The 57671-nt window shown below is 44.8% G+C and carries 51 protein-coding genes and 1 riboswitch (1 of these 52 running past the window's edge); of the genes, 24 read left to right on the top strand and 27 right to left on the bottom strand.

Translation table 11 applies throughout. The annotated features are described in order from the left end of the window. The 4 genes from AB4484_RS07115 to AB4484_RS07100 form a co-directional block, all read right to left on the bottom strand. Nucleotides 1-77, bottom strand: partial view of a GGGtGRT protein gene (locus tag AB4484_RS07115; RefSeq protein ID WP_122081914.1) — the beginning only. 913 nt of this gene lie to the left of the window's left edge; only the first 77 of its 990 coding nucleotides appear in the window; the start codon lies at nt 75-77; its stop codon lies off the left edge, out of view. Nucleotides 78-100: 23 nt separating this feature from the next. Continuing rightward, complete coding sequence (locus AB4484_RS07110) at nt 101-793, bottom strand: iron-sulfur cluster assembly scaffold protein (protein ID WP_048608014.1); 693 nt, start codon at nt 791-793, stop codon at nt 101-103. Between the two features lie 194 nt (nt 794-987). Beyond that, a riboswitch (Fluoride riboswitch) is annotated at nt 988-1072 on the bottom strand. A gap of 155 nt (nt 1073-1227) precedes the next feature. Beyond that, on the bottom strand, nt 1228-1521 hold the full coding sequence (locus AB4484_RS07105; protein WP_008223840.1) for a YebG family protein: 294 nt from the start codon (nt 1519-1521) through the stop codon (nt 1228-1230). 88 nt (nt 1522-1609) lie between these two features. Then, complete coding sequence (locus tag AB4484_RS07100; protein ID WP_048608012.1) at nt 1610-2506, bottom strand: LysR family transcriptional regulator; 897 nt, start codon at nt 2504-2506, stop codon at nt 1610-1612. A 208-nt stretch (nt 2507-2714) separates the two neighbouring features. Here AB4484_RS07100 and AB4484_RS07095 point away from each other — a divergent pair, with 208 nt between their 5' ends. The 5 genes from AB4484_RS07095 to recD all read left to right on the top strand — a co-directional run bounded on the left by AB4484_RS07095 (nt 2715) and on the right by recD (nt 13582). Continuing rightward, a complete protein-coding gene (locus tag AB4484_RS07095) occupies nt 2715-3665 on the top strand; it encodes a TDT family transporter (protein WP_372077249.1) in 951 nt (316 codons plus the stop codon). Between the two features lie 127 nt (nt 3666-3792). Next, a complete protein-coding gene (gene recC / locus AB4484_RS07090; protein WP_372077247.1) occupies nt 3793-7269 on the top strand; it encodes an exodeoxyribonuclease V subunit gamma in 3477 nt (1158 codons plus the stop codon). 6 nt (nt 7270-7275) lie between these two features. Continuing rightward, the gene (locus AB4484_RS07085; protein ID WP_248369424.1) at nt 7276-7437 is read left to right on the top strand and encodes a hypothetical protein; all 162 of its coding nucleotides are present in this window, start codon (nt 7276-7278) and stop codon (nt 7435-7437) included. A gap of 260 nt (nt 7438-7697) precedes the next feature. Beyond that, nucleotides 7698-11372 carry an exodeoxyribonuclease V subunit beta gene (gene recB / locus AB4484_RS07080; protein WP_372077245.1) on the top strand — a complete coding sequence of 1225 codons (3675 nt, stop codon included), beginning with the start codon at nt 7698-7700 and terminating at the stop codon, nt 11370-11372. Continuing rightward, nucleotides 11372-13582 carry an exodeoxyribonuclease V subunit alpha gene (gene recD, locus AB4484_RS07075; RefSeq protein ID WP_372077244.1) on the top strand — a complete coding sequence of 737 codons (2211 nt, stop codon included), beginning with the start codon at nt 11372-11374 and terminating at the stop codon, nt 13580-13582. Before recB ends, recD begins: the two co-directional genes overlap by 1 nt. Before the next feature lie 81 nt (nt 13583-13663). Here recD and AB4484_RS07070 read toward each other — a convergent pair whose 3' ends face one another. Both AB4484_RS07070 and argA read right to left on the bottom strand, forming a co-directional pair. Then, entirely contained in the window at nt 13664-13855 is a 192-nt protein-coding gene (locus tag AB4484_RS07070) for a hypothetical protein (protein ID WP_050649790.1), read from the bottom strand. Between the two features lie 283 nt (nt 13856-14138). Next, nucleotides 14139-15476: an amino-acid N-acetyltransferase gene (gene argA / locus AB4484_RS07065; RefSeq protein ID WP_017065782.1), complete on the bottom strand. Its 1338-nt coding sequence runs from the start codon at nt 15474-15476 to the stop codon at nt 14139-14141. A gap of 161 nt (nt 15477-15637) precedes the next feature. On the opposite strand from argA, the gene AB4484_RS07060 reads away from it, so the two are divergent. The 4 genes from AB4484_RS07060 to csdE all read left to right on the top strand — a co-directional run bounded on the left by AB4484_RS07060 (nt 15638) and on the right by csdE (nt 18697). After that, nucleotides 15638-16111, top strand: a complete 474-nt coding sequence (locus tag AB4484_RS07060) for a DUF2850 domain-containing protein (protein WP_050653300.1) — start codon at nt 15638-15640, stop codon at nt 16109-16111. 81 nt (nt 16112-16192) lie between these two features. Then, nucleotides 16193-17305 (top strand): murein transglycosylase A, encoded by a 1113-nt coding sequence (gene mltA, locus AB4484_RS07055; RefSeq protein WP_372077241.1) that lies wholly within the window; start codon nt 16193-16195, stop codon nt 17303-17305. A 113-nt stretch (nt 17306-17418) separates the two neighbouring features. After that, nucleotides 17419-18228 carry a tRNA cyclic N6-threonylcarbamoyladenosine(37) synthase TcdA gene (gene tcdA, locus AB4484_RS07050; protein WP_065676375.1) on the top strand — a complete coding sequence of 270 codons (810 nt, stop codon included), beginning with the start codon at nt 17419-17421 and terminating at the stop codon, nt 18226-18228. A 37-nt stretch (nt 18229-18265) separates the two neighbouring features. Next, nucleotides 18266-18697 carry a cysteine desulfurase sulfur acceptor subunit CsdE gene (gene csdE / locus AB4484_RS07045; RefSeq protein ID WP_372077239.1) on the top strand — a complete coding sequence of 144 codons (432 nt, stop codon included), beginning with the start codon at nt 18266-18268 and terminating at the stop codon, nt 18695-18697. 214 nt (nt 18698-18911) lie between these two features. Here csdE and csdA read toward each other — a convergent pair whose 3' ends face one another. The 3 genes from csdA to AB4484_RS07030 all read right to left on the bottom strand — a co-directional run bounded on the left by csdA (nt 18912) and on the right by AB4484_RS07030 (nt 22072). Further along, on the bottom strand, nt 18912-20123 hold the full coding sequence (gene csdA / locus AB4484_RS07040) for a cysteine desulfurase CsdA (protein ID WP_017068522.1): 1212 nt from the start codon (nt 20121-20123) through the stop codon (nt 18912-18914). An 87-nt stretch (nt 20124-20210) separates the two neighbouring features. Then, nucleotides 20211-21104 (bottom strand): 2-dehydropantoate 2-reductase, encoded by an 894-nt coding sequence (panE, locus tag AB4484_RS07035; protein WP_372077237.1) that lies wholly within the window; start codon nt 21102-21104, stop codon nt 20211-20213. A 110-nt stretch (nt 21105-21214) separates the two neighbouring features. Continuing rightward, the gene (locus tag AB4484_RS07030) at nt 21215-22072 is read right to left on the bottom strand and encodes an outer membrane protein OmpK (protein WP_065584404.1); all 858 of its coding nucleotides are present in this window, start codon (nt 22070-22072) and stop codon (nt 21215-21217) included. Between the two features lie 586 nt (nt 22073-22658). On the opposite strand from AB4484_RS07030, the gene AB4484_RS07025 reads away from it, so the two are divergent. Next, nucleotides 22659-24005 (top strand): DUF4397 domain-containing protein, encoded by a 1347-nt coding sequence (locus AB4484_RS07025; RefSeq protein ID WP_372077235.1) that lies wholly within the window; start codon nt 22659-22661, stop codon nt 24003-24005. A gap of 64 nt (nt 24006-24069) precedes the next feature. Here the strand turns inward: AB4484_RS07025 and AB4484_RS07020 are convergent, their stop codons facing one another. The 4 genes from AB4484_RS07020 to AB4484_RS07005 all read right to left on the bottom strand — a co-directional run bounded on the left by AB4484_RS07020 (nt 24070) and on the right by AB4484_RS07005 (nt 27817). Then, complete coding sequence (locus tag AB4484_RS07020; RefSeq protein WP_372077233.1) at nt 24070-25428, bottom strand: AmpG family muropeptide MFS transporter; 1359 nt, start codon at nt 25426-25428, stop codon at nt 24070-24072. 53 nt (nt 25429-25481) lie between these two features. Then, on the bottom strand, nt 25482-26030 hold the full coding sequence (locus tag AB4484_RS07015) for a peptidylprolyl isomerase (RefSeq protein WP_372077232.1): 549 nt from the start codon (nt 26028-26030) through the stop codon (nt 25482-25484). Beyond that, nucleotides 26030-26599, bottom strand: coding sequence for a YajG family lipoprotein (locus AB4484_RS07010; protein WP_017059907.1), 570 nt, complete (start codon nt 26597-26599; stop codon nt 26030-26032). Before AB4484_RS07010 ends, AB4484_RS07015 begins: the two co-directional genes overlap by 1 nt. Nucleotides 26600-26665: 66 nt before the next feature. Next, nucleotides 26666-27817, bottom strand: coding sequence for a methyltransferase (locus AB4484_RS07005; protein ID WP_372077230.1), 1152 nt, complete (start codon nt 27815-27817; stop codon nt 26666-26668). Nucleotides 27818-27991: 174 nt separating this feature from the next. On the opposite strand from AB4484_RS07005, the gene bolA reads away from it, so the two are divergent. The 9 genes from bolA (at nt 27992) to nqrM (ending at nt 36110) form a co-directional block, all read left to right on the top strand. Then, entirely contained in the window at nt 27992-28300 is a 309-nt protein-coding gene (gene bolA / locus AB4484_RS07000) for a transcriptional regulator BolA (protein ID WP_372077228.1), read from the top strand. 520 nt (nt 28301-28820) lie between these two features. After that, nucleotides 28821-30161: a Na(+)-translocating NADH-quinone reductase subunit A gene (locus AB4484_RS06995; protein WP_032549021.1), complete on the top strand. Its 1341-nt coding sequence runs from the start codon at nt 28821-28823 to the stop codon at nt 30159-30161. A gap of 5 nt (nt 30162-30166) precedes the next feature. After that, nucleotides 30167-31411, top strand: coding sequence for an NADH:ubiquinone reductase (Na(+)-transporting) subunit B (locus tag AB4484_RS06990; RefSeq protein WP_017067139.1), 1245 nt, complete (start codon nt 30167-30169; stop codon nt 31409-31411). After that, nucleotides 31401-32168 carry a Na(+)-translocating NADH-quinone reductase subunit C gene (locus AB4484_RS06985; protein ID WP_019823841.1) on the top strand — a complete coding sequence of 256 codons (768 nt, stop codon included), beginning with the start codon at nt 31401-31403 and terminating at the stop codon, nt 32166-32168. The genes AB4484_RS06990 and AB4484_RS06985 overlap by 11 nt, the downstream gene beginning before the upstream one ends. Next, complete coding sequence (locus tag AB4484_RS06980; RefSeq protein WP_008223083.1) at nt 32168-32800, top strand: NADH:ubiquinone reductase (Na(+)-transporting) subunit D; 633 nt, start codon at nt 32168-32170, stop codon at nt 32798-32800. The genes AB4484_RS06985 and AB4484_RS06980 overlap by 1 nt, the downstream gene beginning before the upstream one ends. Nucleotides 32801-32807: 7 nt before the next feature. Continuing rightward, nucleotides 32808-33404 (top strand): NADH:ubiquinone reductase (Na(+)-transporting) subunit E, encoded by a 597-nt coding sequence (gene nqrE, locus AB4484_RS06975; protein ID WP_009848375.1) that lies wholly within the window; start codon nt 32808-32810, stop codon nt 33402-33404. A gap of 29 nt (nt 33405-33433) precedes the next feature. Next, complete coding sequence (gene nqrF / locus AB4484_RS06970) at nt 33434-34660, top strand: NADH:ubiquinone reductase (Na(+)-transporting) subunit F (protein WP_017631923.1); 1227 nt, start codon at nt 33434-33436, stop codon at nt 34658-34660. Between the two features lie 174 nt (nt 34661-34834). Next, nucleotides 34835-35839 carry an FAD:protein FMN transferase gene (locus AB4484_RS06965; RefSeq protein ID WP_048607978.1) on the top strand — a complete coding sequence of 335 codons (1005 nt, stop codon included), beginning with the start codon at nt 34835-34837 and terminating at the stop codon, nt 35837-35839. 16 nt (nt 35840-35855) lie between these two features. After that, nucleotides 35856-36110: a (Na+)-NQR maturation NqrM gene (gene nqrM, locus AB4484_RS06960; protein ID WP_009848378.1), complete on the top strand. Its 255-nt coding sequence runs from the start codon at nt 35856-35858 to the stop codon at nt 36108-36110. Nucleotides 36111-36245: 135 nt separating this feature from the next. Here nqrM and AB4484_RS06955 read toward each other — a convergent pair whose 3' ends face one another. Continuing rightward, nucleotides 36246-37484, bottom strand: coding sequence for a response regulator (locus tag AB4484_RS06955; RefSeq protein ID WP_372077225.1), 1239 nt, complete (start codon nt 37482-37484; stop codon nt 36246-36248). A 164-nt stretch (nt 37485-37648) separates the two neighbouring features. Here AB4484_RS06955 and dinB point away from each other — a divergent pair, with 164 nt between their 5' ends. Then, nucleotides 37649-38725: a DNA polymerase IV gene (gene dinB, locus AB4484_RS06950; RefSeq protein ID WP_372077223.1), complete on the top strand. Its 1077-nt coding sequence runs from the start codon at nt 37649-37651 to the stop codon at nt 38723-38725. A gap of 108 nt (nt 38726-38833) precedes the next feature. On the opposite strand, the gene AB4484_RS06945 is transcribed toward dinB, so the two are convergent. Continuing rightward, entirely contained in the window at nt 38834-40768 is a 1935-nt protein-coding gene (locus AB4484_RS06945; protein ID WP_372077222.1) for an ATP-dependent DNA helicase RecQ, read from the bottom strand. A gap of 145 nt (nt 40769-40913) precedes the next feature. Between AB4484_RS06945 and AB4484_RS06940 the strand changes: the two genes are divergently transcribed. From AB4484_RS06940 to AB4484_RS06930, 3 genes are all read left to right on the top strand, one after another. Continuing rightward, the gene (locus tag AB4484_RS06940) at nt 40914-41387 is read left to right on the top strand and encodes a GreA/GreB family elongation factor (RefSeq protein WP_372077220.1); all 474 of its coding nucleotides are present in this window, start codon (nt 40914-40916) and stop codon (nt 41385-41387) included. An 88-nt stretch (nt 41388-41475) separates the two neighbouring features. Next, nucleotides 41476-42234, top strand: coding sequence for a YggN family protein (locus AB4484_RS06935; RefSeq protein WP_372077219.1), 759 nt, complete (start codon nt 41476-41478; stop codon nt 42232-42234). 289 nt (nt 42235-42523) lie between these two features. Then, a complete protein-coding gene (locus AB4484_RS06930; RefSeq protein ID WP_372077217.1) occupies nt 42524-43885 on the top strand; it encodes a sodium-dependent transporter in 1362 nt (453 codons plus the stop codon). A 170-nt stretch (nt 43886-44055) separates the two neighbouring features. Here the strand turns inward: AB4484_RS06930 and lipA are convergent, their stop codons facing one another. From lipA to leuS, 12 genes are all read right to left on the bottom strand, one after another. Beyond that, a complete protein-coding gene (lipA, locus tag AB4484_RS06925) occupies nt 44056-45021 on the bottom strand; it encodes a lipoyl synthase (RefSeq protein ID WP_017059920.1) in 966 nt (321 codons plus the stop codon). Between the two features lie 4 nt (nt 45022-45025). Continuing rightward, on the bottom strand, nt 45026-45685 hold the full coding sequence (gene lipB / locus AB4484_RS06920) for a lipoyl(octanoyl) transferase LipB (RefSeq protein WP_137407352.1): 660 nt from the start codon (nt 45683-45685) through the stop codon (nt 45026-45028). A gap of 195 nt (nt 45686-45880) precedes the next feature. Beyond that, nucleotides 45881-46159 (bottom strand): DUF493 family protein YbeD, encoded by a 279-nt coding sequence (gene ybeD / locus AB4484_RS06915; protein WP_026084358.1) that lies wholly within the window; start codon nt 46157-46159, stop codon nt 45881-45883. A gap of 232 nt (nt 46160-46391) precedes the next feature. Further along, nucleotides 46392-47573, bottom strand: coding sequence for a serine hydrolase (locus tag AB4484_RS06910; RefSeq protein WP_017062336.1), 1182 nt, complete (start codon nt 47571-47573; stop codon nt 46392-46394). A gap of 93 nt (nt 47574-47666) precedes the next feature. Further along, nucleotides 47667-48506: a septal ring lytic transglycosylase RlpA family protein gene (locus AB4484_RS06905; protein ID WP_019820805.1), complete on the bottom strand. Its 840-nt coding sequence runs from the start codon at nt 48504-48506 to the stop codon at nt 47667-47669. 3 nt (nt 48507-48509) lie between these two features. Then, nucleotides 48510-49631, bottom strand: a complete 1122-nt coding sequence (rodA, locus tag AB4484_RS06900; RefSeq protein ID WP_017062334.1) for a rod shape-determining protein RodA — start codon at nt 49629-49631, stop codon at nt 48510-48512. Next, nucleotides 49631-51523 (bottom strand): penicillin-binding protein 2, encoded by a 1893-nt coding sequence (gene mrdA / locus AB4484_RS06895; RefSeq protein WP_048607956.1) that lies wholly within the window; start codon nt 51521-51523, stop codon nt 49631-49633. The genes rodA and mrdA overlap by 1 nt, the downstream gene beginning before the upstream one ends. Before the next feature lie 6 nt (nt 51524-51529). Next, nucleotides 51530-52000: a 23S rRNA (pseudouridine(1915)-N(3))-methyltransferase RlmH gene (gene rlmH, locus AB4484_RS06890; protein WP_004735246.1), complete on the bottom strand. Its 471-nt coding sequence runs from the start codon at nt 51998-52000 to the stop codon at nt 51530-51532. A gap of 3 nt (nt 52001-52003) precedes the next feature. Beyond that, on the bottom strand, nt 52004-52321 hold the full coding sequence (rsfS, locus tag AB4484_RS06885; protein WP_004735247.1) for a ribosome silencing factor: 318 nt from the start codon (nt 52319-52321) through the stop codon (nt 52004-52006). 64 nt (nt 52322-52385) lie between these two features. Then, nucleotides 52386-53411 carry a DNA polymerase III subunit delta gene (holA, locus tag AB4484_RS06880; protein WP_372077214.1) on the bottom strand — a complete coding sequence of 342 codons (1026 nt, stop codon included), beginning with the start codon at nt 53409-53411 and terminating at the stop codon, nt 52386-52388. A 12-nt stretch (nt 53412-53423) separates the two neighbouring features. Continuing rightward, complete coding sequence (lptE, locus tag AB4484_RS06875) at nt 53424-54077, bottom strand: LPS assembly lipoprotein LptE (protein ID WP_372077212.1); 654 nt, start codon at nt 54075-54077, stop codon at nt 53424-53426. A 179-nt stretch (nt 54078-54256) separates the two neighbouring features. Next, nucleotides 54257-56833, bottom strand: coding sequence for a leucine--tRNA ligase (leuS, locus tag AB4484_RS06870; RefSeq protein ID WP_372077210.1), 2577 nt, complete (start codon nt 56831-56833; stop codon nt 54257-54259). Nucleotides 56834-57096: 263 nt separating this feature from the next. Between leuS and AB4484_RS06865 the strand changes: the two genes are divergently transcribed. After that, nucleotides 57097-57567, top strand: coding sequence for a zinc ribbon-containing protein (locus AB4484_RS06865; RefSeq protein ID WP_017062329.1), 471 nt, complete (start codon nt 57097-57099; stop codon nt 57565-57567). Nucleotides 57568-57671 lie beyond the last annotated feature (104 nt).

The following is a 57671-nucleotide window of genomic DNA, read 5'->3' as shown; positions in this document are numbered from 1 at the left end:
TTCGCTTGCTCTAAAGAGTCGAAGTTCATTTCTGCCAATACGCGAGTTACTGATTCATTAAATTGAGTGTTCATCATATCTTTCCTCTAAATTGGCAAAATTACTGTTGGCGTGGGTTAATAGTGGTCACGGCTTCATCGAAGCGGCCATAGGTCCCTGTCGCAAGGTCGGCCGCTTCATTCGCTGGCACGCCTTGGTTAATCGCCTTCATCATTTTGCCGAGGTTGAGATACTCGTAGCCAATCACTTCGCTGTGATCATCAAGCGCTAGCTTGGTCACGTAACCTTCTGCAAGCTCTAGGTAACGTACGCCTTTTGCTGCGGTTGAGTAACTGGTACCCACTTGGCTGCGCTGTGTTTGACCTAAGTCTTCTAATGCAGCGCCAATTTCTAGACCGCCTTCAGAGAAAGCTGATTGAGTTCGACCGTAAACAAACTGCAGGAAGATTTCACGCATGGCTACGTTAATAGCGTCACACACTAAGTCAGTATTTAGGGCTTCAAGAATGGTTCTTCCGGTGAGGATTTCTGCTGCCATCGCGGCGGATTGAGTCATGCCTGAACAACCAATCGTTTCGATGAGTGCTTCTTCGATGATGCCGTTTTTTACGTTCAGCGTTAGTTTTGCTGCACCTTGTTGTGGTGCACAAGTGCCGACGCCATGGCTTAAGCCAGAAATAGCGATGACATCTTTTGGACTAACCATAGCGCCTTCAACTGGAATTGGTGCTGAAGTGTGTAGATCACCCCTTTGAATAGGGCACATTGATTGAATTTCTGAAGAGTAGTGCATAATGTTTTCTCACTATTAGAGTCATTGAAGACCTAGGGCGTTGAGAAAACAGGACGTGTTGGAAGAGGTGCGGCTAATTCACTACAGATCTTGAGTATCGATAATCCAAAGGCGTCATGGAGCTTGGTCTTAATAGACTAAGTCCATTTCAAAATGGAGGAATAGCGATACATCCAACAGTATTACCTGTTTTCGATTCTGTAGGAGTCATTAGCACTGTTCGGAAAGAACGGGCGGTTGAAGCAAAAGCTTAGGTGGAACCCCATCACCTGATGGCTATAGATTAGATCTTTATCACACTTTCATGCAAGCGAATGTTTAGAGCAATTTCGACTATAAACAAGCTTCATTATATTTCGATAAGTATAAAAAAACGCCAATAACGAACTCTGATTAGAGGCGTCATTGACGTTTTTTAGAAAGCGATCAGCTAGTTACGCTGCATCTTCTTCTGCGTCTTCAACAGCTTCAAGCTTCTTGGCTTTTTTCGGAGCTGGTTTACGCTTAGCACCTAATGCGTAAAGAACTTCTTCTTTGTTCTTCGCTAGGTACATTGCAAGTTCTTCTTGCTTGCCTTCATCTTCAACTAAATCGCTTTTGCCTAAAAGTTCAAAAAGCTCATCAGCCATATCCAGCATTTTGTCGTATGCGTCGGCTTCGGCTTTAGAGGTAAAAGTCATTTTCTCTTCTCCGTTGCGTTCCACCACGTACTTGACGATAACAGCCATGGTTAATCCTCTAAGTTTGATAAATTTTACTGGCTTTTTATACAGTTTCTGATGCTAAATGTCCAGTTGGAGCCCTAACTATGCGGCCTCAATCTTGATGTGTAGCCCAGTCTTCACAATAACTCATGAAAGATTTCAGCAGCGGGCTCTGGTATTTGTCTTTGTGTACTAGCATCCAGAAACGTCGTTTCATGTCGAGTGGCACATCAAGCGCTTTTACTCGGCCTGAATCAATCGCTCGTTGTGCTGCCAATCGTGATAAACACGCGAATCCAAGATTGGCGGAAACTGAATTGATGATCGCCTCTGTGGTGTTGAGTTCAAAGGATTCATACCAATGTTCGATACGCGGTGCGACGGCTCGTAGGAAAAACTCACGAGTCCCTGAACCTGATTCACGTAAAATCCAATGGCTGTCTTCTAAATCGCTTAAAGTTACTTTTTCTTTTGAAACGAGAGGATGTTGATTACTAACAATAATACACATTTCATCGCTGCTAAACTGACTCGAGATGAGTTCAGGGTGTAATGTTTTTCCTTCAATTAGCGCGATATCAAGTTCATAATCCACCAACTTTTGACAGATCAGTGCACTGTTTGAAATGAACAAGCTTTGATCCTGATGTTGAGTTCGTTCGCGAAAGCCTGACAAAATAAACGGTGCGACCTGATTACCAATCGTGTCACTCGCGCCGACCTTTAGATTGCCACTTAAAGGTTGATCATCACGGAACAAGACATCAATACCAGCAGCACGGTGTAATATCTCATCCGCCAATGGAAGTAACTTATGTCCCTCCTGGTTGAGAATTAATCGGTTGTTGACCCGGTCAAATAGAGAGTGGCCGAGTTGTTTCTCCATTTCGCCTAGTGCCATGCTGACAGCGGCCTTAGACAGAAACAGAGCCTCAGAGGCAGCAGTCAATGTCGAGTGCTGAGTGATAGTGACGAACACTTTGAGCTGTTTTATTGAAATATTAGCCATCAGATTCCTAGTTTAACTCTGCTGGTGAAAATGGGTTTTGTTCATTATTTTTGAACACTTGTTATATATAATTGGATATTGTTTAACGAAGTGCAAGCGTATTATGGCTTCAACAAGCTGATGAGTTCACAAGTTTTGTGAATTAAGTTTAAGAGAGGCTGACATGATTCAACGTATTAAATATAGATTAACAGGAGCTCCAACACCCATGGCAGGGTTAGCACTAGCAATCGCAAGCTTAGGCTGGTGCTGGGATGGTGTATTAGTATCACAAGATATCTTACATACACCGGGTTTGGTTCAATGGGTAAGCGCAGCGATTGCTGGATGTTTGCTTCTTGTTTTGGCTGTGAAGTTTTTGATTCACGGACATTTATTGCGTGCAGATCTTGCTCACCCAGTCGTGGGAAGTGTTGTACCAACGTTTGCGATGGGTTGTATGGTTGTTTCTGCTTCTTTGGCACCAATTTCGACCTTCCTCAGCGAAAGTGTTTGGTTGGCATCTGTGGCATTGCACGTGGTGTTCTTGGTGAGCTTCCTATACCACAGAGCAAAACAGTTTGAGATCCACCACATGGTGCCAAGCTGGTTTGTGCCACCAATCGGTATTATTGTTGCGGATGTTTCCTTCTCTGGTAACCCGACTCTAGAGCCTGTGGCAAACGCTGTTTTGGTCTTTGGTCTGTTGATTTATGCGGTAATGTTACCTGTGATGATCTACCGTTTGATCTTCTCTCATGAAGTGCCTGACGCAGCGAAACCTACCATTGCGATTATGGCTGCACCTGCAAGTCTATCTCTAGCAGGATACCTAACGGTTTCAGCAGATCCTTCACCAGTGATCATTGGTTTGTTATTTGGTATTGCAGTGTTGATGACGTTCATTATCTACATGGCGTTTTTCAAACTACTTCGTCTGCCATTCAGCCCTGGCTATGCAGCGTTTACCTTCCCAATTGTGATTGGTGCAACAGCCTTGTTTAAATTGGCTGCGTGGATGCAAGCACAAGGCATTGAAGCGCATTACATTAACCAAGTGTTTAACCTAGCTTATTTAGAGCTGATTGTTGCGACGTTGGTGGTAGGTTATGTCGCTGTTCGTTACTACATGAACTACAAACCACATCGTGTTCTAAGTTCGGTAAGCGGTAAATTGTAATCCGCATTAGTTCAAAAGATAAACGGACCTTAAGTTTTCAGTATTTCATAAGCTTATATTCCTAATCCAAATACGGCACTTATGCTAATCTGGCTTTATATTGTGGCAAGATTAGCGTGAGTGCACTTTGTTTACTGTTTACCATTCCAATAAAGTTGATACTTTAAAAATCCTTCTCGTTCACTTAATCAAAAGTGACCCTTTAGCCAATCCCTTCGAAAAAGAGCAGATCTTGGTTCAGAGCCCAGGTATGTCTCAATGGCTTAAGATGGAACTCGCCAAAGAGTTTGGCGTAGCAGCAAATATCGATTTCCCACTTCCTGCAACCTTCATTTGGGATATGTTTACCCAAGTGCTTCCTGATGTTCCTAAACGCAGTGCTTTTAACAAAGAAGCGATGACGTGGAAGCTGATGAGTTTGCTACCCGCTAAGCTTGACCACCCTGATTTTCTTCCTTTACAGCGCTATCTTGAAAACGACGAAGATGATTCGAAGTTGTACCAATTGGCAGAAAAAATTGCCGATATCTTCGATGGTTATTTGGTGTATCGACCTGAATGGATGGCGATGTGGGAAGCGGGAGAGCCCGTTGCAGAACTTATCGATGAGGAAGGGCAGCAAGAGCACCCTTGGCAACCGATTTTGTGGCAAGCGCTCTATGAGCAAACTCTGTCCCAAGGCCAATCTAAATACCACCGTGGTAACTTGTACCATGACTTTATTGAAGCGCTAGCCAATCAACAAGGCCAGCTGCAACATTTGCCTAAGCGCTTATTTGTGTTTGGTATTTCTTCGCTGCCTCCTCGTTATATGGACGCGTTGAAAGCACTGGGTGAGCAGATTGATGTGCACTTGATGTTTACCAACCCTTGTCAGTATTACTGGGGTGATATTCGTGACCGTAAATACTTGGCGAGAGTCGAAGCACAGCGCCGCAAGCAGTTTGCTCTGGTTGATGGTTTACCTCTTCTTGAAGGCGAAGCCTCACCATTGAAAGATGGTATTGAAGCCAATGTTGAAGACGAACTGCATACCAGCCAAGCTGTTGGTAATAGCTTACTGGCGTCTATGGGTAAATTAGGCAGGGATAACCTGTTCTTGCTATCTCAATCAGACAGCGAAGAGCACGAGTTCTTTATTGATGTTGAGAGAGATAATCTACTTCATCAACTACAAGCCGATATTCTCCAGTTAGAAGAACATCAAGACGACCACATCTTAGATTCCAGCCACCATAAACAGGTGGTTGAGCTTGGCGATCGTTCTCTGACAGTACATGCGTGTCACAGCCCAATGCGTGAGGTTGAAGTCCTTCATGATCAGCTGTTGGCCATGTTTGATGCTGACCCGACCCTGAAACCACGCGATATCATCGTGATGGTGTCTGACATTAATGCTTATAGCCCAGCGATTCAGGCGGTATTTGGTAATGCCCCGGGTGAACGCTATATCCCATATTCAATCTCAGATAGAACCGCCGACCAAGAAAGTCCGATACTGACAGCGTTCATGCAGCTGGTCGCGCTACCGAATACGCGTTGTTTAGCGTCTGAGTTGCTAGAGTTGTTAGAAATCCCTGCAATGATGGCGCGCTTTGGTATTGATGAGTTTCAATTCGAGCAAGCCAAGCAATGGGTTGAAGAAGCGGGCATCCGTTGGGGTGTCGACTCTTCTACCGCAACGGAATTTGATCTACCTGCAACCGAGCAAAATACCTGGCTATTTGGTATTCAGCGCATGTTATTGGGCTATGCGATGTCGGACTCTGCGGGCTTGTTTGAAACAGAACACTCTCCAATTGCCGCTTACAATGAAGTTCAGGGTATTAACGCCGAACTTGCTGGTAAGTTAGCGCACTTTATCGATCGTATTGCCCATTATCGTCAACGCTTAACTAAAACACAATCTATCGATATGTGGCGTGAAACATTGCTGCAAATGATTGATGATTTCTTTGCGGTTGAGCTGGAAGGTGAGGTGGTGCTTAAGTCGATTCGTGATGCACTTTCACAACTGAATGAACAGCTTGATGATGCCTTGTATGAGCAAGAGTTGTCACCAAGCATTATCTACCAGTACCTCAATAATAAGTTATCTGGTGCGCGTATTAGCCAGCGTTTCTTAGCGGGACAAGTGAACTTTTGTACCCTGATGCCGATGCGTTCTATTCCGTTTAAGACTGTCTGTTTATTGGGTATGAATGATGGGGTTTACCCTCGTTCAATGCCGCCAGAAGGTTTTGACTTGATGAACGGACGCACACGACCGGGTGATCGTTCTCGTCGTGATGATGACCGTTATCTATTCCTAGAAGCAATGCTGTCAGCACAAGAGTGTTTATACATCAGCTATGTCGGCCGTTCGATTCAAGATAATACCGAGCGAGTGCCGTCGGTGTTGGTATCTGAATTGATTGAGTACTGCCAACAGAACTACTGCCTAAGTGAAGACCAAGCACTACCAAGTGACGATTCTGGTATCAACCTAACTCAAGCGATCAGCTTTGAGCACACCATGACACCGTTCAGCCCCGCTGCGTTTACTCAAGGTGATGCGAGCCATGTATTGAGTTATGCCAAAGAGTGGTTACCTGCGGCTAACCGTTCCGGTGAACGCAGTGGTGAGTTCAATCGCGCATTGGACGACTATTTGTTGGGTGCAACGTATCCGTTAGAACTCGACTTGGTTGAGTTGCAGCGTTTCTGGCGCTTACCGGTGCAGTACTTCTTTAATCGTCGTCTCAAAGTGGTGTTTGAACCGCCACTTCCAGTAATGGAAGACGATGAACCATTCGTACTCAATGGACTAGAGAGCTTCCAACTTAAAGATGCGCTGCTGCAAGTGTTGCTGGATCACCCAGAAGGTGCAGATGAAGCGGTGAGACTGTTTGTCTCTGAGCAAAAAGCACAGGGTCGATTACCGGTCGGCGCCTTTGGTGATATCGAGTTTGAAACCAACCGTGTTCAAGCGGAAGACTTAGCCAAAGAGATTCGATTTGTGAGTGGTTCGCCGCAACAAGATCTCGAAGTTAATATCGAATTTGATGTGTTGGGCGAAGGTAAGCCTGTTCGCTTGATGGGGTGGTTAACTCAAAACTATCAATCGGGTCTAGTGCGTTTCCGTAGCGGAAAAATACGCTCTCAAGATTACTTGGCAGCGTGGATTGATCATCTATCCTGCGCTGTTATGGGACACGGAAAAACGACCCATATTATTGGCTATGACAGAAAAGAGGGCGTGGTTCACCAAACGCTACAGCCTATCGGCGATGCACAGCAAGCGAAGAGTATATTAGCTGAGTTAGTGCGACTGTTTTACCAAGGCATGACAGCGCCATTGCCTTATTTTCCGAAAACCGCATTAGCAGGTGTTGAAGCGGGTTTTAGTCGTGGTAAGTGGGTCGATGATGAAGAGAAGTCACTCAAGAAAATGGCCGATACCTTTAATGATAGCTTCGCCTTTACGGGCGAGGGCAGAGATACCTACATCTCACGAATTTGGCCTAAGTGGGATGATGAACTGGCTGCTCAATCACGTATGTACTCGACACTTGTGCTGCAGGCGGCAAGGTTGGCTGCAGCCGATCTGGAAGATCAGGAGTAGGTGGCTGTGATCGACAAGATCAATAACGAGTTCGCTGAATTAATGAAAGACAAAAGAGAGTCGCTGGTCAGCATTTGGGATGCTTACTTTCCAGTTGAAGGGAATCAAGGTGAAGGTAAGCAAGGTACAGGAAATAAAGTGGCCGCCAGTAAATCATTATTAGTGTAGGGCGTTCGCTGTACGGCCACAGGTCAGAGGGACCATTATTCTGTGGTTCAAAGTAACGTCGTAAAGTACAAAACTCGTACGCGCTCCTGAACTCGTGGGCGCATAGTAGCGAGGCGATCCGAATTGATCCGTGAGAGAGATCGCACTAACTATTAACAAATTAGCGCAGGACGTAAATTGAATGACGTTTTCCACGCTAGGTCACATTTATAGCAATAGTCACATTTTTAACAGACTCATCTATCAAAAGGCAGTAAGGCATGACGACCACAAGCAGTGTTCAGGTAATCGCTCCAAAAACACTCGATACCATGACGTTTCCACTTCATGGCGCGCGTTTAATTGAAGCATCGGCGGGTACGGGTAAGACATTTACCATTGCTGGCTTGTATTTGCGCTTACTGCTGGGGCACGGTACTGCTGCGCCGCAAGGTGATCTGACGGAAGCCACACGACACCATGAGCCACTAACCGTAGACCAAATTCTGGTGGTGACCTTTACTGAAGCGGCAACGGCTGAGCTGCGAGATCGTATCCGTGCTCGAATCCATGATGCACGTATTGCGTTTGCACGTGGGCAAAGTGATGACCCAGTGATTGCTCCTTTGCTACAAGCCATCGATGATCATGCTGGCGCAGCTAAAACTCTGCTTAATGCTGAAAGACAAATGGATGAAGCAGCGGTCTACACCATTCACGGTTTCTGTCAGCGAATGTTGACTCAAAATGCCTTCGAATCTGGCAGCCGCTTTGATAATGAATTTGTGACCGATGAAAGCCACCTAAAAGCGCAAGTGGTTGCCGACTATTGGCGTAAACAGTTCTACCCGCTGCCCATTCAACTGGCTGGTGAGGTTCGTAATATCTGGGGTTCTCCCGCTTCGCTATTAGCAGACGTAAATCGTTATCTGACAGGATCTCCGCTGAAATTAACGGTAGATGCTATGTCGGGCGACCTGCAAACTCTACACAATCAAAACCTAGATAAAGTGAAGCAACTTAAAGCGCTGTGGTGTGAATCTGAAGCGGACTTTTTGGCTTTGATTTCAGGTTCAGATGTGAACAAGCGCAGCTACACTAAGAAGTCTCTGGCGACTTGGTTAGAAGTGGTAACAGCATGGGCGCAGAGCGACACCCACGATTACCAGTTTCCAGATAAACTAGAGAAGTTTTCACAAGCCACGTTAATTGAAAAAACACCAAAAGGCACTGCGCCTCAGCACGCGGTGTTTGAGGCGATTGAGGAATTCCTAAACTCTCCTGCAGATCTAAAAGCTCCATTGCTGGCGCATGCGATTACTCATTGTCGAACTATGTTAGCTAAGGCTAAGCAGCAGAAGCAGTGGCTATCATTTGATGATTTGTTGACTCAGTTATCAGCGTCGATTGATGTCGATGAGCAATCATTGCTGGTGGAGAGAATCCGCACCTTATACCCGGTGGCGATGATCGATGAATTCCAAGATACCGATCCGCTTCAATACAGTATTTTTAGCCGAATCTACCTTGATAACCCGCAATGCGGTCTGTTTATGATCGGTGACCCGAAACAGGCTATCTACGGTTTCCGTGGCGCGGATATCTTTACTTACATCAAGGCAAGAAACCAAGTTAGTGCTCACTATACGTTAGGCACTAACTGGCGTTCGAGTGCTGATATGGTCAGCGCGGTAAACCAAGTGTTTATGAATTCGGATAGCCCGTTTATCTACGATCAAGACATTCCATTCTTACCCGTTGCTGCTAGCCCATCGGCTGATAAACGCCAATGGGTGATGAACGGAGAAACCCAGCATGCACTGACCTTTTGGCTACAAGAAGCGGAAGATAAGCCATTGCCGAAAGGCGAATATCACAAAGCAATGGCTGAGGCGACCGCGAGTCAAATTCAAACCATTTTGACCGCTTCTCAAAATCAACAAGCCTATTTTGATAACGGCAAAAAACAACATGCCGTGAATGCGGGTGATATTGCTGTTTTGGTTCGAACCGGTAGTGAAGGTCGCTTGATCAAGAACGCGCTATCGGAGCAAGGCATCGCGAGCGTGTATTTATCCAACCGAGACAGTGTGTTTACCAGCTTGGTCGCGCAAGATATTCAACGCTTGTTGCAAGCGGTGCTGACACCAGAAAATGATCGTGCATTACGCGCTAGTTTGGCCTCAGAGTTGTTTGCTCTGGATGCGGCTTCATTGGATGAACTCAACAATGACGAAGTGGTGTGGGAAAACGTCGTTAACGAATTTCGAGAATACCGTAAGTTGTGGCTGCAACGTGGTGTGTTACCCATGCTGCGCAGCGTGATCAGTAAAAGGCATCTCGCGGAACGCTTACTGGAAGAAGAAAATGGTGAGCGCTCACTCACTGATTTAATGCACATTGGCGAATTGTTGCAACAAGCAAGACAAGAACTCGACAGTGACTATGGCTTGTTGCGTTGGTTGGCAGAAGCGATATCAGATGCACAAAATGGTTTAGGTGGCAGTGATGACGACATTCAACGCCTTGAATCAGAAAGAAACTTGGTTCAAATCGTTACCATTCATAAGTCGAAGGGGCTGGAATATGATCTCGTATTCCTGCCGTTTGTCGCTAGCTACCGTGAAGCGAGTGAAGGTAAGTTCTACGACCATGATTCCGATACCACAGTACTGGACATTACTGGTAGCGACAGTGCCTTAGCACAAGCCGACAAAGAGCGACTAGCGGAAGACCTACGTTTGATTTACGTGGCGCTGACTCGTGCTGTTTATGGATGTTTCATTGGCATGGCACCGCTGCGTAAAGGGCGTTCAACCAAAGAACCAACTGGCGTTCACTTGAGTGCCATGGGCTATTTGGTTCAAAACGGACAAGAGCAAGGCATCGCCGAGTTGCATCAAGCTCTATCGGCAATTGAGGGTAAGAATTCAAGTGTACTACTGTCTGAAACTCCGACTGCTCACGAGCACGTATTTGTACAAACAGAGCAAGTGAGTGACGACTTACAGGCCAATGAACTGAAAGCTTCAATTGACAGAGCTTGGCGAATTACCAGTTACTCGGGACTTGTAAAACAAGGCAGTCACGGCGCAAGTCATGATGCCACGATTGAGGTGTCTGGCTTCGATATTGACTCGGCGGATGAACAAGACGAGTCGGAATTGATTGAACCTGAACGTTCTATATTCACGTTCCCTCGCGGCGCTCGCCCTGGTACTTTCTTGCACACCTTGTTTGAGGATGTTGAATTTACCGAGCCTGCAACCAGCGAACACAACACGCAAGTAATCACTCACTTATTAGAGTCAGAACAATACGAACTCGAGTGGCTGCCCGTGCTTCAACAACTGGTTGATACGGTGCTGAACACCGCGTTAGATGGTAAGAACTTAAAGCTAAGCGAGAAAGACTCAACGCAACGATTGGTCGAGATGGAATTCTTGTTGCCGATCGAAGTGTTAGCCGCATCTGAATTGAATCAAACCATTCAGTATCACGATCCGCTATCAGCAAAAGCGGGTGACCTTGGCTTCCAAACCGTGCAAGGCATGTTGAAAGGCTTCATCGATTTGGTGTTCGAGCACCAAGGTAAATACTATGTCCTCGACTGGAAATCGAATCATTTAGGTGATGACGTTGCCGTCTACCATGGTGAGGCATTGAAATCGGCTATGGCCGACCACCGTTACGATTTTCAATATCAAATCTATGCGTTGGCATTGCACCGCTTCCTACGCAGTCGCGTTGCAGATTACAGTTATGAACAACATTTCGGTGGGGTTTATTACTTGTTCCTAAGAGGAATGGATGGCCAATCACAACAAGGTGTTTTCTCGGCTAAACCAACATTGGCTTTGCTCGATGAAATGGATCAATTGATTGACGGTAAAGTGATAGACAGACGTTCAGCACTATTGAATGACGATGAAACTGGACAGATGGGGCTTTTATAATGACAACGACGACCACTAATACCAGCGTAGAAGCAGCGAACTCTGTAAAGCCAGTTTCACTTATCCCTGAACAGCTCATGGATGTACTCAAGTTCCTTGCGGATAAGGGCTCGATTCATCAGCTGGATTATCAGTTTGCCCGTTTTATTTCGCAGCAAGCCACGAGTCATTCTCAAGAGATCGGTTTTCTCGCTGGGTTGGTGAGCCATGAGTTGGGCAAGGGGCATATTTGTACTCAGCTTATACAGCAGTATACGGTAGGCCCTGAACAAACGGCGGATCTTGCTCAGTTACTTGGGTTGTACGGTGAAACTGCCCTGCAATTGAATCAAAAGTTATTAGGTATTGATTGGGTGGCGGTACTTCAATCGTCAAACCTAGTAGGTACAACCAATGACTGTGTTAAGCCGCTGATGTTTGATGGACAGCGTGTCTACTTACAGCGTTATTGGAACTACGAAGTTGTGTTGGCTGAGACCTTAAACCGTTTAAGTAAGCCAGTAGAGTTCAATACTGAACAGAAGAAGGCACTGACTGAAACGCTCAATCAGCTTTTTGCACGTAGCTATCACTTTCTGTTTAACGCCTTAGCCAAGGCCGAAGCAAGCCAACAAACGTCTCAGGTATTACGTCAACAATTGGTGTGTGACCATCTTGATATTGTGAATGAGCAGGCTCTAGATTGGGGCGCAATCGACCAAGCGGTTGTGCAAGCTAAGCAAGTGACGGACTTAGATGTTCTAGACAGTTTGGTGCCGTTATCAGCATGTTTGAACTGGCAAAAAGTCGCGGCAGCGGTGGCGCTGAGCCGTCGCTTTGCGGTGATTTCCGGTGGGCCGGGTACCGGTAAAACGACCACAGTAACCAAATTACTGTCGGCGATGGTCGAGCAATCGCTCAGCCAAGGTAAAACACCGACGATTAAACTGGTGGCACCGACGGGTAAAGCAGCGGCGCGTTTAACCGAGTCGATTGGCAAAGCGATTGAACAGCTGCCATTAGCGCCTGAAGTAAAAGCCAACATACCAACTGAATCGAGCACGTTACACAGATTACTCGGCGCGATTCCTAACCGTGCTGAGTTTAGGCATAACCGACGCAATCCACTCCACCTTGATATCTTGGTCGTGGATGAAGCTTCGATGGTTGATCTGTCGATGATGTATAAGCTGGTGGATGCACTTCCGGAGCACGCAAGGCTTATCTTGTTGGGTGATAAAGACCAACTCGCTTCAGTAGAGGCAGGTGCTGTGCTCGGTGATATCTGTTCATTCAACTCTGCAGGGTACAGCGCAGCGCAAGGCAATTTGATTGCGGAGATGACAGGCTTTGATGCGATCGCTAATCCAAGACAAGACAAAGCTGGAGCGGTGAATTCGCCTGCGATTGCAGACAGCTTGTGTATGCTGCAGAAGAGTTATCGTTTCGATGCGCGTTCCGGTATTGGTCAGCTGGCAAAAGCAATCAATAATGGTTCTGCGAATCAAGTAGATCAAGTGTTTGCCAAAGGTTTTGGCGATATCGAAAATCATCCTCTATCGAGCGACAGCTATAACTTGATGCTGCGTACTTTGGTTAACGAGTATGGTGCGTACCTCAATAGAATGAATGCGCCGTTGGAAGAGTTAGAAACTCAAGAAGCACGCGCAAAATCAGTGCTCGATTTGTTCAGCCAATGCCGACTGTTGTGTTCCATTCGTGAAGGGGATTTTGGTGTTAAAGGCCTCAACCACAGAATTGAAAGAGCACTGGCCGCAAGGCGTTTGGTGAGCCCTCATAATGATGAGCTGTGGTATCACGGGCGACCTGTCATGGTGACTCGAAATGATCATGGCTTGGGTTTGTATAATGGTGATATTGGTATCTGTATGCTTGAGGCGGATTCTAGTCAACCTGACTTAACCCCTCGTTTGAAGGTCTATTTTGAGTTGCCAGATGGCAGTGTGAAAGCCGTGCTGCCAAGCCGAGTTCCCGATCATGAAACAGCTTATGCAATGACGATACATAAATCTCAGGGTAGTGAATTTGATCTGACCTTAATGATCTTGCCGCCAGATTTCAGCCCTATTTTAACGCGGGAGCTTATCTATACCGGTATTACACGTGCGAAGAAACGACTGATGATGTTCAGCGATACCAACGTGTTGAAGCGTGGGATTAAGGTGAAAACAGAGCGAGTGAGTGGTTTAGGCAGTCGTTTAACGAATTAGTCGATAATGGACGCTAGAGAAGGGCTTGCACTTAGAACTAGATAAACACAAAGCAACCATCCCTGGTTGCTTTGAACGTTATTAAGGCTCTTTGCTTAAAAACGCTCGAGTAAACGATATGTGGTTTATCTTGTATTTTGCTTGGCAATTCAAAATAAACTCTTTTAGATTCTCGCTAACAGGGAACACGCAGTGTACGTCTAGCCCTTCTAAGAATTGGTTATCAGCCATATCCCAAAAACTTTGCAGCGAGTTACAAACAATGGTTCTCATATCAATGTTGCTCTTTTTGCTGTTTATATTAACGAGCAGAGCTAATGTTAGCGTGCTGACCGTCAACGGGTATAGCAATCCGTGCAGTGACCACCTCAATGAGTTCGATATGACTATCGAGATGGCAATTCCAATAAAAACATTTGTTAAGATTATTAAAGCGTTTAAATTCTATACAATTATACGTGTGAGTGAAAGTGCATAGTTGATAAATCTCATATAGAAAACGATTACATTTGCAATTATTTTTCTTCTGAAGTGAGATTGTGCTCCAAAACTTTATTTATACGTTGAGCGCCAAGATCTTTGAGTTTCTCTGATAGTTGTATAACCCTTGTTTTTCCATCGGCAATTCATCAACCGCTATCTCGTAAAAGCCTTGTTCACGGAACCAGTGAAGGCTGTGCGTAGTAAGGACAAAGATCTGGTCGATATCACGAGATTTTGATTGGTGGCGCATGTAATCCAGCAGCAATTGCCCACGGTTTCCATCGCGATAGTCAGGGTGAATCGCCACACACGCCATCTCTGCCATGTGATCTTCCGGATACGCATATAGTGCAGCGCAACCAATAATCAGACCGTCTTTTTCGATGATCGTAAAACGGTGAATTTCTTGTTCCAATTGTTCTCTTGAACGACGAACAAGAATGCCTTGTTCTTCCAAAGGACGAATAAGGTCAAAGATGCCACCAATATCGTCAATCTGAGCTTGTCTTACTTGCTCAGCACTCGCCATAACCACTTGGGTCCCAATACCATCAAAAGAGAACAATTCTTGGATTAACGCGCCATCTACCTTGTAGCTGATTAGATGACAACGAGGCACCCCGGCACGACAAGCGGAGATCGCTCCTTTCAAGAAGCGCAGTGTTCCTGTGCTCATGTCTTCGGCAGGGTTTTGAGATTCCGTTAATCGTTCTAGAATTTGCTTGGCGTCTTTTGGGAAGAGTTCGGCGAGCACATTACCGCGTTCATCTGTTACCCCTTGTTCGGAGCAAAAGCCAATCAGCTTGTCGGCCTTTAGACGAATAGCAACTTGGGTCGCGACCTCTTCAGAAAGTAGGTTAAAGCTTTCGCCTGTCACGGAGCTGGCAATAGGGCCAAGCAGTACAATTGAACCTTGGTCAAGTGTGCGATTGATCCCTTCGATATCGATTCGACGAATACGCCCGCTGTGGCAATAATCCGTACCGTCATCCACGCCAAGCGGTTGAGCCGTAATGAAGTTACCACTCATCACATTGAGTTGAGTGCCTGCCATCGGGGTGTTGTTTAAACTCATCGAAAGTCGAGCAGTGATGGCAAGTTGTAGTTGGCCAGCAGCCTGCATAGCGACGCCCAGAGAATATTCATCAGTGACCCTAATATTCTTGTGATAAGGCGTATGGCAATCTTGCTTAGCGAGCAATTGGTTGATCTGCGGTCTTGCCCCGTGAACGAGAACAATTTTTACTCCAAGGCTGTGGAGTAAGGCTATATCACTAATAATGTTACCAAAGTTCCTGTCGGCAACGGCTTCGCCTCCCAGCATAATGACCATGGTTTTGCCACGGTGAGCATTGACATAAGGGGTTGATTGTCTGAAACCTTTTACTAGCGCTGTACTTCTTAATTTCACAGAACAAGTCCATTTTGTTTATTTATTCGATAATTTAGCATTTAAATTCAAATGTAAACAACACCTTTTTGGAATAAAGCGCAAACTATTCTTATCTAGGCTTCAATATATAAACTGTCTCAGTGTAGAATGCGCATAGCATCCTTATGAGTAGTCACCGAATGCAACAAGCTCCAGCGACAAACAACAAAATCGATGAGATAACCAAAGGTCTCTACAGCGAAGCTGATCAGCGCAATCAATCTAAGTTGAAGCGTAAGATCATTGAACGTTGTTTAATGGTTCTAGCTTTGGTGGGTTCGTTTGCGGTGGTTTCTTTGTTCGGCGATGTGCTTTCCCGAGTGCAAGATGCGGCGACGCCCGACAATCTGATATACGGTACTTGGATAGAGCAGGATGTTGCACATTATGCGACGGATGAGTTTGTTCTGAATGCTAATGGTGTATCAGTTCGTGGGTCTGTTGTTTCGACGAGCTTTGACTTTGACGGTAACTACTTTGAATACAAGGCGGGTGATAAAACCTATCGCTTCCGCATGACCAATTCTGACAATACAGAAATGGTGCTCGATTCTGACAGTCACTACAATCCCATCTTCCGCCTTAAAGGCCATATCGATAACTCCGTCCGATAGGTTATCTTATTGTAAACTCTTACAATCTACGATTGTGTTATCTGACTGTTTTTGTCATCCTCGATGCATAGAATTTTTAGGATGACTCTTGTGATTAAAAAATGGCTTCCCCTAGTCGCTGCCTCTTTGCTATTTGGCTGTGCTCAACCCACTGATCTTGCTCAACAACATCTTGATGACGAATTTTCTCGTACCTTGAATAAGGTCGATCAGGTTGAATCCAATAAACCAAGAGACTACACCGCATTTGCAGAGCAAGCTGAGATGGTGGTTTCTAAATCCCCTTCGATGGCTAAAATCTATGAGCCGCTTTATCAACAACTCAATGAGTGGGCGATGCTGAGTGGAGATCCAAGCGAACTCGCTAATTTTGGCGTTCAAACTGCTCAACTAGGCGGTGGTGATAAGCAAGGCAATGTTTTATTCACTGGCTACTTTTCTCCTGTGATGGAACTGCGCCACGAAGCGAATGAAGAATATCGTTACCCTGTTTACGGGCTTCCTGAGTGTGGTAAAGAGTGTCCAACACGCCAAGAGATTTACAACGGCGCACTAGAAGGTCAGGGCCTTGAGTTAGGTTACTCAGCAAACCGTATCGACCCATTTATGATGGAAGTACAGGGCAGTGGATTTGTACACTTCGGTGATGATGACACGCTGCAGTATTTCGCCTACGCGGGTAAGAACAATAAAGCTTATGTGAGCATTGGCCGTGTTTTGATTGAACGAGGCTTAGTTCCACGCGAAAAAATGTCGCTAAAAGCAATCAAAGAGTGGGTATTGGCAAACGATCCTGAAGTGGTCAAAGAGCTGCTTGAGCAAAACCCATCTTTCGTGTTTTTTGAAGCGAGAGATGACCTATCTGTGATGGGTAGCGCGGGCATTCCTCTATTACCTATGGCGGCGGTTGCGGGCGATCGCTCTATCTTGCCAATGGGGACGCCGATTCTTGCTGAGGTTCCATTATTGAATGCTGATGGTACTTGGAGCGGCGCTCATCAACTAAGACTGCTATTGGTTTTGGATACGGGCGGCGCGGTTAAGCAAAACCATTTGGACCTTTATCACGGCATGGGCCCTCGAGCGGGTACAGAAGCGGGCCATTACAAGCATTTTGGTCGTGTGTGGAAGCTCGGTTTAGATGGCAGCGCAACTGAAGCGCCTTGGGCTTTGCCTCCTGAAAAGGTTGAGTAAGCGACAATAAAATAGGGCATTGAAAGCGAATCGCTAATCCCCTAGACTTTTTATTCAAGAGTGCGTATAAAACGCACTCTTTTCTTTTTCTCAGAAATAAATTGGCGGCAACAATGCGTGAATTGACCACTCCAGCTTCAGAAAACTATGACCAACGATTTGGTGGCACCCGTCGCCTATATGGCAATAGTGAAGTCGACATACTTAGAGCAGCACACGTGTGTGTGATCGGTATTGGTGGTGTCGGTTCATGGGCGGTTGAAGCGCTTGCTCGTACTGGTTTAGGTGAGCTGACTTTGATCGATATGGATGATGTGTGTGTGACCAACATCAACCGTCAGATCCACGCAATGTCGGGTACCGTTGGTAAAAGCAAAATTGAAGTGATGGCAGAGCGCGTTAAGCTGATTAACCCTGAGTGTAAAGTTAACCTGGTTGACGACTTCATCGGCCCAGACAATCAGGCTGAATACCTATCGAAAGAGTTCGACTTTGTGTTAGATGCGATTGATAGCATGAAAGCTAAGGCTTCACTGTTGGCATATTGTCGTAGCAACAAAATTAAGGTGATCACCACCGGTGGTGCGGGTGGTCAAATCGATCCCACTCAAATCAAAGTGGCTGATCTGACTAAGACGATTCAAGATCCGCTAGCGAAGAAGCTAAAAGATACCCTTCGTCGTCATCATAACTTCCCTAAGAATCCAGCACGTAAGTTTGGTATCGATTGTGTGTTCTCAACTGAACAGCTGAAATACCCTCAAGCTGACGGCAGTGTATGTGCTGCGAAAGCGACAGCAGAAGGTCCAAAACGCATGGATTGTGCGACGGGTTTTGGTGCGGCAACGGTTGTAACAGCGACGTTTGGCTTTGTGGCTGTTTCACGTATCGTCGAAAAGCTGATTCAAAAGCACGCTAAGTAACGTCTTCTACTCAATTAACAATCGACTGGATATTAAAATGACCACATTCCCAAGCTCTCCATTCGGCACTGAAATTACCAGTGATGATATTGTCGCGAAAATGCAGACATTCAGCGGCTGGGAAGACCGTTATCGCCAAGTGATTCAATGGGGTAAGAAACTGCCAACGATGCCTGATGAACTGAAAAGTGAGCAGGTGATTGTCTCTGGCTGTGAAAGCCAAGTGTGGTTGGTTTCTCAGAACATCGGTGGTGTTTGGCACTTTTGTGCTGATTCTGATGCGCGTATCGTTCGCGGTCTGATTGCATTAGTAATGGCTGCGTATGATGGAAAAACATCAGAGCAGGTTCAAGCGTTCGATATTGATGGTTACTTTGAACAAATCGGTCTAATTACCCACCTTAGCCCATCTCGCGGTAATGGATTAAAAGCGATTGTTGAGCAAATCAAGAACCTCGCTAACTCGTAATTGTTTCACACCTTTTCATCGTTGCGCTTTAAAGAGATTCCAGATACTTCGTTCCTCAGTTCTGGAATGACGAATTCTAACTGTGTTTCGTCATTCCCTAAAGCGACGAAGGAGCGTAATAGGGAATCTCGTTTGGATGGTTTGCTATTTGAGGTTCCAGATACTTCGTTCCTTAGCTCTGGAATGATGACTGCTAATTGAGTCTCGCCATCCCCTAAAGCATATCAACGGCTTTTTCTATCGCCGCTACGAGCTTTTCAACATCATCCATGTTGTTGTAAATACCAAATGAGATTCGAACCGTTCCTTTCACATTAAGTGCATCCATTAATGGGTGAGCACAATGATGCCCTGCACGTACCGCGATCCCTTGCTGATCCAATAGAGTCGCTATATCTTGATGGTGAACACCATCCATCACAAAAGTAATCACACTTGCGTTGGGTTGATACCCTAAAATCTGAATGTCATCCAGTTTACTGAGCGCAAGATAAGTCTCGTGTTGTAGCTGGTGGATATGATTTTCGACATCTTGTTGTACAAAGCCACTTAACCATTCTATTGCGGTGCTTAGTGCTATGGCTCCTGCCACATTTGGTGTGCCCGCTTCGAATTTACCAGGCAGTTCTGAAAAAGTAGTGCCAGAGAAAGAGACGCGCTCAACCATTTTGCCGCCGCCATGCCAAGGTGGCATCGCTTCGAGCAATTCAAGCTTGCCGTAAAGCACACCGATACCGGCAGGGGCATAGAGCTTGTGCCCAGAGAATACGTAGAAATCCGCACCTAAAGCAGCAACATCAATAGGCTCATGAACGATCCCTTGCGCGCCATCTACCACCACAATTGCATTCATCTTGTGTGCTTTCTCGATGACGGCTTCAATCGGCTGACGAGAACCTGTCACGTTGGTTATCTGAGCCAATGCAACAATCTTGGTTCGTTCATTTAAAAGCGTATCAAACGCGACTAGGTCAAATTCGCAATCCGATGTCATCGGTACTTTAACGACTTTAGCCCCGGTTTGTTGTGCAACAATTTGCCAAGGGACAATGTTAGCGTGATGCTCCATTTCACTCACTAAGATCTCATCGCCAGGCTGAAGAGTACTTCTTGCGTAAGTTTGAGCAATTAAATTGAGCGCCTCGGTGGCACCACGAGTCCAGATGATCTCTTTTGAAGAGCTTGCTCCAATAAACTGAGCGACCTTATCTCTGGCTGCTTCAAACTGACTGGTCGCGTTCGCTGTTAAACTATGACTACCGCGGTGAACATTGGCATTTTGTTTGGAGTAATATTGGCTAATGGCATCAATAACTACCTGAGGTTTTTGTGTCGTTGCCGCGCTGTCTAAGTAAATCAATGGTTGTTGATTGATGGTTTGTGATAGCGCAGGAAACTGCTCTCGGATGTGATTGATATCAAGCATCTATTCTTACCTAAAATCTTGGAAATTGGTGCCAGCGTTATGCTTAGCGGTATTGTTATTTTATCGCGACTTGTTAACCGTTGCTGACTAATCTTGATGATTCCAGCTATTTTCTCGCTCTTTGACCTGATCGAACAGCTTTTGGTTAACGGGAACTTCTATCTGATGCTTAAGCGCTGTTTTTATTAGGTGTCCAGTGATGAAGTCGATCTCTGTCTTGCGTTGGTAAAACATATCCTGCTTCATGGATGAGTTGTTCTGCGCCGTGGCTTGGATGACCTGCTTGACACTTGCTTCTAATCCGTCGAATGAACAAGCGATCTCTTCGGCCTGCATAACTTGTGTTAGCTCTTCAACGATAGAACTTAAAATACCCTCAAACCTTTGGTCTGCAAGTTCGCCGTTCTTGATTTGTTCCAACCCAGTGAGTGGGTTGATAGCACAATTGATCGCGAGCTTAGCCCAAAGCGCGGTTTTTATTTGTGGGTTCCAACTCACAGCGGGGAGAGCATCATCTAAGACATCAACTAAAAACGTGCACTGTTGACCCGTTTGGTTAAAAGCACCCAATTGAGTTTGGCCCAATCCAGTATGAGACACATTATTGCGGTTGGGTTTGAATGCTGCTTGAGTTGTCGTCGCCGATACAATCGGGTGAGCATTAATTTTAGTAGCAATGTTATCGACCGCACCCATTCCGTTATGCATGAACATGAGAATGGTGTCAGAGTCGACATATTGAAGTAACGGAGTGGTGGCTTCTTCTACTTGCCAAGCTTTGACTGTGAAGATAACCAAATCACTCGTTGATAGCTTGTCGATATTGTTATTGCTGAAGGAAAGTGAAGTTTGCTCATCAAGTGTTAGGTTAATTGAGGTTTCAGGGGAGCGACTCCACAAAGAGACATTATGACCAGCTTGAAGCAATTTAATCGCCCATAAAGAGCCGATAGCTCCAGGTCCAACAATAGTGATGTTCACAGCAATACCGAGATAAGAAAGTGATGCTGCAAGGATAGCGAGGCATTAAATGAAAGCAATAAAAAATGGCACCCGAGGGTGCCATTTTGGAAACTTTCTTAGAAGTTCTATTAGAACTTGTAAGTTACTGCTACGTAGTGACCTACGCCTGAAGACTCAGCTTGTGCTGATGCATTCCATGGAAGGCCTTCGCCATCTGCAAAACCGTATACATCTTTGTATAGTTTTAGACCGTAGCCAACTGCGAACTGATCTGAGTGCCAGTAAAGACCGTTGAACATTGCACCACCATTGCTTGATGTTGCATACCCTTTACCTTCATCCATACCGAATTGGTAATCGATGTAACCTTGGTAAGAGATGAATGAACCGTTCTCGAAGAAGTGGAAAGGTTTGAACCAGTTAGTCGAGATTTGGAAACCGTTCCAATCTTTTTTGTTTGAGTCGTATGTACCGTAAAGGTTTAGACCCATTTTACCGAACCATGGAACCATTACGTCAGAACCAAGACCAATTTTTTGAGTGTTAACACCAGGGCTACCATCGATACAACCTGTAGCATCACAGTTAGTAGCACCACCACCACCCCATTCCATAAGAGATGCAACGTATAGCTCTTGAACTGGACCAAAAGAAAGGTCTTTACCAGTTAGGCCATCGATAGACATACGAGGAGCAAACTTCATGAACATTTTTTCAGATTTTGCTTTATCGCTGCTTGAGTCTGAAGTTAAGTTAAATACGTCAACATAGCCGTAAAGATCGAAAATACCATTGCGACCACCAAACTCCATCTCTAGGTAATCATGAGTAGACTCAGAAACACCTTTCTCATTAAAAGCACCCATCAAGTTGAACTGTAGGAACTTGTAATCGTTCTTGTGGATGTCGCCGTCAGAATAATCCGCTGCCATTACTGGAGCAGAAGCTGCTGCTAGTAGGGCAAGAGTTAAAAGTGATTTACGCATAATGGAACTCTCTATGTTAAAAATGAATAACCCGCTAATCCGTGCGTGTTTATGATGTCCGAATGCCGAGCATAATAGCGATTTTGTTCTCAAATAAAAGTGAGACGCGATGAAAATTGCAATTATTAAGGTGAACTTGATCACACTAATGATCTAAATGATGGAACTTTAAGATGGCAATGCATCTTGATGCACCTCTAATTCTATTGATTTTGTGAAATTCGATTATTTTGTGGATAAATAGGTGAAATACTGCGCTAAGCAAACGATTCTACTAATTAGAGTGACATGCATATCAAAATCAACAGTATTCCTTTCTAAGCGTTTTCTCTTAAAAAATGACTCATTCAAACCACCTCTTAATCTTGTCTTTGATCTATTTTTGACCAACAGCGTAATGGAGTTGGAATCAATTGATGGACAACTCATGTGATGACTGCCTAGGGATTTGAACCTAGCTACTTTTTGAATCACGGAGAATTAAAGACAGTTCACTGCACTAGATTTTGAAATACTTTTTAAAGATTAGTTATTGGACTAATCATTTGTGTGACGAACTGGTCTAACTTTTTTGGAGAGAAGACCAATGAAATATTCACCTATACTCGCTGTAGCAATTTCAGCCCTATTTATTGTTGGGTGTGATGACGACGATGAATCAACAACTCAACTACAAGCTGTACATGCATCGCCAGATGCTCCTTTAGCTAACGTTCTAGTCAATAGTCAGGCTCGTTGGAGCGATGTCGATTATGCTCAAGCATCCGGATACGCCTCCGTAGGTCAAGGACAGACAACTCTTCAAGTCGATGTCCAACTCCCAGGTGACGAAGTGGCCACTGTTATCCCTCAAAGCCAATTCGATTTAAGCGGTGACTTAGATTACACCGTGATGGTTGTAGGCGACGCCGATGGATCCAACAATCCTGTAGAGGCTTTGGTTGTTACTCGCCCTGCTGCAGGAACGGCAACAAGTTCAAGTCTAGATGTGCAAGTAGTACACGCGGCAACAGGAGTTGGCGATGTAAACCTATATGTGACAGGGCCGAGTGATCCATTGGGCGCACCGTTAGGGACTTTAGCTTATAAAGATTTTACTGACGTACTCAATATCCCTGCAGGACAATATCGTGTGAGATTAGAAACCGTGAGCGGCAGTGCTATTGCTTTTGACTCTGGAGAAATCACTCTGTCTGGCGGCAGCGAGCTAACGATTGCGGCTGTGCCAAGAGCTGACTCCAATAGCGCTTCTCCAGTAAAATTGATGGTGATGGACGGTACTGGATCATCGTTAATCTATGACATGGCAGAAACAGCAGAAGTAAGAGTCGGTCATCTTGTTGATGGCGCCCCGGACGTAGATCCATTTGTGAACGGAGCTGCATTTGCACCTCTTGCTGATTTGATGTTCAAGGAAATCCGTGGATTTATCGATTTAGCTGCAGGAAGTTATGACATTGACATCTTTGCTGACGGCACCACAACTAATGCATTAATTGATGCGGATGGTGTCGCGGTATTTGCCGGTATGGATTACAGCATCTATGCGGTAGGGACAGTAAGTCCGCTCAACTTGGAACCTTTGGTTGTTCCTGAAAACCGTCGCCCGGTTGCGACCAGTGCAGTGTTAAACATTACCCACGCCGCTGCTAACCCAATTGCGGCATCGGTGGATATCTACTTAACAGAAAACGTAGGTATCTCTGGTAGCACTCCGGCGTTAAGTGATGTGAAATTCAAAGATTATGCGAATGGCATTTATGTGGCAGCGGGATCTTACTTTGTGACGATAACGGTAGCGGGACAACCATCGGTTGTGGCGATTGATTCAGCGCCTGCTACTTTGGCTAATGGTGTGGTGTATCAAGTCGTGGCGATTGATGATTCGATGGGTACGGGTTTTAACCTAATTGTTAGTGAAACAACAGACTAGATCTGAAGACAGAACGTAGAAGAGGGTAGGTCAATGCTACCCTCTTCTCATTTTTTCTTTGACTCTATTCTTGATTGTTTTTGGCTTTTTCTAATAAATCCGTGAAAAAGTGGCGTAACGAGTAGAGCATGATCAAACTTGGAATCACCATAAGTGCGGTCAGTATAAAGAAGGTTGACCAATCATTGAGGTAATCGACCAATTCACCACTAAATGAAGCCAGTGTTGTTCGACCGAAGTTACCCAAGGATGCGAGTAATGCATATTGGGTTGCAGAGAAGGCCTGCCCAGTTAATAACGTTAAGAAAGAGACAAAAGCTACTGTTGAAAAGGCGGTCGTGAAGTTATCGACAATAATCGTTGCCAAGAACAGTGTTTCACTTGGGCCTGCTTGAGCGATCCATGCAAACATTAGATTACTGGCTGCCATGGCCACACCGCCAATCATCAGTCCGCGTACAATGCCGAATTTTACATTGAAGACGCTGCCTACCAAAGTGAAGAATATGGTTGCGCCCCAACCAATTAACTTCGAATAGTGGCCGATCTGTTCGTTACTGAAACCTATCTCTTTATAGAAGGTGATCGACATGCGACCTAGGAAGGCTTCACCTATCTTAAATAGGAATACGAACAGCAGTAGTGTAATGGCAACTTGAACTCCGTTTCGTTTGAAGAAGTCATAAAACGGTTCTAACACGGTAACACTGAACCAAGCCACGATTTTCGAACCGACAACCTTATTGTGACGTTGCTGAGCCTGTTCTTGCAGGGCTTCGCGTTGTGTATTTGGCTCTCCGACAAAAAGAGTAAACAGCATTAGTACGACAACGACGCCTGCCATTCCGTAATACACGCCATTCCAACCGATTGAGTCTGCGTTAATAAAGGCAAGGTAGCCTGGTAGAGAATACCCCGTCCACCAACCAATTACGGCCATTGCAGAAGCTTGCGGCAGTTTTGATGCTTCGGATTTTGGGAAGGTATCAATACGAAATGCATCAATCGCGATGTCTTGCGTGGCTGAGGCAATGGCAATAGCGAGCGCCAACATTGAAGTAAACGCCAAGTTCTCTGCGGGATTGACGCCTGCGATGAATAAGGTACCGATTAAAACAATGGTTTGGCAGAAAAAGATCCAACTGCGTCGCTGGCCGAGTATTGCGTGAAGCACCGGCAGTTTTACTCGGTCTACCAATGGTGCCCATAGAAAGTTAATCGCATACACGGCAAACACACTACCAAAGTAGCCGATGGCAGCACGTGTTAAACCTGCATCTTTTAGCCAACCAGACATATTGGATCCAATAAGAACCCATGGGAAGCCACTCGAACAGCCGAGCATAAACACCCAAAGTAGGCGTTTATCTAGGTAGCTGCGGAAAGTCTGCATCCAAGAAAGAGAGGGAGTGCCTGATGACATAGGGCGTCCTTGTGTAGAAAAACGCCCTTAAGAAATAAGGGCGTTAGATTGGATTACTTAAGAAGGGTCACTTTAGTGATGACGATTGGGTCGACTGGGATGTCTGACATGCGGCCCATTCGCTTGGTTGGAATCGTTGCCATCTTTTGAACAACATCAAAACCTTCAGTTACTTTGCCAAATACAGCGTAGCCTGGGTTGCCACCTTTGGCGTTCAAGAAATCATTATCAGAGAAGTTAATGAAGAACTGACGAGTTGCAGAATCTGGCGCATTAGTACGAGCCATCGCGATTGTTGCTGTATCGTTCTTCAAGCCATTGCTGCCTTCATTCTTGATAGGAGCGTAAGTTGCTTGTTGATTCATCTCTTGATCGAAGCCGCCACCTTGCGCCATAAAGCCAGGAATAACACGGTGGAAGATAGTGCCTTCATAGCTGCCGTCAGCAACGTATTTTAGGAAGTTCTCCGCACTAACCGGTGCTTGTTCTTGGTTAAGCTCAATAGTGAAGTCGCCTAATGTTGTTCCCACGTTTACTTTAGGACCAGCCCAAACGCTCACGCTCACTAGCATTAATGCGATAGAAGATAAAATACGACCCATTAGAAACGTTCCTTCATGTAAGTTTGTAGCTCTTGGTCGTTAGCGATCTCAGTAAGAACCAAGTTGATCACGTCATTAAGAACCATAGAGATGTCGTCGTTAGATGCACTCAATGCACCAGTGCGTGTTGCAGTTCCGTTGAATGTTTTAACTAGTTTGCCTTCAGGCGTTTCAGCGGTAACTTCAAGCGTTACTTTACCGTCCATTTTGTTTTCCATAATGGTGTGCTCTACGGTAACGAGTGCTTCTTGAATCTCTAAAACAATCGAGTTTTCACTGTTTACGCTCGCACGAAAACCTTGAGACTCTAACTGCTGTGCAACAGCATTTTCTAGAGAAATACGCATGTTTTGCTTAGCGTGAATTGGCTGAATGTTTGAACGGCCACTATCAACCAATGCAACATATTGAGCGGCACGAACATCTTTACTGGTTAGTGTGTATGTTTTGCCTTGTACAAGGTTGCTTGAGCTTAGTGAAGCTTCTGGCATTACATTGATCTGTTCTTGCTGAGGGGCTGAACATGCTGTCAAAGCCATAATAGAAGCAGCCAAAATCAGTTTTTTCATTCCTTTATCCTTTCTAAATTCACACCAGAAGCTCGGTATCTTAAATTCTTGTGAAGTCGTTTCTGCTTATTTATTAAAATTCGCAGGTTCTCTTGTTGCTTGTAATATCTCAAATTTTTGGTTTAGTTCAAGCGTTTCAACGTTAGCTTCACCAAATAGTCTTGCTAGTTTGACATCGTATCCGAGGTGTCGGTTGCCAATAACAATTAATTTGCCTCCATTGCTTAGAACATGCTTTGCATCACAGAACATTTGCCACGCAATGTGATCCGTAATCGCTTGTTGCTGATGGAATGGAGGATTACACATCACTAAGTAGGTGCTGTTTTTCTTGAAGCCATCTAAACAGTTGTTGGCGATGAACTGGAAGTTGCCTTCTTCACCAAGGTTATCTTTGACGTTTTGGCGCGCCGATTCCACCGCCATAAAGCTTTCATCCACACAGGTGATACGGGCTTGTGGGTTCAATTGCCCTGCTTTTACACTCAATACACCGTTGCCACAACCAAGATCGATGATATGACGTAGCTCAGGATCTTGAGGGATGTGCTCTAGCATATAGCGAGCGCCTTGATCGAGTGCTTCCCCTGAGTAAACATTTGGTAAATTTTTCAGGCGGATATCTTCACCGTCTACATCCCATTCAACAAAAGGCTCTACCGTTTGAATTGGCTGGCAGTTTGGAGATGAGAATACTAAGCGGTGTTTTTTCTTCGCTAGTGATGTTTTGGTTTCACCAAGGTATTTTTCGAACAGGTTAAGCGTAGAGGTGTGAATCTCTTTTACCTTGTTGACGCCGATCACTTGGCAGCCTTCAGGCAATGCTTGGCGTAGCTGGCTCAATTGCCAGATTAGGTGACGATTTGTTTTTGGCAGCTGCATGATCACAAGATCGATACCGTGTGGGATATCATCCATCGTGTTCAAAAAGTTCACTCGGTTACTTTGATTGCGTTGCAAGTTTTTCAGGGCACCACGGTGAGAGATAAATGAGTCGCTCATCATAGTGACATCATGATCTTTCGAGAACCAAGTCGATAGGGCACCGAAGCTGTCGTTCATGATCAGGATGTGTTTACCAGGTTCAAGGTTCATCTCTTCAACATGGCTAATAATGTATTCGTCGCCCGCATCCCAAGCTTGAAGGGTTTCATTTGAACGTTTCGGGAAACGATGTAAGGTCAAAGTTCTGTCGTGAAGGGTAAGTTCGGTTTTCATTGCTTGAGATACTTATGTAAGAAATAACAAAGATATTGTCTCAAATGCAGGCTGAACAAGATAGAAAAAACTCAAGCAAACCTACGCCATTCGCTATGAAATACTCAGACACTCGACCTGTTAGGGTTTATACTCAGCCCACGGATAATGCCAATACGTTATTAAGGAATCACAATGATCCAAGAAGTTATCGAAACAAAATTGCACAATGAGTTTTCACCAAGTCATTTAAACGTGGTCAATGAGAGCTATATGCACAATGTTCCGGCTGGTTCTGAGAGTCATTTCAAAGTGATTGTTGTCAGCGATGTGTTTGAAGGTTGGCGTCTTATTGCTCGTCATCGAGCGGTAAATAAAGCCCTTTCAGAAGAGCTAGCGAACAATATTCATGCATTGTCCATTCACACTTATACAAAAGATGAATGGATGAAGCAGCTAGATAACGTGCCAGATAGCCCGATGTGCATGGGCGGCGGTAAGTAAGAAAGCTTACGAATATAGAAGAGGTGGCTATGCCGCCTTTTTGTCGTCAAATTCATCTGTTTTTCGTTGTTATATCACTCAAACTGATGGTAAATCGAACGGCTGAAAATACCTACAATGAGTAATGTTTTTATTAACAGTGTTTCAACATAACTCGTAAAATATTAGTTTGTGACAGAGTATTAATCTCTTGTTTAAAACGCGATTCAAAAGCCAATCTATCTGTGCGGCTCGTCAAATTTATACATATTTGAGAGTCCATATGCTTCAAATCTCACCAAATAAAGGCCGTATTCAAGTTATTGGTCATGGCATCAAGTTGTCAAAAAATGCTAGAATACGGCACCTGATAAATCTCACATAATATTTGTGATGAGTTTATTAATGTAATGTTGCGATTTTGGTATCTCAAATTTACCAAAACCGGACACTGTAATGTCGTGTCTAAGGGCGATTTTAAAACGTCCCGAATTTACGCAATTAAAAGAATCTTTTTCCCGATAAAGTAGTGCAAGTGCGTATGATTACAATAAAGAAGGGTTTGGATCTTCCTATCGCAGGAACTCCATCCCAGGTGATTAATGATGGTAAGTCCATCACTAAAGTCGCCTTGCTTGGCGAAGAGTACGTTGGTATGCGTCCTACGATGCATGCTCGCGTTGGTGATGAAGTGAAGAAAGGCCAAGTTCTTTTTGCAGATAAAAAGAACCCAGGTGTTGTATTTACTTCTCCAGCAAGCGGTAAAGTTATTGAAGTGAACCGTGGTGCTAAGCGTGTTCTTCAATCAGTAGTGATTGAAGTAGCAGGCAATGAGCAAATCACGTTCAATAGCTATGAAGCTAACCAACTAGTAGGCCTTGACCGTGATACGGTTAAAGCTCAGTTAGTTGAGTCTGGCGCATGGACCGCTTTGCGAACTCGTCCGTTCAGCAAGGTTCCAGCAGTTGATTCTGAAACTCAGGCTATTTTCGTTACTGCTATGGATACTAATCCGCTAGCAGCTGAGCCAGAATTAATCATTAACGAGCAGTCTGATGCTTTCGTTGCTGGTTTAGATCTTCTTTCAACTCTGACTAACGGTAAAGTGTACGTTTGTAAAAAAGGTACTAGCTTACCTCGTTCAGCTCAGTCTAACGTTGAAGAACATGTTTTTGATGGCCCACACCCTGCAGGTCTTGCAGGCACGCATATGCATTACCTATATCCGGTAAATGCACAAAATGTAGCGTGGAGCATTAACTACCAAGATGTTATCGCATTCGGTAAGCTTTTCCTTACTGGTGAGATTTACTCTGAGCGTGTTGTTTCTCTGGCAGGTCCAGTGGTGAACAACCCACGTCTAGTTCGTACTCAAATTGGTGCTAGCCTTGAAGAGTTGACAGACAGCGAGTTAATGCCAGGCGAAGTTCGTGTGATTTCTGGTTCTGTACTTACGGGTACTGAAGCAACAGGTCCACATGCTTTCCTTGGTCGTTACCATCAGCAAGTTTCTGTTCTACGTGAAGGTCGTGATAAAGAGCTATTCGGCTGGGCTATGCCTGGTAAGAACAAGTTCTCTGTTACTCGTTCATTCCTTGGTCACCTGTTTAAAGGTCAGTTGTTCAACATGACAACGACGACAAACGGTAGTGACCGCTCAATGGTTCCAATTGGTAACTACGAGCGCGTAATGCCTCTAGATATGGAACCTACATTGCTGCTTCGTGATCTATGTGCAGGCGACATTGATAGTGCTCAAGCACTTGGTGCGCTAGAGCTAGACGAAGAAGATGTAGCATTGTGTACCTTTGTATGTCCAGGTAAGTACGAGTACGGTCAACTACTTCGTGAATGCCTAGATACGATTGAGAAGGAAGGGTAATTTTCATGGGCCTTAAAAAGTTTCTTGAAGACATCGAGCATCATTTTGAGCCAGGTGGTAAACACGAGAAGTGGTTTGCGCTTTACGAAGCCGCAGCGACAGTGTTCTACACGCCAGGTCTTATTACAAAGAAAAGCTCGCACGTTCGTGATAGCGTTGATTTAAAACGTATCATGATCATGGTTTGGTTCGCGGTATTCCCAGCAATGTTCTGGGGTATGTACAACGCGGGTGGCCAAGCTATCGCAGCACTTAACCATATGTACGCAGGCGCTGAACTAGCATCTGTTATCAGTGGTAACTGGCACTACTGGCTAACCGAAATGCTCGGAGCCTCCTTAGGAGCCGATGCAGGTGTTGGCAGTAAGATGCTACTTGGTGCGACATACTTCCTACCTATTTACGCAACGGTATTCATCGTTGGTGGTTTCTGGGAAGTTCTGTTCTGTATGGTGCGTAAGCACGAAGTAAACGAAGGTTTCTTTGTTACTTCTATCTTATTCGCGCTTATCGTTCCGCCAACACTTCCTCTATGGCAAGCTGCACTAGGTATTACCTTCGGTGTTGTAGTCGCTAAAGAGATCTTCGGTGGTACGGGTCGTAACTTCCTGAACCCTGCTCTTGCTGGCCGTGCGTTCCTATTCTTTGCATACCCTGCACAGATTTCAGGTGACGTAGTTTGGACTGCTGCAGACGGTTTCTCTGGTGCAACTGCTCTTAGCCAATGGGCTCAAGGCGGCGGTAGCGCACTAATGAACGTAACATCTGGTGAAGCAATCACTTGGATGGACGCATTCATTGGTAACATCCCAGGTTCTATCGGTGAAGTATCGACTCTAGCACTTATGATCGGTGCTGCGATGATCGTTTACATGCGTATCGCTTCATGGCGCATCATTGCTGGTGTAATGATCGGTATGATTGCTGTGTCTACGCTGTTTAACGTGATCGGTTCTGATACTAACGCAATGTTCAGCATGCCTTGGCACTGGCACCTAGTTCTAGGTGGCTTCGCATTCGGTATGTTCTTCATGGCGACTGACCCAGTATCAGCTTCATTTACCAACAAAGGTAAGTGGTGGTACGGCATCCTAATCGGCGCAATGTGTGTAATGATTCGTGTAGTTAACCCTGCATACCCAGAAGGCATGATGCTTGCGATTCTATTCGCAAACCTATTTGCTCCTCTGTTTGACCACGTTGTAATCGAGAAGAACATTAAGCGGAGACTAGCGCGCTATGGCAAGTAATAACGATAGCATTAAAAAGACGCTGTTTGTTGTTATCGCATTGAGCCTAGTGTGCTCAATCATCGTTTCAACAGCTGCAGTTGTTCTTAAACCTAAGCAACAAGCTAACGCAGTTCTGGATCAGCAAACTAAGATCCTTGAAGTTGCGGGCATTGAACTTGCGGGTAATATCCCTGAACTGTACGCAGAGAACATTGAACCTCGTCTAGTTGATTTCGCTACTGGCGATTTCGTTGACGGCGATGCTGCTGCATACGACCAACGTAAAGCGGCAAAAGATCCAGCTCAGTCAATCAAGCTTTCAGCTGAAGATGACATCGCTAAGATCCTTCGTCGTGCTAACACGGGTACTGTATACCTTGTGAAAGATGGCGCTGAAACTTCTAAAGTTATCATCCCTGTTCACGGTAACGGTCTATGGTCAATGATGTACGCATTCGTTGCGGTAGAAACTGATGGCAACACAGTTTCTGGTATCACTTACTACGAGCAAGGTGAAACTCCTGGACTTGGTGGTGAAGTTGAGAACCCAACTTGGCGCGCTCAATTCGTTGGTAAGAAATTATTCGACGAAAACCACAAACCTGCTATTCAGGTTGTTAAAGGTGGGGCTCCTCAAGGTTCTGAGCACGGTGTAGATGGCCTTTCTGGTGCAACACTGACTAGCGTTGGTGTTCAACATACATTTGACTTCTGGTTAGGTGATATGGGCTTTGGTCCGTTCCTAGCAAAAGTTCGTGACGGAGGTCTGAACTAATGTCTAGTGCAAAAGAAATTAAAAAGAGCATCTTAGCGCCGGTGTTGGACAACAACCCAATCGCGCTACAGGTTCTTGGTGTGTGTTCTGCTCTTGCGGTAACCACTAAGCTAGAAACAGCATTTGTTATGACTATCGCGGTAATGTTCGTTACTGCTCTGTCTAACTTCTTCGTTTCTTTGATCCGTAACCACATTCCTAACAGTGTGCGTATCATCGTTCAGATGGCAATTATCGCATCATTAGTAATAGTGGTAGACCAAGTGCTTAAAGCATACCTATACGATATCTCTAAGCAGCTATCTGTATTCGTAGGCCTAATCATTACTAACTGTATTGTAATGGGTCGTGCTGAAGCATTCGCAATGAAGTCTGCGCCAATCCCATCTCTAATCGATGGTCTTGGTAACGGTCTTGGTTACGGTTTCGTTCTTATCACTGTTGGTTTCTTCCGTGAGCTTCTAGGCTCTGGCAAACTATTTGGTATGGAAGTACTACCTCTAGTGAGCAACGGTGGTTGGTATCAGCCAAACGGCTTGATGCTTCTAGCACCTTCTGCATTCTTCCTAATTGGTTTCTTGATTTGGGCAATTCGTGTGTTCAAACCAGAACAAGTAGAAGCGAAGGGGTAAGGTAGTCATGGAACATTATATTAGTCTGCTAGTTAAATCGATTTTCATCGAAAACATGGCGCTTTCTTTCTTCCTAGGTATGTGTACATTCCTAGCGGTATCTAAGAAAGTTAAAACTTCTTTTGGTCTTGGTGTTGCGGTAGTTGTAGTACTTACAATCGCTGTTCCTGTAAACAACCTTGTTTACACACACATCCTGAAAGAAAACGCGCTTGTTGAAGGTGTCGATTTAAGTTTCCTTAACTTCATCGCATTCATCGGTGTTATCGCGGCACTTGTACAAATCCTAGAGATGGTTCTAGACCGTTTCTTCCCACCTTTGTACAACGCACTAGGTATCTTCCTTCCACTGATCACAGTTAACTGTGCAATCTTTGGTGGTGTATCTTTCATGGTAACTCGTGACTACAACTTTGCTGAATCTGTTGTTTACGGCTTCGGTTCTGGTGTGGGTTGGATGTTAGCTATCGTTGCTCTTGCGGGTATCCGTGAGAAGATGAAGTACTCTGACGTACCTCCAGGTCTTCGTGGCCTTGGTATCACGTTCATTACTGTTGGTCTGATGGCGTTAGGCTTTATGTCTTTCTCTGGTGTTCAACTGTAGGGTAAGCACCCAGTAATAAGGAATAACAAATGCAAAGCATTATTCTTGGCGTAGCGATGTTTACCATTATTGTATTGGCTCTAGTATTAGTGATTCTTTTCGCTAAGTCTAAGCTAGTACCATCAGGTGACATCACTATTGCTGTAAACGGCGACCCTGAAAAGGCGATCGTTACTCAACCTGGTAGCAAGCTACTTGGTGCCCTAGCTGGCGCTGGTATCTTCGTATCTTCTGCTTGTGGTGGCGGTGGCTCTTGTGGTCAGTGTCGTGTAAAAGTTAAGTCTGGTGGTGGCGACATCCTTCCGACTGAACTTGATCACATCACAAAAGGTGAAGCTCGCGAAGGCGAACGTCTTGCATGTCAAGTTGCTATGAAAACTGACATGGAGATTGAACTGGACGAAGATATCTTTGGTGTTAAAAAGTGGGAATGTACTGTTATCTCGAATAACAACGAAGCTACTTTCATCAAAGAACTTGCTCTAGCGATCCCTGAAGGTGAAGAAGTTCCGTTCCGCGCGGGTGGTTACATTCAGATTGAAGCTGAACCACATCACGTGAAATACGCAGATTACGATATTCCTGAGGAATACCGTGGTGACTGGGATAAGTTCAACTTGTTCCGTTACGAGTCTATCGTTAAAGAGCATTCGATCCGTGCTTACTCTATGGCTTCATACCCAGAAGAGAAAGGCATCATCAAGCTTAACGTGCGTATCGCAACTCCGCCGCCAAACAACCCTGACGTAGCTCCTGGTGTGATGTCTTCATACATCTGGTCTCTTAAAGAAGGCGACAAATGTACTATTTCTGGTCCATTTGGTGAGTTCTTTGCTAAAGACACAGACAATGAAATGGTATTCATCGGTGGTGGTGCAGGTATGGCGCCAATGCGTTCCCATATCTTTGACCAACTTAAGCGTCTTAACTCTACTCGTAAGATGTCTTACTGGTACGGTGCACGTTCTAAACGTGAGATGTTCTACATTGAAGATTTCGATGGCCTAGCGGCTGCAAACGAGAACTTTGTGTGGCACTGTGCTCTGTCTGATCCTCAACCAGAGGACAACTGGGACGGTTACACAGGTTTCATCCACAACGTATTGTACGAAAACTACCTGAAGGATCACGAAGCTCCTGAAGACTGTGAGTACTACATGTGTGGTCCACCAATGATGAACGCGGCTGTTATCGGCATGCTGAAAGATCTTGGTGTAGAAGATGAAAACATCCTACTAGATGACTTCGGTGGTTAATCCATTTAAGTGATTGATATTATGGCTGACTCTCACGAGTCAGCCATTTGTTTTTCTAAGACTATTTTTGACAACATACTGGCTTATATAAGAAAGAGTAAGGCATTCAAAATACCTATTTTTTACTCTTATTTTTCCTTATATAAATCCTCAACATTAGACAGGAGTAAGCAAGTGAGAATTTGGCTTGTTGCATTAACTTCTTTGATTTTTCTTGCGGGCTGCGAGCAGGCAAGAGAGCAAGTGCATTTAAGTGGCCCGACTATGGGTACCAGTTACAATATTAAATACATCAATGGTGATGAATTTCCTGAGTCTAATGAAGTTCATACTGAGATCGATCGTCTACTTGAAGAAGTGAATGATCAAATGTCGACTTACCGTGAAGATTCAGAGCTGAGCCGTTTCAACCAACACAAAGGTGCGGACGCATTCGAAGTATCTGAACAAACCGCTATTGTTGTGAAAGAAGCCATTCGTTTGAACGGTCTTACTGAAGGAGCGTTGGACGTTACGGTTGGTCCATTAGTTAATCTTTGGGGTTTTGGTCCTGAAGCGCGTCCGGAAGTAGTTCCATCAGATGAAGAGCTTGCTGCTCGTAAAGCTAAAGTCGGTATTCACCACTTGAGCGTTGAAGGCAACAAGCTAACTAAAGATTTGCCTAATTTGTACGTCGACCTGTCAACCATTGCAAAAGGTTGGGGCGTTGATGTTGTTGCTGATTACCTTGATTCAATTGGTATTCACAACTACATGGTAGAAGTAGGCGGTGAAATCCGTTTGAAAGGTCTTAACCGCGAAAGTGTAGGTTGGCGTATTGCCATCGAAAAGCCAAGTATTGACGAGCGCAACATTCAAGAGATCATCGAACCTGGCGATATGGCGATCGCAACGTCTGGTGACTACCGCAACTATTTTGAGCGTGATGGTGTTCGTTACTCACACATTATCAACCCAGAAACAGGAAAGCCTCTTCATCATAAAGTGGTTTCTGTGACTGTTTTAAACCCGTCTTCAATGACTGCAGACGGCTTATCTACGGGCCTTATGGTCTTAGGTGAGGAAAAAGGAATGGAAGTCGCAAACCAACATAACATCCCAGTGTTCATGGTGGTAAAAACAGCAGATGGCTTTAAAGAAATTGCTTCTGAAGCATTTAAGCCATACTTAGGTAAATAAGGTAAGCGAGATAATTATGAATACATTTCTGATTACATTTGGTGTTTTTCTTGCAGTAATCGCAGCGATGTCAATTGGCTACATTATCCAAAAGAAAGTTGTGAAAGGTAGCTGTGGCGGTTTGGGTGCTGTTGGTATTGATAAAGTATGTAACTGCCCTGAACCTTGTGACGCGCGTAAGAAGCGTGAAGCACGTGAAGCTTACCGTGAAGAGAAGCTGGCTGAGCGTCAACAAAAAGAAGCGGCTTGGAGTAAAGACCGTATCGCTTAATTGGTGACAGTCATAAGGGGTAGAGTTATCTATGCCCTTAAATTGAAAAGCTCAAGATTATCGTCTTGAGCTTTTTTGGTTTTAAGGCTTAGTCATTTACCTTGGCTGATTAACGATGGAAACAAAACCGAATGACTATTGTTCGATTTGCATGCTGTTGCGCGCAAACACTAGTTGGTTTCTACCTTGCTCTTTTGCCGTATAAAGAAGCTCATCAGCGGCTTTGATCTGTTCATCTAACTTCGCGTCTAAATCGGTTACGCCGATACTGATACTTACCTTGATTTTTTGAGAGTCATGCTCAACAACGTGGCTTTCAATTGCTTTTCTCATGGACTCTAAGTTGTCAACAAAGCTCTCAAATGCACCGCATGACTGAATACAAAATTCTTCGCCACCGAAGCGTACAGCGACATCGTCTTTGAAATGATCTTTGATAATTTTCCCTACATCGATCAGCACGGCATCACCACCATCGTGGCCAAAGGTATCATTCACTTTCTTAAAGAAGTCGATATCCATCATCGCGATGTTTCGTTGATCGCAGCCTTTACAAGGATGATTGAACAGGTAGCGACGATTCCATAAGCCAGTGAGAGCATCCTCGTTAGCATGTCGAAACAGCTCGTTGGCCGCTTCTTTCATATCAAGCAGTTGATGGATACGGCAGAAAAATTCTTCTTGGTTAAAAGGTTTGTAAAGGAAGTCGTTAGCCCCCGCTTTAAGGAATCGAGCTGTCATAGTACGATCATCGCTGCCTGATAACCCGAGAATAGCCAACTGGTTTCTGTCGTGATCGCGTCGAATCTCACGGATCATCGCTATACCGTCTTTCTTCGGCATATCATGGTCTGTAACAACGAATGTAATATCGGGGTCATTATGAAGAAGCTTTAATGCTTGTTCGCCATCTTCGGCTTGAATAGTTTGGATATATTGGTGTTCTAGAAGTTGAACTATGTAACGGCGAACGACCGCTGAATCATCGACAACCAATGCTTTGTGGTAGCGATTATTCGAAATTCTTTGAACCAGAGGGAGTAGGTAGCTGACTGATGACATACTGTCTTTAAGTATGTAATCGATAACGCCTTTGGCTAGGACTTGCTCTCGCAGTTGATTGTCGAACATCCCGGTCAGAACAATTATTTTCTGTTGATAGCCTAAGACGAGATCAATGATCTCACCGTCTTGCCCGTCAGGTAAGCAGTAATCCAATACGGCACACAAGAAATCTGTCTCTTGTTCCAAGATGTTTTTTGCTTCTGCAATCGATTCAGCAACTGCGACCTCATAACCGCTATTTTTAAGCTGTTGGTACAGGTAGTTGCGAAATGCTCGGCTATCTTCCACTACTAGTATTTTTTCACTCACAAGCGATCCCTACTTATAGACTAAATACTCGTTAACAATAGTATCAGAAGAGCTCATGGCTATTGAAGCGAAACCTCTTTAGCTGGACTCGAGATCGTTTTAAATCTGATAATAATTGGATTATACTGTTTATAGATACAGTTGTAAGGTCGAGTAATTCCTAGATGTGTAGCGTGGGTGAAGAGAAAGTAAGAAAAATAATTCATGTTGATATGGATTGTTTTTACGCGGCTGTAGAAATGCGTGATAACCCTGCTTACCGAAATCGCCCGTTAGCTGTTGGTGGGCATGAAAAGCAACGCGGTGTTTTGAGTACCTGTAATTATGAAGCCCGCAAGTTTGGTGTTCGCTCTGCAATGCCGACAGGAAAAGCCCTACAGCTTTGTCCTAATCTGTTGGTTGTGCCGGGAAGAATGTCGGTCTATGTTGAGATATCTAAAAAAATCCGCGAAATCTTCTCTCGATACACATCAATCATTGAGCCTCTTTCCTTGGATGAAGCTTTCCTTGATGTCACCGATTCTAAGCAGTGCCACGGTTCAGCAACACTTATTGCCGAGTCGATTCGCCGTGATATCTGGAATGAGCTTAACCTGACCGCTTCTGCAGGAATTGCGCCGATTAAATTCTTGGCCAAAGTAGCCTCGGATCTGAATAAGCCCAATGGTCAGTTTGTTATCCCTCCACAAGACGTGCAATCAGTGATCGATGAGCTACCACTTGAAAAGATTCCCGGTGTCGGCAAAGTGAGCATAGAAAAGCTGCATCAAGCAGGTTTCTTTACTTGTAAGGATATTAAAGAGTCTGACTATCGAGACCTCCTACTCAAGTTTGGCCGTCAAGGTGCATCACTCTGGAAGCGCAGTCATGGCATTGATGATCGAGAAGTTATCATCGAGCGCGAGCGAAAATCGGTAGGCGTAGAGCGCACCTTTACCCAAAATATTTCAACCTACGCCGAATGCTGGCAGGTAATCGAAGATAAACTGTTTCCTGAGCTTGAAACTCGCTTAGAAAAAGCCAGCCCAAGCAAAGCGATCATCAAGCAGGGCATTAAGCTCAAGTTCGCCGACTTTCAACAAACCACGATTGAACACATTCACGCCTCTCTCGATCGTGAACACTTCAAAGAACTGCTAAGTGAAATTCTGAAAAGACAACAGGGGCGAGAAATACGTCTGCTTGGTTTAAGCGTAATGCTGCAACCCAAAGACCAAATGCGTCAGTTGAGTTTCTTTTAGGGAAAGGCGCTGAGAGTTTAGTCTTAGAGGTGCTACTTGAAGTGTTGGTGTTTAAATACCGACTAGACTTCACAGCCTAGCCGGTTTTTTCTAAACAAGGAAATTAGTTTACCTAGGAAGTTGTTTAACTAGCGCTAAGGTATCACTGAACGGTTGCTGCTCTAGCTTACCGTAACCGACCATTTTACTGGCTTTGAGTTTGGTTGAAAGCGGGGTGGCAATTCCACATAAGAAGCGAGTAATTGCCTCGTCGGTAATCAGTTGTTGGCTGTTGGAAATGAACTCATGTATCCATGTCATCACCGTCTCATCATCAACAGGTTCAACATCAACGGTTGGTAAGATTGCCACTTCTCCTCGACATACAGAGCAATGGCCGCAGGTTGTTGGTGCTTTATCATCGGCAAAATAACTCGCAAGGCGTGAGCTTAGGCAAGTATCCGCCTCAAAGAAGTTCAGCATCTGGTTAAGGCGGTTTATCTCGCTGTTTTCTTTTGCTTTAAACAACTCAGTTAGACGCTCTGACAGTTGCATCATATCTTCAGAAGTATTGTGGATCGCGTAGACATCGGTGATCTGCTTGCTTTCTAGTTCAATCCAACCTTGTTCATTGAAGTAGTCGATAGCCGCGATCACACGCTGACGATCGGCTTGGAAGTGTGTCCAAAGCGCATCGAAGTCGACTTGGCACCACACTCTAGCTTGAGGTGAACATTGGAAGATCGCTTCGACAAATTGACGGCGTTCACTTTGGAACTGTTCGGTGATTTGTTGTTTTGGACGAATGAACTTAAATTTGTAGTCTGCGAAGTAGCTGTACTTAGGCTCGATCACGCCTTCAATTTCGAGATACACCAGCAGTGTTTTTAGCGGTAACTGACGAATGTTGGATTCACGTGATAGTTGGTTAAGCATGATCTCCCATTGATTCGAGCCAGAAGCGCCAATGTTTTGATTTTCGTAGATCTCTTTTAATACCGCTTGGATCGATATGTTGTCTGGCGTATCACCAAAAACGAAGTTCTCGAGTGTGCTCAAACCATGTTTGTTAGCCAGTAAAATACATTCAGACGCTTGCCCATCTCGGCCAGCTCTGCCGATCTCTTGCGAGTAGTTTTCGATCGATTTCGGCAAGTCAAAGTGAATCACTCGGCGAATGTTGGACTTATCCACACCCATACCAAACGCGATAGTTGCGACGATACAGCTCACGTCATCATTCATGAATTGGTGTTGAATAGCATCTCTATTTTCAGGCTTAAGACCGGCATGGTAAGCCACCGCATTAACGCCAGCATTGCGAAGCTGCTGAGCCACCATCTCTGCTGTTTGTTGAAGGGTGACATAAACAATAGTAGGAGCGAGAGAAGCTTGGTTAACCACATTGCACAAGGTTTCTAGCTTGCTGGTTTGTTCACAAGGTTGAATCGACAGGTCGAGGTTTTGACGATAGAAACCCGTAACCACAACGCGCTCTTCATCAATTTCAAACTTTGACTTCATGTCTTGGATAACTGAAGTGGTCGCGGTGGCTGTCAGTAGTAGAACCTGAGGAATATTGAGCTGCTTTTGGTATTGAGGAAGCTTCAGGTAATCGGGTCTGAAGTTGTGTCCCCATTCTGAAATACAGTGCGCTTCATCTACCACCAGTAACGAGATCGGCACTTGGGAGATAAACTGACGAAAGCGTTCGTTCTTCAAGCGCTCAACGGAGATCATGAGGATCTTGGTGTCTCCGTTACGTACCGACTGCATAACCTGTTGTGTGGTTTGTCTGTCTTGGCTTGATTCGATTGCAGCTGCACTAATGCCTTTACTGTGCAGGAAAGCGAGTTGGTCTTTCATCAAGGCTAATAGCGGCGATATCACCAAGGTTAAGTGCGGTAACTCTAATGCGGGTAATTGATAGCACAGCGATTTACCTGAGCCTGTCGGGAATATCGCGGCAGTCGAGTGACCAGATAGAACGTTATCAATGACTTGCTTTTGCCCATTACGCAGTGAGTCGAATCCGAATACTTGTTTTAGCTTCTGCTCAATCATTTATGTTCTACCTGAGTTATTAAGTGTCGTATTGATGCTAAAGCGGGCGCCTATTCATGATAGCGTCGCTTGATGAATCAAATGTCTTGCACCTGATTGTACCTAATTCTATTCTGTAGCTCCTATAGAAAAGCACCCCAATAGTATGAATAAGTCTGAGCTTCGCCAAATAATCATAGAGCAACTCGAATCCCGATTACGTATCGCACAATCTGCTACTCAACGCGCGATTGACGCTGCGACAGATGAAGAGACAGTACCTGAGCATAAGTACGATACATTGGCGCTGGAAGCTTCGTATCTTGCCCATGGTCAAGCGGTGAGGGTACAAGAGTGCGAAGACGACATTCAGTGTTATCGTAACTTAGTGTTGCGCGACAGTGAGCGAATTACGGTGAGCAGCTACGTTGTGGTCATTGACGAGCATGATAAATATAAACACTTTTTTATGGGGCCGAGAGTCGGCGGACTTTCTGTCACGTGGAATGAGAATGAGGTGGCTATTGTGACGGCGAATGCACCTTTTGGTCAGGCTCTAATGGGTAAAGAAGTTGGCGATGAGATTGAATTTAAGGTCGCTGATAAACAGTTTTGCTATGAAGTTATCTCTATCGACTAACTGGTTGATTAGTAGATATAAAACGTTTCTCTGACAAAGAAGCATAATCCAAGGGTATAGTAATCTGTCAGATTGATGAGAGGATGTTATGAAAAACAATGTATTAATTGCATCACTAACAGCGGTTATCGCTGTTGTGAGCCTGCCAACGTTTGCTGCTCAGTGTCGAGTTGATTTGAAGAATGAACTACGAATCGATGATCAAAAAGTCGAAATCCATCAAGTGAATGGTGATACGGCCGTTTTTGATGATAACAACGACCTCTATATCCATGGTGAGAAGGTTGAGCTTGATGCCGACCAACAAGCGGCGATTGAGAAATATCGCGAAAATATGAATGAGTACTTACCTCGAGCGAAACAAATGGCCAACGATAGCTTAGCGTTAGCCAATGACGTGATTGATGATATCGCGGCTAGCCTGGATTCACCTGAGTCATTTGATAACGTAAAAGAATCAATGAAAACCTACTTTGCAGAACTGGAAGCGCGTTACTACAAAGATGGCGAGTTAGTGTTGCCAGCAGAAAGCTTTGATTCTATGGCCAATGGCTGGTCTGAAGATTTCGAGAAGGCAAAAGAGATCTTTAACCAAGAATTTATCTCTAGTGCTTTTAATGCGATGTCAGAAAAGATGAAACAAGACGGTGGCCTAAACCTGACTGAATTAGCTGACAGCATGGCTGAATTAAAGCTGAAAGTTGAAGAGCGAATGAAAGAACACTCTCAACAAGTACAAGAAGAAGCGAATGAGTTCTGCGATTCTCTGGATGAGATGGCGGAACAAGAGCAAGAGTTGCATGAAATCATTCCGAACCTAAAAGACTATCAAGTCTTCACGATCTAATCTGAATTGACTGATGAATCACAAGAGCACCGTTTGGTGCTCTTTTTGTTTGTATAAATGGAACCACACGGCGAGTATTTATCTCTATTTAATCTATTTCCTTCTCAAGCCTTCCACTTCGCTTTGTTGCTTCTAATTGAACGATAAGACTGGTTATTTGTTAATTTTGTGGTTCTAAATAGCGCATTGATTGTAAAAATCAGAGAATTGTTCATTTATTAGTTGTGCCTATCATTGCTTTTTATTACTGTACTTCTCAACTAGTTCACTGATTTTTAATGCGGGCGATATGGACCAACAATCTTCCTCTTCAAGAGAGCACTTTAGCTCTCGTTTAGGCTTTATTTTAGCAGCGGCTGGTGCAGCGGTTGGCTTGGGTAATATTTGGGGCTTCCCGACTCAAGTTGCCAGCAACGGTGGCGGTGCTTTCCTTTTGGTCTATTTGATCATGATCTTCGTGGTTGCTTTCCCAATGCTGGTGGTAGAGATGGCTATCGGCCGTCATGGCCAAGCAAACCCAGTTGATAGCATGCGATCTTTGACGACAAACCCTTTGGGTAAGAAAGTCGGTGAGTTTGTCGGTTGGATTGGACTGAGTGTACCAAGCGCTGTGTTGGCGTTTTACAGTATTGTTGGTGGTTGGTTGATCTGCTTCCTAATTGGTGCGGTCGCGGATCTTATCGGTCTAGAAGCGATTGCTGATTGGTTTAAAGGCTTCAGTGTTGAGCGCAACGTATTTGGTACCGTCGCGTTTTATGTACTGACTATCTTGATTGTGCAGGGCGGTGTTAAACAAGGCATCGAGAAGTGGTCGACTCGTCTGATGCCTGCGCTGTTTGTTTTATTTGGCTTATTGTTTGTTTACATCATGACGCAATCTGGCGCGATGGAAGGCCTAAAACATTACCTAGTCCCAGACTTTGAGAAAGTGTGGGATAGAAAACTGATTCTGGCGGCAATGGGACAGGGGTTCTTCTCACTCACCATTGGTGGTTGCTCGATGTTGGTTTATGGCTCTTACTTAAGTAAGAAAGAGAACCTGCCAAAAATGGCGATGAACGTAACTTTTGTGGATACTGCTGTCGCTTTTATTGCTGGCCTAGTGGTGATGCCTGCAATGTTTGTTGCGATGCAAAAGGGCGTACAAATCTATGCGGAAGATGGCTCACTATTAAGTTCTGACACGCTCGTATTCACGGTTCTACCGTTGATGTTTGATAGTTTAGGTGTGCTTGGTCAGATCTTTGCGATTGTGTTCTTCTTACTACTAACGATTGCTGCACTGACTTCTTCTATCTCGATGCTTGAAGGCCCTGTAGCGCTAGTGAGTGAGCGTTTCAATACTAGACGAACGCCAACAAGCTGGGTGATTGGTGGTGCTATCGCGCTGTTTAGTGTGGTGATTGTTTACAACTTTGCTGCGATGTTTGGCATGGTAGCGATGATTGCAACTCAGTATCTTCAACCTGTCGCTGCACTGATGTTCTGTGTGTTTGGTGGTTGGGTATGGAGTCGAGCTTCAAAAGTGAAAGAGCTTGAACAAGGTTGTCCTGATTTCCAATTGGGCTGGTTTGGCAAGGTTTGGCCAATGTATGTGAAGTTTGTGTGCCCAATCTTGGTAGCAACGGTTATCTGGGCTTCTTTCGGTTAACGCTGAACCCTATCAGGGCTTTTTGAAATTACCTCCTCAGAACTTGAAATATTAAGCACAAAGCCACTCATAAGGAGTGGCCTTGTTGTTTTTAGCGGCGCGAACAAGATAGAAAAAAGGCGCTGAACATAATATTCAGCGCCTTTGCATTGTTCGTTAAGCAATCGTGATTACTTAATTTCCATACCTTGAGCTTGTAAGTCTGCATGGTAAGAAGAACGTACAAACGGACCACACGCTGCATGAGTGAAGCCTAGCTCTAGAGCAATCTCTTTCAGCTCATCGAACTCAGAAGGCGGCACGTAGCGTTCTACTGGTAAGTGGTGACGGCTTGGTGCTAGGTATTGGCCTAGTGTCAGCATAGTCACACCATGTTCACGAAGGTCTTTCAGTACTTGAACGATCTCTTCTTTTGTCTCACCAAGACCCATCATCACACCTGATTTTGTTGGGATGTCAGGGTGCTGCTCTTTGAATTTCTTCAGTAGATCAAGAGACCACTTATAGTTCGCACCTGGACGCGCTTTACGGTACAGACGTGGCGCTGTCTCTAGGTTGTGGTTGAAAACATCTGGCGGGTTGTCTTTCATTAGATCAAGTGCAACGTCCATACGACCGCGGAAGTCTGGAACCAGTGTTTCGATACGAATATTTGGGTTTAGTTCGCGAATCTCACGGTTACAGTCAGCAAAGTGCTGAGCACCGCCGTCACGCAAGTCATCACGGTCAACTGAAGTGATTACAACGTACTTCAGTTTCATGTCTTTAATCGTCTTAGCCAGTTTCTTCGGCTCTTCAGCTTCAGGAGCAACAGGACGACCATGGGCAACATCACAGAACGGGCAGCGACGAGTACAGATAGCGCCAAGAATCATAAACGTTGCCGTACCGTGGTTGAAACACTCGGCTAGGTTAGGGCAAGACGCTTCTTCACAAACTGAGTGCAGGTTGTTTTTACGCATTGCTGATTTGATTTCTTGAATACGATGACTGTCTGAAGGAAGTTTAATCTTCATCCATTCAGGCTTACGTAGAACTTCTTTCTGTTCAGCAGGCATATTCTTTACGGGAATTAATGCCATTTTGTCAGCGTCACGATATTTAACGCCTTTTTCCATTTGGATTGGTTTGCTCATGATTTTATGCTTCTGCTGTAATGTTACTGGTGGCTTGAATGTCTACTTGGTCATAGCCGAGTAGCTCTACGAGCTCTTGTATTAACTGTTGCTCAACGTTTTCTAGTTCACTTGGTCCGCCGAGTTGGCTTACCTGCGCCATTTCCATACCTTGGTAACCACATGGGTTAATACGTTGGAATGGAGACAGGTCCATATCGACGTTGAGTGCTAGCCCGTGGAACGAGCAGCCACGTCGAATACGTAATCCGAGTGAACAGATTTTCTTGCCATCGACATAAACACCAGGAGCGTCAGGTCGGGCAGCTGAATCTATATTGTAAGCTTTCAGAGTATTGATTACGAGGTTCTCGATATGAGTAACCAAATCACGCACTCCGAACTTCTTGCGGCGGATGTTAATCAGAAAGTAAGCGACTAATTGGCCTGGGCCGTGGTAAGTCACTTGGCCACCGCGATCGCTTTGTATTACAGGGATATCACCGGCATTTAATACATGCTCGGCTTTGCCTGCTTGTCCTTGAGTGAAGACAGGGTTGTGTTCAACCAACCAAACTTGGTCTACGTCTTCTTCCGTGCGTTCGTCTGTGAACTTATGCATGGCTTTCCATACAGGTTCGTAATCCTGACGGCCTAATTTTTTTACGATTAGCTTATTTTGCAAAGCTGCACTCCCTCAAGGATTAATAAAGTGAACGCATTATAAACGCGAAACATGATTCTAACTACAGACGGACTGCAAGGTTTTTCAACTTTCTTTGTATTTATTGAAAATTAAGTTGAATGAATTTGAGCTAGATAGGGTGCTTTAAACAAAAACAGCGGCAATAAGCCGCTGTTTTTCATGTGTAATCGGAGATTACAGAACCATACGAACGATTTCGATCTCGCCCAGTTCTTTATAAAGAGTTTCTACTTGCTCAATTGATGTCGCAGTAATATTGATAGAAACAGAGTGGTAGTTACCTTTCGCACTCGGTTTTAGCGTTGGGCTGTAGTCACCAGGAGCATGACGCTGGATCACTTCTAGTACTAGCTCAGTCAGTTCTGGCTTAGCGTGGCCCATTACTTTGTAAGTGAATGAACAAGGGAACTCTAAGAGGTCTTTTAGTTTTGCATCAGAATTGATGTTCATGATTAGCTCCAAAAGGCTAGACTCTCGCAAATTGGCGAAATGTCGATAAAAAGCGTGTTCGGTCAACAGACACGAGTAATAAGGCGGAATATTACGTGTAAATATCACCGAACTCAAGATCAACAAAAGCCGCACATGGCGGCTTTTGGTTCGCTAATGAGTAAATCATGAACTTACTCATTAGTTTAGCTATACAACAAGCTTAGGTTTTACCTAGAACAAACCTTTGGCTTGTTTAGAATAAACCCTTGAACAGAAGAACTAGGTAGTCCCATAGACGGCTAAATAGGCTGCCTTGGTCTACATCTTCAAGTGCTAGTAGTGGGTATTCAGCAACGTCTTCACCGTCTACTTGGTAGAATAGTTTACCAACTACATCGCCTTTGCTGATTGGCGCTTCTAGCTCTTTCTCAAGAACGAAGCTTGCCTTCAGGTTCTTAGCTTGACCACGAGGTAGCGTCACGAACGTATCTTCGTCGACACCTAATGCAACAGTGTCCTTGCTACCCATCCAGATCTTCTCTTCTACGAAAGTTTCACCGGCTGTGTGTGGTGCCACTGTTTCAAAGAAGCGGAAGCCGTAGCTAAGCAGTTTTTTGCTTTCTGTTTTACGAGCATTCGCATTCTTAGTGCCCATTACTACGGCAACTAGGCGCATTTTGCCTTCTGTCGCTGAGCTTACTAGGCTGTAACCTGCATTGCTTGTGTGGCCCGTTTTGATGCCATCAACGTTCATGCTCTTATCCCATAACAGACCGTTACGGTTGTATTGGGTGATGCCGTTGTATGTGAATTTCTTCTGTGAGTAGATACGGTACTCGTCTGGTACGTCGCGAATCAGTGCCTGACCAAGTAGCGCCATATCGTAAGGCGTTGAGTATAGGTTCGGGTTGTCTAGACCGTGCACGTTAGCAAAGTGCGTGTCTTTCATGCCGATAGAGCTTGCCCAAGCGTTCATTAGGTCAACGAATGCATCTTCAGAGCCAGCGATGTGTTCAGCCATAGCAACACATGCATCGTTACCTGATTGAATGATGATACCGCGGTTCAGTTCTTCAACTTTAACCGTAGTGCCAACTTCAACGAACATCTTAGATGAATCTGGGAAGTTTTTAGCCCAAGCATTTTCACTGATTACAACATCGTCGTTTAGGTTGATGTTGCCACGATCAAGCTCTTGGCCGATCACGTAGCTCGTCATCATCTTGGTTAAACTTGCTGGAGAAAGTTGAGTATTCATCTCTTTCTCTGCTAGTACTTTGCCTGAATGGTAATCCATCAGAACAAAACCTTTAGCGGCGATTTGAGGTGCATCAGGAACAACAATAGGAGCGGCGAATGACGATGTAGCTATCGTTGCAGAAAGAGCAACAGAAGTAGCAAAAATCGATTTAACAAGTTTATTAGATTTAATCATTTTGAATGCAATTATTTGGTGAACTATTCATATATTAACAGAATCACTCTGTCACACCAGAGCGCTGATTACCAGAAGTAACTGTTAGATTAATTAGCGAGTTAGGGTGTGTTTTTTTATATAAGCTGACGGGTAACCCATTAGCTTAACTTGTTCTAATTTCTCTTGAGTCAGAGCATAGTCATGAAATGGCCCAATCATCAGACGGTAGTTGTCATCATTTGGCTGCAAGAACGTTGCTACTTCTAGCTTTTCGGCTAGATCTTTCGCTAACTTCTCTGTTCTATCTTCATGCGGAGATGTCGCGACTTGAATAATAAATTGCGGTAAAGCAGCCTTTTTATTTGCGTCGGTTGGCATAGCCACAGTAATGACTTCAATCTCAACATTTGCTGTGCCGGTTCTCAACACATCGAGCTTGTAAGCTGCTGCATAACTAAGGTCAATGATTCGGCCTTCATGGAATGGGCCGCGGTCATTGATACGAACAATTGTCGTTTTGTTATTGTCGGTATTCGTCACTTTTACATAGCTTGGAATTGGCAATGTTTTGTGCGCCGCAGACATCGAATACATATCGTAGATCTCGCCGTTAGACGTTAAGTGACCATGAAATTTCTTACCGTACCAAGAGGCTTTGCCTTTCTCAGTAAACCCTTCGGTCTTCTTTACGATCTTGTAGTCTTCGCCACGTAAAGTGTAATCCGTGTTACCACCTAAACTATAAGGTTCATACTGAGGGTGAGCATCCTCGAGATGCTCTACTGAGATAGGTGCATCTGGTGCAATATCTGAATCAATATCGTAGCGGCCTGTTGGCTGTTTTGAAGAACAACCATTGATTAAAATCGCTAGCCCCAAGATAGAGACTATTTTTTTGATTGGCAGCTCTTCAACCAAGGATGCTTTTTTTGGAAACGTTGTAATAGACATCGATTAGGTCGCCTTTGAGAATGCTTTTCTGTGTGTATGGATCGACATTAAAATACCAAAACCAGCCATAAGGGTAACCATTGAAGTACCGCCATAACTGACTAGAGGAAGAGGAACACCAACCACAGGTAGAATGCCACTTACCATGCCAATGTTTACAAAAATATAAACGAAGAAGCTCAGGACAATACTGCCGCCCATCATTCGACCGAATGCGGTTTGAGCTTGGCTCGCAAGCACTAAGCCACGTCCAATAATAAACAAGTAGATAGCAAGCAAGAACAATATACCAATCATGCCCCACTCTTCGGCGATGACCGCAAAAATGAAATCGGTGTGACGCTCAGGGATGAACTCTAGTTGAGATTGAGTGCCTTGCAACCAACCTTTTCCTGATATACCACCCGAGCCTATCGCTATCTTACTTTGAATGATGTGGTAACCCGCACCTAATGGATCTGATTCAGGATCAAAAAGGGTTCTTACGCGTACTTTTTGATATTCACGCATTAAGAAGAACCATAAGATTGGGATAAATGCCCCTAACGCGATTGCAGCGCTAGCAATGATTTTCCAGCTGATACCTGCCAGGAATATCACGAAGATACCAGATGCGGCGATAAGGATAGATGTACCTAGGTCAGGTTGTTTTGCGATTAGAATCGTCGGTACAAACACCATCACTAGCGAGATCGCTAATGTTTGGAAGGTGGGCGGAAGTGAGCGCTTACCGATAAATCTTGCTAACATCAAAGGCACCGCGAGCTTTAATAGCTCTGAGGGTTGGAATCGAACAAAGCCGAAGTTTAACCAACGCTGTGCACCTTTAGAGGCTTCACCAAAGAACAACACGCCCAATAGCAAGATGACACCACCTACAAATAGCAGTGGTGCCAAGGTTTCATAAGTACGAGGTGAGATCTGCGCTAGGAAGATCATCACACCTAAAGACAGAGCCATGCGCATCGCCTGGCGATCCATCATCGCAAGGCTTTGTCCGCTTGCGCTGTACATGATCAGCAGGGCAAAGCCCATTAAAACCAGAATGCCAAGCAAAAGCGGCAGGTCGATATGCAGCCTTTCGAATAGGGCTCTATTTCGTCCAGTTGAAGGATCAAGTTTCATTATTTAATTGGCTCACTTTGATAATCTTCTGCAAGGATAATATGGTCTAAAATCCTTCTTACTACTGGGCCGCCGTTAGAAGAACCGCCACCTGCGTTCTCTAGAACGATAGTTACGACGGCTTCAGGATCTTCAAAAGGCGCGTAACCCGTAAAGAGGGCGTGATCGCGTAAGTGCTCTGCGATTTCATCCGCGTTGTACTCTTCATCTTCTTTTAAGCCGAATACCTGCGCGGTACCCGATTTACCCGCGGTTTGGTAAGACATCTTCTGGAATGAACGTCTTGCCGTACCTTTCTTACCGTGGTTAGCCAGCCTCATACCTTCCTGAGCGATATCCCAATACTTCTTCTTAACCCCGGTTAGCGGTGGGTAAGTTTCAATGTCCGACATGATTTGCTCATCGAATGGACGACCGTTATCAATGGTTGAACGAAGTAGGTGAGGTGCGGTTACTTCACCTTCATTGACCAAAACTGATGTGGCTTTTGCAATCTGCATTGGTGTTGCAGTCCAGTAGCCTTGGCCAATACCAACTGGGATGGTGTCACCTTGGTACCAAGGCACACGGTGTCTGGCCATCTTCCAATCACGAGTTGGCATATTGGCTTTGCTTTCTTCATAAATATCGATGCCAGTATAATCACCAAAGCCGAACATCATCATCCATTTGGATATGCGATCAATGCCGAGATCATAAGCAATTTGGTAAAAGAAAGTATCCACTGACTCTTCAATCGCTTTCTCTATATCAACGACCCCGTGTCCCCAACGTAACCAGTCACGAAATGGTCTTGTTTTCGAATTAGGGATCTTCCAATAACCTGGGTCATTACGCGTTGTATTGGGTGTAATCACACCTTCTTGCAGAGCAGCAACAGCAATGAATGGCTTGATCGTCGATGCTGGTGGATAAATACCTAGCGTTGCACGGTTAACCAAAGGGCGGTCTTTGTCTTGAAGCAGGGCGTTATAACCTTTAGACGAAATACCATGTACGAATGCATTTGGGTCGTAGCTTGGGCTAGATACCATGGCTAACACGCCATTGTCTTTCGGGTCGAGAACGATAGCTGAGCCACGGCGGCCATCAAGTAACTTATGTACGTATAGTTGTAGCTTGATATCCAAGTTGAGAACGATATCTTTGCCCGGAACCGACGGTACAAACTTAAGGGTACGGATCACTCGTCCACGGCTGTTAACTTCGACTTCTTGATAGCCAGCGGTACCGTGAAGCATGTCTTCGTAGTAGCGCTCGATACCAAGTTTACCGATGTCGCGAGTAGCTTGGTAATTGGCGTCTTTCTCTTCGCGAACCAAGCGCTGCATATCACGGTCATTGATACGCGATACGTAGCCAATCACGTGAGTTAACACATCACCATAAGGGTAGAAACGTTTTAGCGTACCTGTAACTTCAACACCTGGGAATTTATGCTGATTTACAGAGAAGATCGCAACCTGTTCTTCGGTAAGCTGATTCAGAATCGGTACTGACTTGAAGCGTCGTGAATTGCGACGATCACGATCAAATCGTTCAATACGCTCTGGCGGGATCTCGATTAATTCTTGTAGACGGACGAGCGTGTCATCCATATCTTTGATTTTTTCTGGTGTGATTTCTAGGTTGAAAACCGGGCGATTTTCGGCAAGAAGTACACCATTACGATCGTAAATCAAACCACGGTTAGGGGCGATTGGAACGACCTTGATGCGGTTATCGTTAGAGCGGGTTTTATAGTCTTGATATTGATTGACCTGAATGTTGTACAGGTTAACAACCAACATCGATATCATGACTATGATCCCCGCAAACGCAACAAAAGCACGATTAGTAAATAGTCGTGCTTCTGCTTTGTAATCACGGATTTGGCTACGTTTACGTAACATTAACGCTTATTCTCGATGATAAGGGTGGTTAGCAGTGATGCTCCAAGCTCGATACAAGCTTTCAGCCATGATAACGCGTACTAATGGGTGAGGGAGAGTAAGCGCAGACAGAGACCAACTTTGGTCTGCAGCCGCTTTACATGCAGGTGCTAATCCTTCAGGCCCGCCGATAAGGATAGAAACGTCGCGTCCATCCAATTTCCAACTTTCCAATTGCTCTGCCAGTTGTGGGGTGTCCCACTTTTTACCTGGGATATCAAGCGTGACAATGCGGTTGCCTTTTGGAACTGCTGCCAACATTGCTTCGCCTTCTTTTTGAAGAATGCGTGCAATATCCGCATTTTTACCGCGCTTTCCCGCAGTAATTTCAATGAGCTCTAATGGCATATCATGAGGGAAGCGGCGTTTATATTCTTTAAAGCCTTCTTCAACCCACTTCGGCATTTTTGTGCCAACTGCGATTAATTGGATCTTCAAAGCTTAGCCCCAAAGTTTTTCTAGTTGGTACAGTTCACGGTGTTCTTCTTGCATAACGTGAAGCATGCTTGTGCCCATATCTAGAACAACCCATTCACCTTCTTGCTGGCCGTCCATGCCTAGTGGCTGCATACCTGCTTTACGTACTTCATCAGCAACATGCTGTGCAATAGAAGCAACATGGCGCTTAGAGGTACCAGTACAAACAATCATGTAATCAGTGACGCTTGATTTACCTTCTACATCGATAGTCACAATCGATTCTGCTTTCATGTCGTCGGCTTTGTCTGCAAGAAAATCTTTTAGTTCTTCACGTAACACGGGGTGTTCCTTTAATCTGAATTTAGCTTTTTAGGGGCTGTTGACCCTAGAATATACCACGCTTTTATGCTTGAAATGGTATTGAAGCTGAAGGGATACAAAACTCTACGCTTAACTGATGAATTAGTGGCCAAGGCGACTGCTCATATTGAGTTTTTGTCATCAATTCAGCTTGAGTGAGCAACGCGAACAAAGAGTGTAATTGAGAAATCGAAACTCTTGTTAGCGCGGCGTTATAAAGAGGCTTTTTAGATTGCCAGATACGGTGTTTCTCGAAGACCTGGCCAATCGGCACCTGTTTCATTTGTTGCTGCATCTGTAACAGCAGAGCAAGCTCACGTTGTATGCTACGCAATAAAATGACGGGTTCGACACCTTCGGCTTCTAGTTGACGTAGGATTCGTTGTGCACGGTTTCCTTTGCCTGCCAATAACGCATCACTCCAATGGAATGGAGTAAAATGGTTGTGTCGACTCAGCGATTCTTCTAAGAGTACTAATGTGAGCTTTCCATCTGGGTATTGGAGAGCCAGTTTTTCTAAGCTTTGGGTCAGAGCAAACAGATTACCCTCATGCCATTGCGCCAGCATTTGAATCGCTTCAGGATCTGGTGTTAAACCGATTTGACGGCAGCGTGCTTGGACAAACTGAGGTAATCGGCTGACATCTGGCGTTAGGCAGCTGACCAAGTGACCCTGATTCGAAAGTGCCTTAAACCACTTAGCGCTTTCTTGGGCTTTGGTTAGCTTAGTGCCCACCAAGATTAACAAGATATCACTGTGGATATGCTCGGAGATTGCGAGTAGCTCTTTCGCTATTGCGGCATTGACGCCTGACTCTGGCAGTTCAAGCTCGATGACCTGACGGCTAGAGAATAGGCTCAGTGCTTGAGTGCAGTCGTAGACTTGATTCCAGTCGAGACTGCTATCAATCGCAAAGCGGTGACGTTCTTCAAAGCCTTGCTGTTTTGCAGCCTTTTGAATCGCTTCTCGGCTCTCTTGCAGCAGTAGAGGTTCGTTACCAAAAATTAGGTAAACATTACTCAACTGTTTAGCCAGTTGTTCTGATAAGCGGTCAGCAAAAATACGCATCAAATAAACCTATTACTCAGCCGAATCGCTAAGTGTTGGTTGCTCTTCTGAAGCTGGTACGATCTCAACGTCGTCAATTTCAACATTTTTGATGTTGTATTGCTTTTCGAGCTCTTTCACTTGAACGTGCTCTAGTGCATTTAGGTCCATGCTATCAGCGGCAATGTTCGCTTTTAGTCGAGCCATCTGACGAAGGATTTGGCTTGTTGCCAACTTACGCATCTCATCTTCGATCATGTCTCGCTCAACAGACTTCGCAAGTGCAGTTAGCGGGTTATCTAGGTAACTACGGGTTACGCTGGTTGAGAATGTCTTTGAGCCAAGGTCAGGGATAGTTACACGATATGAAGCATAGAACGTTAGCTCAATTTCAGCAGCACGAGTGTTTTGGTATAGAGATAGAGTTCGCTCACCAACACTCTCACTAATAATGTGCAGGTTAGGTGTATTCTCAGCCGGTGGCACAATTTCTACATCATTCATACGCAGTTGACCTTTCATCATACGGGTAAGCGTACTGTATTGGTCGTAGCTGGTTACGGAGATCTTGTTGAGTTCTTCGGGTACGGAGTAATCACCACGCAGGTGGAAACCACAGGCACTTAATAGGCTAACGGTTAAAACAACAACAGTAACTTTCAATGAAGATAGTGAAATCAGGCGCATTATTTGATGGCTCTCATGAAGGTAGAATACTTATTTAAAGGCTTTAGTTCATTTGAGTGGTTAGGCTCAAGTCTAAAGCGCTTAAATAAGTAGACAGGGCAATTAGCTACCCTGTCTACAGACTGCTTTTGATGAATTAAGTTCGTTAATTCTTTAGCAATTGCATTGTGCTAACGAAATTAGTTAGCAACGATGTTTAGAAGCTTACCTGGTACGAAGATAACTTTACGGATAGTTAAGCCATCTAGGAACTTCTTAGCGTTCTCATCGTTTAGACCAAGATCACGAACTTGCTCTTCTGTTGCATCAGCAGCAACGGTTAGTTTCGCACGTAGCTTACCGTTGATCATGACAACGATAGTTTTCTCGTCTTCAACTAGCGCTTTCTCATCGAAAGTTGGCCATGTTGCTGAGTCTACGTTTGATTCACCAAGTGCAATCCACATTTCGTAAGAGATGTGCGGAGTCATTGGGTAAAGCATGCGTACTACCGCCTTTAGCGCTTCATCAAGGATTGCACGATCTTGTACAGATTCTTGAGGTGCTTTCGCTAGCTTGTTCATCAGTTCCATGATTGCAGCGATTGCTGTGTTGAACGTTTGGCGGCGGCCAATATCGTCCGTTACTTTCGCGATAGTCTTGTGGATATCACGACGAAGTGCTTTTTGGTCGCCAGATAGCGCAGAAGCATCAACAGATTCAGCAGCACCCTTAGAAGAGTGAGCGTGAACCAATTTCCAAACACGTTTAAGGAAGCGGTTAGCACCTTCAACGCCAGACTCTTGCCACTCAAGCGTCATGTCTGCAGGTGATGCAAACATCATGAATAGACGTACTGTATCAGCGCCGTACTTGTCTACCATCTCTTGTGGGTCGATACCGTTGTTCTTAGACTTAGACATTTTGATCATGCCTGAGTGTTCAACTTCACGACCTTGATCGTCGACTGCTTTTTCGATGCGACCTTTACCGTCACGTTCAACCGTTACGTCAGTCGGTGCAATCCACTCTTTGGTGCCTTTTTCGTTTTCGTGATAGAACGCGTCAGCCAGAACCATGCCTTGACACAGTAGTTGCTTGAACGGTTCGTCAGACGTCACGTAACCAGCATCACGTAGAAGCTTATGGAAGAAACGAGAGTAAAGCAGGTGCATACAAGCGTGCTCGATACCACCAACGTATTGGTCAACTGGTAGCCAGTAGTTTGCTTTCTCTGGGTCTAGAATGTCGTCTGCTTGTGGAGAACAGTAACGTGCGTAGTACCAAGAAGACTCCATAAACGTATCGAACGTGTCAGTCTCACGTAGAGCTGGTTCGCCGTTGAATGTTGTTTCAGCCCAAGACTTGTCTGCCTTGATTGGGCTAGTTACGCCATCCATTACTACATCTTCAGGAAGAATGACTGGCAGTTGGTCTGCTGGTACTGGGTGAACTTCACCATCTTCAGTGGTTACCATTGGGATTGGAGCCCCCCAGTAACGCTGACGAGATACACCCCAGTCACGTAGACGGAAGTTTACTGTCTTCTTACCTTTGCCTTCAGCTTCAAGCTTCGCAGCAATTGCATCGAATGCTTCTTGGAACGCAAGACCATCGAATTCACCAGAGTCGAACAGTACACCTTTTTCAGTGTAAGCCGCTTCAGAAACGTCTAGTTCAGAACCATCTTCAGGTTTGATTACTGGGATGATATCGATGCCATACTTAGTTGCGAACTCGTAGTCACGTTGATCGTGAGCAGGAACCGCCATTACCGCACCCGTGCCGTAATCCATAAGTACGAAGTTTGCTACGTATACAGGAACAACACGACCGTTAAGAGGGTGGATAGCCGTTAGGCCAGTATCCATACCTTTCTTTTCCATCGTTGCCAGTTCAGCTTCAGCAACTTTAGTGTTACGACACTCTTCAACGAATGCAGCAAGCTCAGGGTTGTTCTTCGATGCTTTCTCTGCAAGAGGGTGACCTGCAGCGATACCAACGTAAGAAACACCCATTAGTGTATCCGGACGTGTTGTGTACACTTCTAGTGGTGCTTCTTCACCGTTAACAGCGAAAGATAGCTCAACACCTTCAGAGCGGCCGATCCAGTTGCGCTGCATGGTCTTAACCATTTCAGGCCAACCTTCAAGGTTGTCTAGATCGTCTAGTAGCTCTTGAGCGTACTCAGTGATTTTAATAAACCACTGTGGAATTTTCTTTTGTTCTACCGGAGTATCGCAACGCCAGCAGCAACCGTCTTCTACTTGCTCGTTTGCCAGTACAGTTTGGTCGTTTGGACACCAGTTCACAGAAGAAGTCTTCTTGTAAACCAGGCCTTTTTCGTAAAGCTTAGTGAAGAACTCTTGTTCCCAACGGTAGTACTCTGGAGTACAGGTTGCGAATTCACGGTTCCAGTCGTAACCAAAGCCTAGAAGCTTCAGTTGGTTCTTCATGTACTCAATGTTTTCGTAAGTCCATGGTGCAGGCGCTGTGTTGTTTTTAACAGCTGCGTTTTCTGCAGGTAGGCCGAATGCATCCCAACCAATTGGCTGCATTACGTTTTTGCCTTGTAGACGTTGGAAACGAGATACCACATCACCGATGGTGTAGTTACGCACGTGACCCATGTGCAGTCGGCCACTTGGGTAAGGGAACATAGAAAGACAGTAGAATTTTTCTTTGTTTGGGTCTTCACTTACAACGAAAGTCTCGCTGTTATCCCAGTGTTGTTGAACCTTTTGTTCAATCTCTTGCGGGTTATATTGTTCTTGCATCGATGGTATCCGGTTATCTTGGAATTTGTGAGTTCGGTTAGAACAGAATCTTACAGATCGTCATAGAATACCTAAAGGAGCTGAGTACAACAATAGTTATACCCTTCATACTTGCAGTTGCAGCCTAGTAGATTGTGTAATTTTCACTGAATTTCGCAGGGCAACTATACTTAAGAGTATGAATTGCATTTGTTTGTAAGCGGGAGTGCATTACAGCGCATCCGTTTGCTCACTAAAAGGTTGGTTATCTTAAGGAGGTTGTTATGCCGAAGAAAAAAGCGCTCTATGAAGAAGTCGTCGAAGAGGTGATTGAAACGCTGAAGCATAGCCCTGAAGAGCTCAACAATAAAATCGAAACGTCGGGCAAGTTTGCGAAAGCAGCTAATGATATGACTAAAGATGAGCTTTCATTGATCTCTGCCTACGTGAAGTCGGACTTAAAAGAGTTTTCCGAAAGCTATGAAGAGAGTAAAAGCGGTCCATTCTATTTGATGATTGCGGACTCTATTTGGCAAGGGCTGTTGGATATTACTGATCGTACTAAGGTGGAGTGGGTTGAACTGTTCCAAGACTTAGAACACCAAGGCTTGTATCAAGCGGGTGAAGTCATTGGCTTAGGCACCTTAGTATGTGACGAGTGTGGTCACCAAACCGAATATAACCACCCAACCAATATCATTCCATGCATTAAATGTGGTTCTAAAGGGTTTAGTCGTAAAGCCCTCAAACCGTAAGCTTCTGAACCATAGCATATCAACGTAAAACCACAGCAATGAAAAAGGGTTGACCCAATCAGTCAACCCTCAAATCATTTTTCGTCGAATCTCGAATCTCGAAT

The organism is Vibrio sp. 10N.261.46.A3 (assembly GCF_041472995.1).
In the GTDB taxonomy this organism is placed as follows: domain Bacteria; phylum Pseudomonadota; class Gammaproteobacteria; order Enterobacterales; family Vibrionaceae; genus Vibrio; species Vibrio coralliirubri.
This window is presented reverse-complemented; position numbering and strand designations above follow the sequence as displayed.

Excerpts from the sequence above, each read along its gene's own strand:
- AB4484_RS06980 (WP_008223083.1), top strand. The coding sequence starts at position 32,168 with ATGTCTAGTGCAAAAGAAATTAAAAAGAGCATCTTAGCGCCGGTGTTG.
- AB4484_RS07015 (WP_372077232.1), bottom strand. The coding sequence starts at position 26,030 with ATGGGTCGTATTTTATCTTCTATCGCATTAATGCTAGTGAGCGTGAGC.
- AB4484_RS07095 (WP_372077249.1), top strand. The coding sequence starts at position 2,715 with ATGGCAGGGTTAGCACTAGCAATCGCAAGCTTAGGCTGGTGCTGGGAT.
- nqrM (WP_009848378.1), top strand. The coding sequence starts at position 35,856 with ATGAATACATTTCTGATTACATTTGGTGTTTTTCTTGCAGTAATCGCA.
- AB4484_RS07010 (WP_017059907.1), bottom strand. The coding sequence starts at position 26,599 with ATGAAAAAACTGATTTTGGCTGCTTCTATTATGGCTTTGACAGCATGT.
- mltA (WP_372077241.1), top strand. The coding sequence starts at position 16,193 with ATGACTCTTGTGATTAAAAAATGGCTTCCCCTAGTCGCTGCCTCTTTG.
- tcdA (WP_065676375.1), top strand. The coding sequence starts at position 17,419 with ATGCGTGAATTGACCACTCCAGCTTCAGAAAACTATGACCAACGATTT.
- AB4484_RS06985 (WP_019823841.1), top strand. The coding sequence starts at position 31,401 with ATGGCAAGTAATAACGATAGCATTAAAAAGACGCTGTTTGTTGTTATC.
- AB4484_RS06905 (WP_019820805.1), bottom strand. The coding sequence starts at position 48,506 with ATGTCTATTACAACGTTTCCAAAAAAAGCATCCTTGGTTGAAGAGCTG.
- mrdA (WP_048607956.1), bottom strand. The coding sequence starts at position 51,523 with ATGTTACGTAAACGTAGCCAAATCCGTGATTACAAAGCAGAAGCACGA.
- holA (WP_372077214.1), bottom strand. The coding sequence starts at position 53,411 with ATGCGTATTTTTGCTGACCGCTTATCAGAACAACTGGCTAAACAGTTG.
- AB4484_RS06995 (WP_032549021.1), top strand. The coding sequence starts at position 28,821 with ATGATTACAATAAAGAAGGGTTTGGATCTTCCTATCGCAGGAACTCCA.
- AB4484_RS07060 (WP_050653300.1), top strand. The coding sequence starts at position 15,638 with ATGCAACAAGCTCCAGCGACAAACAACAAAATCGATGAGATAACCAAA.
- nqrF (WP_017631923.1), top strand. The coding sequence starts at position 33,434 with ATGCAAAGCATTATTCTTGGCGTAGCGATGTTTACCATTATTGTATTG.
- AB4484_RS06910 (WP_017062336.1), bottom strand. The coding sequence starts at position 47,573 with ATGATTAAATCTAATAAACTTGTTAAATCGATTTTTGCTACTTCTGTT.
- nqrE (WP_009848375.1), top strand. The coding sequence starts at position 32,808 with ATGGAACATTATATTAGTCTGCTAGTTAAATCGATTTTCATCGAAAAC.
- AB4484_RS07105 (WP_008223840.1), bottom strand. The coding sequence starts at position 1,521 with ATGGCTGTTATCGTCAAGTACGTGGTGGAACGCAACGGAGAAGAGAAA.
- AB4484_RS07005 (WP_372077230.1), bottom strand. The coding sequence starts at position 27,817 with ATGAAAACCGAACTTACCCTTCACGACAGAACTTTGACCTTACATCGT.
- AB4484_RS06930 (WP_372077217.1), top strand. The coding sequence starts at position 42,524 with ATGGACCAACAATCTTCCTCTTCAAGAGAGCACTTTAGCTCTCGTTTA.
- AB4484_RS06935 (WP_372077219.1), top strand. The coding sequence starts at position 41,476 with ATGAAAAACAATGTATTAATTGCATCACTAACAGCGGTTATCGCTGTT.
- AB4484_RS06945 (WP_372077222.1), bottom strand. The coding sequence starts at position 40,768 with ATGATTGAGCAGAAGCTAAAACAAGTATTCGGATTCGACTCACTGCGT.
- csdE (WP_372077239.1), top strand. The coding sequence starts at position 18,266 with ATGACCACATTCCCAAGCTCTCCATTCGGCACTGAAATTACCAGTGAT.
- AB4484_RS07110 (WP_048608014.1), bottom strand. The coding sequence starts at position 793 with ATGCACTACTCTTCAGAAATTCAATCAATGTGCCCTATTCAAAGGGGT.
- recD (WP_372077244.1), top strand. The coding sequence starts at position 11,372 with ATGACAACGACGACCACTAATACCAGCGTAGAAGCAGCGAACTCTGTA.
- lptE (WP_372077212.1), bottom strand. The coding sequence starts at position 54,077 with ATGCGCCTGATTTCACTATCTTCATTGAAAGTTACTGTTGTTGTTTTA.
- AB4484_RS07030 (WP_065584404.1), bottom strand. The coding sequence starts at position 22,072 with ATGCGTAAATCACTTTTAACTCTTGCCCTACTAGCAGCAGCTTCTGCT.
- lipA (WP_017059920.1), bottom strand. The coding sequence starts at position 45,021 with ATGAGCAAACCAATCCAAATGGAAAAAGGCGTTAAATATCGTGACGCT.
- dinB (WP_372077223.1), top strand. The coding sequence starts at position 37,649 with ATGTGTAGCGTGGGTGAAGAGAAAGTAAGAAAAATAATTCATGTTGAT.
- AB4484_RS07025 (WP_372077235.1), top strand. The coding sequence starts at position 22,659 with ATGAAATATTCACCTATACTCGCTGTAGCAATTTCAGCCCTATTTATT.
- AB4484_RS06865 (WP_017062329.1), top strand. The coding sequence starts at position 57,097 with ATGCCGAAGAAAAAAGCGCTCTATGAAGAAGTCGTCGAAGAGGTGATT.
- recB (WP_372077245.1), top strand. The coding sequence starts at position 7,698 with ATGACGACCACAAGCAGTGTTCAGGTAATCGCTCCAAAAACACTCGAT.
- csdA (WP_017068522.1), bottom strand. The coding sequence starts at position 20,123 with ATGCTTGATATCAATCACATCCGAGAGCAGTTTCCTGCGCTATCACAA.
- leuS (WP_372077210.1), bottom strand. The coding sequence starts at position 56,833 with ATGCAAGAACAATATAACCCGCAAGAGATTGAACAAAAGGTTCAACAA.
- bolA (WP_372077228.1), top strand. The coding sequence starts at position 27,992 with ATGATCCAAGAAGTTATCGAAACAAAATTGCACAATGAGTTTTCACCA.
- AB4484_RS06940 (WP_372077220.1), top strand. The coding sequence starts at position 40,914 with ATGAATAAGTCTGAGCTTCGCCAAATAATCATAGAGCAACTCGAATCC.
- AB4484_RS06990 (WP_017067139.1), top strand. The coding sequence starts at position 30,167 with ATGGGCCTTAAAAAGTTTCTTGAAGACATCGAGCATCATTTTGAGCCA.
- AB4484_RS07070 (WP_050649790.1), bottom strand. The coding sequence starts at position 13,855 with ATGAGAACCATTGTTTGTAACTCGCTGCAAAGTTTTTGGGATATGGCT.
- rodA (WP_017062334.1), bottom strand. The coding sequence starts at position 49,631 with ATGAAACTTGATCCTTCAACTGGACGAAATAGAGCCCTATTCGAAAGG.
- AB4484_RS07100 (WP_048608012.1), bottom strand. The coding sequence starts at position 2,506 with ATGGCTAATATTTCAATAAAACAGCTCAAAGTGTTCGTCACTATCACT.
- AB4484_RS07020 (WP_372077233.1), bottom strand. The coding sequence starts at position 25,428 with ATGTCATCAGGCACTCCCTCTCTTTCTTGGATGCAGACTTTCCGCAGC.